The sequence below is a fragment of the Psychrobacillus sp. INOP01 genome, assembly GCF_018140925.1.
Classification (GTDB): Bacteria; Bacillota; Bacilli; order Bacillales_A; family Planococcaceae; genus Psychrobacillus.
This window is the reverse complement of record NZ_CP073315.1, coordinates 3,517,185-3,574,855: the sequence shown is the minus strand read 5'-3', so window position 1 is coordinate 3,574,855 and position 57,671 is coordinate 3,517,185. Positions and strand designations below refer to the sequence as shown.

The window sequence follows — 57,671 nt, the reverse complement described above, 5'->3', positions numbered from 1 at the left end:
CTTGGATGTTCCCTTCAGAGAAATCTCTCATTACTTGTTCTTTCTCATCTGAATGGAGTCTACCATGCATTAAACCAACTGTGGAGTTGCCCTTGAGTTCCTCTGCCATCATGTTATACACATCTACCGCATTTTGCACATCAAGCTTTTCAGACTCCTCGATTAAAGGGCAAATTATATAGGCTTGTCTTCCAGTGGCCAGTTCATTTTTTAATCGAGCTATCAATTTATGTAGCTGTTCAGGTTTCATCCAATGCGTTTCAATTTTCTTACGACCAGCAGGCATTTCATCAATAATGGAAACATCCATTTCACCAAAAGCCGTGATTGCTAAAGTGCGAGGGATTGGAGTGGCAGTCATAAATAGCACGTCCGGATTTTCACCTTTTTCTTTTAGTACTCTACGTTGCTCTACACCAAATCTATGTTGCTCATCTGTTATAACAAGGCCAAGCTTTTTAAATGCAACATCCGGTTGAATTAGTGCATGCGTTCCTATCAACAGATCTATAGTCCCAGCTTCTAGATTTTCTAATACCACTCTTCTTGCTTTAGCTTTTGTAGAACCTGTTAGCAATGCAATTCTGACACCTATAGGGGCTAGCCATTCATCAAGCGAGCTAGCATGCTGCTCAGCCAATATTTCTGTAGGAGCCATTAGTGCTCCTTGATAACCTGCAGTAATCACAGCATATAAACAAATAGCTGCAACTATTGTTTTTCCTGAACCAACATCTCCTTGTAGTAGGCGATTCATACGATGAGGTTCACGTAAGTCTCGGCATATTTCATTGACAACTCTTTTTTGAGCATTTGTCAGTTCATAGGGTAATGTTTCGATTAATTTTTTTACTAAATCATTATGAAAGGCTATCCCATTCCCTACGTTTTGTTCTTTTCGAACCTTTTTAATAGCTTGCATTTTTAGTTGAAATACTAATAACTCCTCATAAACAAAACGTCTTCTAGCATCTTTGGAATGATCTGCGTCTTGCGGAAAATGAATACCTTCTAGAGCATCTGATATATCAGGTAAACGATATGGTAGTCTAATAGACTCTGGTAATGGATCTACAAGGGATTCCTTTATTTGATTTAAGGCCTGTCTCATAAATTTTCGGAATGTTTTTTGATTGATCGAACCTTTTAGTGAATATACTGGTTCAAAATCTTGTAAGTCTGTTTTTGGACCAATTGAAAAGGTGGAGACATTAATGACCTGTCTGCCCCGATCCCATTTACCTGATACTGTAACGATAGAACCAGGAATAATCTTGTCTTTTAAATATCCTTGGTTGAAAAATACTGCTTTTATTAAATGCTGTCCTGCAAGTATTCGAACCTGCATTCTGGATTTGTTCTTCCCTAAAAAAAGAAGTGAAGGCTCACTTTCGACCCTTCCTTCTACTGTGACACGTTCATTATGCGCCGTTTCTGCTAAGTTTTTCAGCCGGAAATCTTCATGTCTATATGGAAATGTCATGACTAAATCCTCTAATGTAATAATACCTAGGTCCTGTAAAGCGTTAGCTGTCCCACTTCCCACTCCCTTTAAGGAAGTAACTAAATCACTTCTACTAGTTTCCACTTCCCACTACTGCTCCACCAAAAATTTTAGCTTCTAACCACTTGCCAGTAGGAGTTGCTGCAAGACCACCTTGACCTGTTTCTCTTAGGGAAGCTGGCATCGTCTGCCCAATTTTATACATAGCATCAATTACTTCATCACAAGGAATTCGACTCGTCACTCCTGCAAGTGCCATATCTGCTGCCACTAAAGAATTGGAAGCGCCCATCGCATTTCTTTTCACACAAGGCACTTCTACTAGCCCAGCTACAGGGTCACAAACTAAGCCAAGCATGTTTTTTAAGGTAATCGCAAAAGCTTCAGCACATTGAGCAGGAGACCCACCAGCCATTTCAACGATTGCTGCAGCAGCCATTCCAGAGGCAGATCCAACTTCCGCCTGACAACCACCCGCTGCTCCTGAAATAGAAGCATTATTTGCCACCACAAATCCAAAAGCCCCAGATGTAAACAAATAACGTATCATTTGTTCTCTCGTAGGATTCAATTTGTTTTTCACTGCAAATAAAGTACCAGGAACTACTCCTGCCGAACCCGCTGTCGGAGTTGCACATATTGTACCCATGGCAGCATTAACTTCGTTCGTCGCAACTGCCTTACTTACTGCATCTAACATAAGCTCTCCAGTTAACGTATTCCCTTTTTTAAGATAGTTTTGTAAAAGAACAGCGTCTCCACCAGTTAAGCCTGAAGTAGAATGAACGCCTCGTAATCCTTTTTCTACAGCCTCTTCCATGACCGTTAAATTGCGATCCATTTGAGCCATTATTTCTTCTCTGGAACGATCTGTAATCATTATTTCTTGTTCTATCATTATTTCAGAGATAAGTTTATTTTCCTGGGTTGCTCGCTCCACTAATTCACGAACATTACGAAATAGAACTTCCATTTGTATTCCCCCTTAATCGGCGATTCTTGTTACTTGCGTAATATTAGGTAAATCGCCAATTTCTTTTAATATTTGTGCATTCACATTTTGATCGACTTCAATAACCATTAATGCCATATTTCCTTTTTCCCGACGCGAAACTTCCATATGTCCAATATTAATATCATATTTTGCTAAACAGTTTGACACACTTGCAATGCAACCCGAACGATCCTCATGAACTACTAAAATAGCAGCCATATCTCCAGAAAGACGTAGTGGAAAACCATTTAACTCCGTAATTTCTGTCTTTCCTCCACCAATTGAAATTCCGACCATAGACATTTCTCGATTTTCATCACCAATGACGATGCGAGCGGTATTAGGATGCTCGGTATGTGCAGTTTCAGGAATAAATTCATATGTTAACCCTGCTTGTTCTGCATCCGCAAACGCTGTCTTTATACGTTCATCAAATGTATCGTAATCTAGCAATCCGCCAATAATTGCTATGTCTGTTCCATGTCCTTTATATGTTTCTGCAAAAGATCCATATAAATGTATTTTAGCCCATGTAGGCTGAATTCCGAATAAGTCTCTAGCCACTCTTCCAATACGAGCCGCCCCAGCAGTATGAGAGGAGGATGGACCAATCATGACTGGTCCGATAATATCAAAAACAGATTTAAATTTCATTGATTAAACCTCCACAAGATGTTTTAGTAATACCATTTTACACTCAAAGCACAAAATAAACAAAGTATTGTATATTGTTTAGTCTAGGTCAAAGGAGATGCGAGGATAAATTATCTAGTATATATTTTAAAATGTGAATCAAGACAATTGATACCGTGTGGAGGAGAGGCTAGTATCCTACATGATCTGTGTTAGTTGATAGATAATTTCCGTTTCTCAAGTAAATCTCCCTTGAGAACACTTGCTTTGCACTAACAATTACTTGCGTTACAGCTGAATTTACTTGCCGAACTCTAGGGTTTAATTGCGTTCATACCTTACTTACTTGGGCGCGAAAGTAAATAGATTAGCTTTAAATTGGCTAGTCCATTTATTTTAATTTATTTATAAAGCGACAAAAAAACCATGTAAAGGAATTTCTCCACATGGTTTTTGAATTATTCTACAGATAAAATATATGGGTACAACGGCTGTTTGCCATTATACACTTCTACTTCTACTTCACCATACTTTGCTTCGATAAAGGCAGCGAATTCATTTGCTTCCTCTTCACTTACGCCTTCTCCGTAAATGACAGTAACTATTTCAGCCTCTTCGTCCATTAATGTTTGGATCAAGCTAGTAGTTACTTCTTTTAAGGAAGGATTCGAAAGAACAATTTTTCCTTCTGCAAGAGCCATGAAATCATCTTTTTTAATTTCGACTCCATCTATTGACGTATCACGAACAGCAAATGTTACTTGTCCAGTTTTGACCTGTGCATACGATTCAGTCATATTGTTTTTATTTTCTTCAACGGTTGCTTGTGGGTTAAAGGCTAATATTGCAGCCATTCCTTGCGGGATAGTTTTAGTAGGAACTACAGCAGCTTCAATTCCCAGTATTTCCGCAGCTTGTTCAGCAGCCATCACAATGTTTTTATTGTTCGGTAAGATTAACACACGCTCTGCTCCAACCGCTTCTATGGCTTTCACAATATCCTCTGTTGATGGATTCATTGTTTGTCCGCCTTCGATAACTGCTGATGCACCTAAGCTTTTTAATAGTTCCGAAACTCCAGAGCCCATCGCTACAGTAACAATTGCATATGGATGAATTTCTGCTTTTTTCGTTGTTTCTCCTGTAGAATATCCTTCTCCAACTATTTCAGTATGTTGCTGACGCATATTTTCAATTTTAATCTTGATGAGGTCACCATATTGTTGGCCGTATGTTAAAACCTCACCAGGTGTTTCTGAGTGAATATGAATTTTCGCAATTTCATCATCAGAAATAACAAGTAAAGAATCACCATATTCGCTTAAGTCATTACGGAAAGTCGTTTCATCAAATGCTTTTTTGCCATCCTCGAAACGAACCATAAATTCTGTACAAAAGCCGAATTCAATATCTGCAGTATCCATAAATCCTTGAACACTCATATGGTGCTCAGCACTTACAAGATCATCCATTGAAGACCCTATCGTCTTACTTGGCAACTCTTCGCCTTTCAAACTCGCTAAAAATCCTTCATATACAAATACTAGCCCTTGTCCACCACTATCAACTACTCCGACTTCCTTTAATACAGGTAATAAGTCTGGTGTTCGGTCCAAAGATTTTTTTGCTTCTGCTACTATTGCTTCCATTAGCTCTCGAATATCTTCTACATCTTCGCTAACCTCTACAGCTTTTCTAGCAGAATCCTTTGCGACTGTTAAGATAGTACCTTCTACTGGCTTCATCACTGCTTTGTATGCAGTTTCAACACCATAATTAAGTGCGTCTGCAAATTGTTTTGCATTTAACGTATCAAATTGCTCAATCGACTTACCGAAGCCACGGAACAATTGTGATAAAATAACCCCTGAATTTCCACGGGCCCCCATTAGTAAACCTTTAGAGAGTGCTTGAGCTGTTTTTCCAATATGTTCATTTGTATGCGCAGCTGTTTCTTTTGCACCTGAGGTCATGGATAGATTCATATTAGTCCCTGTGTCACCATCTGGAACAGGAAAAACATTTAATGCATCTACATAATCCGCATTCTGGAAAAGGTGATGTGCTCCCATCTGGACCATGTCTGCAAATTGGATACCATTGATTGATTTCATTATTTTCTCTCCTTATTTCACACGTTTGCCACGCGAACTCCTTGAACATACACATTAACGGATTTCACGGACATACCAAGAGATTTGTTTAGTGTGTATTTTACTTTTGACTGTACTTGATAGGCTATTTCTGAAATTTTCGTGCCGTAGCTAACAATTATATACATATCAATATGTAGATTTTCTTTTTCTTGTCTCACTAAAACACCTTTAGTGAAATTTTCTTTTCTTAATATGTCTGTTAATCCATCTCGAATTTGATGCTTTGATGCCATACCAACTATCCCATAGCATTCAATTGCGGCTCCACCGGCAATTTGAGCAACTGTATCTTGTGATATATCAATTAGTCCGAATTCATTTTTCAATTCAATTGACATGATAAGACCTCCCAAGTCTTTTTGACTATCCTTTATTGTACTACACCCATTAAAATTATAAAAGAGACGTTTACTTTCGTCCACTTTTTCAATGTTTTGGAGTTATGTGCTAGTTTAAAACTAGATTATACTTTTTTAGAAATCGCAAGTGTCCTTTAAGATTAATACCTGTTTCTATCGTTTTCGGTAAGCTTTGGACGGACTAGTTGCTATATTATTACCGATTGTTTTTCAGAGGGACTGGTCGTGACTTATGTCACGACCAGTCCCTCTTTTCTCGGTAATTTTATGGCGTTGTATGCCCATCACTCACCTATTACTGAAAGAATAATATTTAGAACATTTTGATAAATCAGGAAGCTCTCGTAGACACAATTTCGATTGCTCTAGCACTATTCTATACGATAGATTCCATCTATTTTTATGACGTAACCCCATTGTATTCCTAATCATTCAAAGTACCAGGAGCGCTGACTTTGTGCACTCAAGAAGCATATGCTTTCTTAGCTTTTATAATTGATTTGATCCTATTTTATATTTACTTGCTCTCACTTATTGTTTACTTGCTTCCACCTGGAGCGTACTTGCTGCCGTAAAGGATTTACTTGCGATCTATTACCTATTACTTGCGGAACGGATAATTTTCCCAAAACACTTTACTAATTCACAGCCTAAATGTGTAGAATCGAACTACATAAAGTTGTTTTCTACTTTCTATTTCGGCTGCAATGGATAATGTCCTTTAGATTATCCTGCATATTCATCGTGTTTATCATAAACGCTTGATTTATATTTATGATTAAGGACTACTGCTTAATTGATTGTATCGGAAGGCGGCGACTCCTGCGAAATTAGCTTGAGCTGAAGACCCCGCAGGAGCGCAGCTCACGAGGAGGCTGAAGTCAAGCCCGTGGAAAGCGTCCGCCTGAAGCGGAAATCATAGCGGTATTATAGTATAGATCTTATTTAAGGTATCTGTACTTTTTATACTGAATAACGTCTTGCGCTCTCTTCTATACTGTAAAGGTTTTTTTCTTGATAAGTGTTGCACTTCATTAAGGTCTGTGGTAAATTATTAAAGTATGTGAAATATCGAACTGAAAAATCTTTCAGCTTCTTTTTTAAAGGAGGAAATATAATGCCAAAAGTATGTGCAATCACTGGGCGTAAAGCTCGTTCGGGTAATGCTCGTTCTCACGCAATGAACTCTACTAAACGTACGTGGGGAGCTAACCTTCAAAAAGTACGCATTCTTGTAGACGGTAAACCAAAACGTGTATGGGTTTCTGCGAGAGCTTTAAAATCAGGAAAAATTGAGCGCGTTTAATCGCACTCATAATTAATGCCAGGCCGACTATCGTCGACCTGGCATTTTTTCATTTCTTCTTCTCTTCTTTTTTAAATAGCCGTATACAAACCTTCACAAAACTACTCACGGATTTAGGCAATCTAAATGTGTAGACCTTCACACAATTCCTCCCTTTTAGTCGCTGCTTCTTATCATTAAACATATGCCCGCGGTAAAAGAGATAGTACCTGTTTGGTCCTTAAGTTCATTGCTTGTAAATTTAGCATTCCCTACATTAATATACTCATTTTCTACATTGTATAAAAATCCTTGTAAAGTCATATTCTCCACATGTTCTCCAAAAGAGAAAAATGAAACATACTTGTAATGGTTATCAAAATTTATCGTATGTGTTCCTGAGGGTAAAAATCGAATGATATTTTGATTGTTTTGAATGACGAAAGTAATTGTTGGATTTTCTAATTGCAAACGACAAATATCATGTAGAGCCGCCTCATAATGATCTAAACGTCCACCAGTTATTCCTGTTACTATTACTTCATCAGGTTTATATTTTAAAGCAGTGAGTATGGCAATATGAGTGTCTGTTTCATCTTTTTCCATCTGTAGTTCTGTTACTTTTTGTATTTTGTTCTTCATGAAATTTTGTTCATCTTGTGTCAATGAATCAAAATCTCCTATAGCTTCATTTGGCAGTATTCCCTCTTCTAACAACTGCAGTGCCCCTCGATCAGCACCTATAAAAATAACTTCATCTGTATGAAAAGGAAGTTGTTTAAAATCAACAACTTCCTTAGATGGCCCACCTGAACAAACTACTACTCGCTTCATTTTGGAACTACACTTAAACCAGCTTCTTTAATCGCTTGTAAAGCTTTTGCTTTGTCAGGAGCGTTATAAATTGCAGATCCAGCAACTAATATAGTAGCTCCTGCTTCTACACAAGGTTTAATCGTTTCTTCATTGATACCGCCATCAATTTCAATTTCAATTGATAAATTTCGTTCTTTAATAATATCCGATAATTGCTTTACTTTAGGGACAACAGAATGGATAAACTTCTGACCTCCAAATCCAGGATTAACAGTCATGAAAAGTACCATATCAATATCTTCTAATACATGTTGTATTGTTTCAATCGGCGTATGAGGATTTAGTACAACACCCGGTTTTACACCAAATGAACGAATTAATTGAATCGTTCTATGCAAATGCGGACATGCCTCTACGTGAACCGTAATGTAATCTGCTCCTGCTTTGGCAAAAGATTCAATATATTGATCCGCATTTTCAATCATTAAATGAACATCTAAAGGTAGTTTTGTAAGCGGGCGTAGTGCTTCAACAACAATTGGCCCCATTGTAATATTCGGAACAAAATGCCCGTCCATTACATCGATATGAATTAGTTCTGCTCCCGCTTTTTCTACTTCTAATACTTCTTCACCTAGCTTAGAAAAGTTTGCTGCTAGTATTGAAGGTGCTATTTTCACCATAATTTAGTACCTCGGCTTTCTATCTATAATTTCTTCTAAGAATTGTAAGTAATGTTTGTATCGATACGCTTTTATCTCACCGGTATCTACTGCTTCTTTTACTGCACATTTTGGTTCTTTCACATGCATACATTCTCGAAACTTACAGTCATTTTGTTTTACCACAAACTCTGGGAAACAACGGTAAAGTTCCTCTTTTTCCATCAAGTCAAACTCAAACGAACTGAAGCCTGGTGTATCAGCAAGTAATCCCCCGCAAACCTCAATAAGCTCCACATGCCTTGTAGTGTGTTTACCTCTACCTAATGCATTAGAAATTATACCTGTTTTTAAGTCTAGGGAAGGTAAAATCGTATTTAATAAAGTCGATTTACCTACCCCAGATTGACCAGCTAAAACAGTTGTTTTACCTTCTAATAAAGGAGTTATTTTCTCATCAAACTCAGGGTCGTCTTTATAAGTCATAAATAGCTGATAACCTATTTTTTCGTAATCCTTCATGTATTCCCTAATCTGAGTTTCTAGTTCCTCATCCATTAAGTCACTTTTCGTCAAACAAATAATCGGTTCAATATGAAATGATTCTAATACTACCAGAAAGCGATCCAATAAAATTGTATTAAAATCTGGTTCCTTAATGGAAAAAACCAGTATTGCTTGATCAATATTTGCAATAGGTGGACGAACTAAATTATTTTTTCGTTCATGGATGACTGTTATTGTTCCATCATTATTTCCTTCTACTGTATAATCGACAAAGTCCCCTACTAAAGGCGATTCACCTCTGTTTCTAAATACACCTCTTCCACGACATTGAACAACTTTTCCATTATCATAAACATAATAAAATCCACTTAACGCTTTTCTAATTTGACCTGTTGGCATCCGAAACCTCCCTATACTCAATCTTCATACGCAATTGTTTCTTGTAAAAATACTGTAGAGTTTATCTCAATACGATATGCTGCTTTTTTACCTTCACTAATTTCTAATTTCAATTGTTTTACAACCGTTTCAGTTAAGACAAATTCCTCGATAGGCTCCGCCATTGAACGTGTATTATCTTCAATGTAAATTCGAACTACCTGCTCCTGAACCACGGGTTTTTCCTTGTTTTCTTCCTCATCACTATCATCTTCTTCATTCTCTTCTTCTACTATAGGTTGTTCATATGGAATCGTAACAGATTTCACAACAAATTTAGTAGGCTTGGCCTTTGGACCATCAGAAAGAGTTACTTCTATTGTACTTCCTGGACTTACTTTTGCATTTGGTTTTGGGTTCTGGTCAATCACGTTACCTTTTGGAATGGAATCAGAATTTCGTCTTTCTGCCACCCTAATTTTAAACCCAGATGATTTTTCATAATCACTTAAAGCTTTCTCATTCCAATCAGTCAAATTGCTAACTGTACGTAAGTCAGGTCCATTACTTACAGTGAATAGAATATCAGTTTCATCTGGAATAACCTCTTCGCCTTCAACCGGTGTTTGCTTTAAGATAGTTCCTTTTGGCTGGTCATCAAATACTTCCTTTACATCTATTCTAAGATCTTGATTTTGTAACAATATTAGTACTTGATCTATATCTTTACCGACATAATTTTCAAGGACAAAGGTTTCTTTACCCGAGGATACAAATAAATGAATTTCACTATTTTTTTCACGAAGCTTTCCTGCTTCGGGTGACGTTCGAATTATCTTATTTTCTTCCACTTCATCTGATACCTCTAATGTTTCATCACCGATCGTAAATCCTTCTGACTCTAGTTGTTCAATAGCCTCTTCTAATTCTAAGTTTGACACATCCGGAACTTGTATCTTGTCCGCTTTAAACAGACCTGGAAATACGATGAAAATTAGCAATAATAATAGGATAACTCCACCTATTACCCCTCCAATTACTTTCCGTTTCTTGTTCTTAGTTTTTGGCTTTACCGGTTTAGGTACCTTATTTGATGCCGACATTTTTTTTGTGTCAGAAACCTCATTAAATGATACAGGTTCTTTAATAACAGGTAACACCTTGGTTGCATCATCATCAATTGCTACTACGAACTTCTCTTCTCCTGCTCTTTCAGGAGTTAACGCCGTAGCCAAGTCTGCTTCCATTTCTTCTGCGGAAAGATATCGATCTTTCGGGTCCTTAGCAGTAGCCTTCAAAACGACATTTTCAATGCTTTGCGGTATAGAAGGAATAATTTTTCGGATAGATGGCGTTTCTGTTTGTAAATGCTTTAATGCGATGGATACCGCGGACTCTCCTGAAAATGGGAGTTGTCCAGTTAATAGTTCAAATAACACGATACCTAATGCGTATATGTCTGACTGTTTCGTTGCTGTACCACCGCGTGCTTGTTCAGGTGATAGGTAATGTACTGTACCTAATACAGAATTTGTCTGAGTGTAAGATGTTGCACTAAGTGCCATCGCAATACCAAAATCAGTTACCTTTACATTTTCCTCTTCATCCAACAAAATGTTCTGTGGCTTAATGTCACGGTGGATAATATGATTATTATGCGCAGCAGAAATAGCCGACGTAAGTTGCTTCATAATCTTTACAGATTTGGTTGGAGAAACCGGTGCATTCAGCAGTATGTATTCTTTTAACGTGTCGCCCTTCACATATTCCATGACAATATAGTGAATATCTTCATCTTCCCCTACATCATAAATATTGACAATGTGGGGGTGAGTAAGGCTAGTTGCAGAAAGGGCCTCACGTTGAAAACGACGGTGTAATTCTTCTTCATTAGAAAAATCGTAACGTAACACCTTAATCGCTACATCACGATCTAAAATCATATCATGTGCCAAATAAACATTTGACATACCGCCTCCACCAATCATTTCAAGCAACTTGTATCTGCCACTTATTCGTTTACCTATCAGCATCCTTACACCTCCTCGTCATTGTTAGATAATAGGATTAAAGAAATATTATCTTCTCCGCCTGAATTATTTGCTTCATCTACTAAATCTTGCCCTTTTTCTTCAAGCGTCCTATTGGAATATAAAGTGGATTGCATAAATGATTCACTTATCTTATTGCTTAAACCGTCTGTACAAAAAAGTAAATAAGAGTTTGGTTGGAAAGCGATATCGTAAAAGTCTGGTTGAATTGTTCGTTCAGTACCAATTGCTTTCATTAATACATTTTTATTGGGATGGGTCTTCGCTTGTTCCTCACTTATTTCCCCAGAATCGATGAGGACGTTAACATACGAATGGTCTCGTGTAATTTGAAGGACTTGCTCTGCTGATATCAAATAGACGCGGCTATCCCCAACATGAGCAATAATCCCTTGGTGTTTCTCAAATAACCCTGCGATTAATGTTGTTCCCATACCAGCACATTCTGCGCTCATTTTAGAATGTCTACTAACAGTTTGATTGATCGATTGAAATGTATAGGTTAACCAATCTCTTGCCTTTACTATAAACGGATTGAATGCAGCAAAATACTTTTTAAACTCAGAAACAGCTAGCTCACTCGCAACGTCTCCCGCATTATGACCACCCATACCATCGGCAACAACAGCCAATAACCGACTGTCCTCACGCATAAAAACTTCTACTCTATCTTCATTTACAGTTCTTTTCATTCCTACATCCGTCTTCACAACAAACTTCATCTTATCATTCACCTCTTTTGAATTTGGCAAAGAGTGGTCTCTATTTCTTTTTTTGAAATAGAGCTACATAAAATCCATCACTACGTAAATCTTGCGGGAAAATCTGAAGCGTTCCTTCTTTTTCCTGTTTCTTTATACGTTTAATAACGTTTGGGAAATGTTGAAGTTCCATATCAGGATGTGCATCTAGAAATAGCTGTGTCGTTCCTTCGTTTTCTTCCAAATCGACTGTACAAGTACTATATACCATTAATCCATCCGGTTTTAAAAGTTTATACGCTTCTTCTAATAAATTCATCTGAATTGGTTTTAAGGAAGCAAAATCTTTTTCTTTTTTTGTATATTTAATATCAGGCTTACGTTTCATAACGCCAAGTCCACTGCATGGTGCATCCACAAGTATGCGATCAAATGATTGTGGTGCATAATTTTCGCTAGCTTTTCTTCCATCCATCTCCACTGTTTCGATAAAACTAAAGCCTAAACGCTCTGCATTTTCTTTCACTAGCTTTAATTTATGCTGATGAATATCCATTGCCACAAGTTTCCCTGTATTTTTCATTTTTTCGGCAATATGAGTAGTTTTACCACCAGGTGCTGAACACATATCTAAAACGGTCATCCCAGGTTCTGGCTGAAGAACATAAGCAGGAATCATAGAACTTTCATCTTGAATTGTTACAAAGCCCTCTTGATAAGCAGTTGTTCTAGCTGCTTGTCCGTTAAATAAGTAAATACACTCGGGAATGATTTCACTTTTAGCCACTACATGCCCTTCTTGTGTCATCAGATGAAGTACTTGATCAACCGTACGCTTAAATAAGTTTACTCGCAACGTCGTAACAGGCGGCTCATTATTTTCCTTCAACATCTTCTCCGTCGTTTCAAAACCATATTGTGATATGAAACGATTTACCATCCATAGTGGATGGCTTGTCTCGATGGACAATCGCTCTTCTCTATTTTTAATATCTTCCGTTGAACGAACGCCTTCTCTTAAAATAGACCGCAATATACCATTAACTGCTGAGGCAATTCCTTTATGTCCTCTTCTTTTCGCGATTTCGACCGCTTCATTAACAGCCGCATGATCAGGAATACGCGATAAATAATGGATTTGATATAGGGATAAGCGGAGTAATTGCTTAACCCAGTCATCTAATTTCCCTTTAATAAACGGTTGTAAATAATAATCTAGTGTCATTTTATATTGAAGGGTGCCATAAGTTAGTTCCGTAAGTAACGCGCGATCTTTCGGGTCAATCGTATACTTTTCTATCGTTTGGTGTAATAGTAAGTTACTATATGCTTGCTGCTTTTCAACAGCCATTAATATAGTAAGTGCAGCATCTCGAACATTACCTGTCCAAATTTTTTCGCTTTTTTTCGTCATTCAAATATATCTCCTATTCGCAATTTCGAGCCTACGCCGCGCAAATAATCTTCTGCGGACAATTTCTTTTTACCAGCTGGTTGTAACTCATTAATCCGAATCGCTTCTGACTTTCCAGTTTGAACAACGAAGTATTCTGACTCAATTTTCACAACAGTTCCAGGTTTTTCATTCGTTTGAATCGAAGTAGTATCCGCCTTCCAAATCTTCACAACTTGTCCATCTAATGTTGTATAGGCTACTGGCCAAGGGTGAAGCCCACGAATTTGATTGTGCAATTGCAACGCTGAATTATTCCAATCTATTCTTTCTTGTTCACGTGAAATATTTTTAGCAAAAGTTACTTTTGTGTCATCCTGTTTAGTACGATTATTCGTTTTTGCGATAATGGAAGGTAATGTCTCTTTAAGTAGCTCAGAACCAACTGCACTTAGTTTTTCAAATAACAGACCAGTATCATCAGAGTGTTCAATAGATATTTCACTTTGCGATATTATATCTCCAGCATCTAATTTTTCTTCCATATACATTATTGTTACACCTGTTTTACTTTGCCCATCTATTATTGCCTGATGAATTGGTGCACCACCACGATAAGCAGGTAGCAACGATGCATGAACATTAATGCAACCAAGTTCAGGAACCTCTAACAATTCTTTCGGGAGAATCTGACCGAAAGCGGCAGTAACGATTAAATCTGGCTTTAGGGCGATAATTTGATCTAGTTCATCTGATCCTTTTAATTTATTCGGCTGAATTACAGGCAAACCAAGTTGAATGGCTTCTTCTTTTACAGGAGGTGCGGTCAATACTTTTTTTCTACCTACTGGTCGATCTGGTTGAGTCACGACAGCCTTTACTTTATAGCCTTCATCCACTAACATTCTCAAAATAGGTGCGGAGAATGTTGGGGTACCCATGAAGATAATAGATGTCATACTTCTTCCACCTCATTTTCAAGTTCTTCCAATTCTACATAACGAATAACCTTTGTTGTAAATAAAACACCATGTAAATGATCTATTTCATGTAAAACGGCTCTTGCTTCATAATCCTCTGCTTGTAATTCATATAAAGCTCCTGTTCGATCCTGAGCTTCTACTTTTACATAAAATGGACGTTCTACTTCTCCATAAACGTCAGGAAAGCTTAAGCATCCTTCCACTTCTATTTCTGACCCTCCGATTTCCACTACTTCTGGATTGATCATTTCGATAATATCTTGACCTTCACCTAGATCAACGATTGCTGCTTGAATTGCCTCTCCGACCTGAGGTGCAGCTATTCCGATTCCATCAGAAGCGACCATCGTGTCGTACATATCATCTAAAAGCTTAGCCAATTTGGCATCAAATTCAGTAATTTCTTCACATTTCTTTAATAGTACATCATTTGGATGTGTAATAATTGAACGTATTGCCATTTTTCTTTTCCTCATTTCAAACACCTTATAAAATTGTGGAAGGATCCAAATCAATTGTTAAAATGATTCCTTTTTTTATCCACTCGGTTCGGTATATTTTTATTAATTGTTGAAGCTTTTCCACTAATATTGGTTCTTTTTTGTATTTTATCAAACATTGGTAGCGATATCTATTTTGTATTTTACTAATTGCACTAGAAGTTGGTCCAATTACCATCGTCGTGGAAGATAAATTCTCACGTAACCAATCAGTTGCTAATTTTGCATATTCCGAGGCTAACAGGACATTTTCATGTGTTACCTGAACAAGTGTTAAATAATAGAAAGGTGGATATTCGAACTGTTTTCGCACCAGCATTTCTTTATGATAGAACGGCTCATACAACTGCGATTTCGAATATTCTATTGCATAATGCTCCGGTGTATACGTTTGGATATACACCTGACCTTCTTTATCATGTCTTCCAGCTCGTCCGCTAACTTGCGTCATTAACTGAAATGTTTTTTCGGCCGCTCTAAAATCGGCTAAGTGCAAAGTTGTATCAGCATTTAATACACCAACAAGCGTAATATTGGGAAAATCAAGCCCCTTTGCAATCATTTGGGTTCCAAGTAAGATGTCCGCTTCGCCATCTCCAAATTGTTTTAAAATCCGTTCATGTGACCCTTTCGTTCTAGTGGTATCTACATCCATTCGAAGAACTCTTGCATAAGGGAATAGCTTTGTAATCTCTTCTTCCACCTTTTGAGTACCTGTTCCGAAGAATCGAATATGCTCACTAGAACATTCGGGACATTGCTTCGGTACTGGTTCTTCATGTCCACAATAATGACATTTAAGCTGCTCGCCCTCTCGGTGATAGGTAAGCGAAATATCACAATTGTCGCATTCTACTACTGTTCCACAATCTCTACATAATACAAATGAGGAAAATCCTCTTTTATTTAAAAATAAAACGATTTGTTCTTTTTTATCTAACTTTTCTCGGATAGCATCCGCAAGATCTAAACTAAACATAGAACGATTTCCGTTTTTTAACTCTGCACGCATGTCCACAACATTTACGAATGGTAAAGACTGTTCTTTCGCACGCATCTGCAAAGTTAATAAACTGTACACTCCCTTTGAAGCTCGTGCATAGGATTCAAGTGAAGGTGTTGCACTTCCTAAAATTACTGGACATTGATGAAAACTACTTCTCCAAATTGCTACATCTCTCGCATGATACCTTGGTGTATCTTCCTGTTTATAGGTAGATTCATGCTCCTCATCTAAAATGATTAAGCCTAGATTTTTAAAAGGTGCGAATATTGCAGATCTAGCACCGACAACAACCTTCACTTCGCCACGCCAAATTTTACGCCATTCATCAAATTTTTCACCGACTGATAGCCCACTATGCATTACAGCTACTTGGTCGTTAAAACGCAATTTAAATCTTCTAGTCATTTGAGGTGTCAATGATATTTCAGGTACAAGCATAATTGCCTGTTTGCCTTCATTGATTGACTTTTCAATAGCATTCAAATAAATCTCTGTTTTCCCACTACCGGTAATGCCGTGTAGAAGAAAAGTAGTATCCTGATTCTTATCCTGCGCTTCATTGATCTGGTCTAGAGCTTCTTGTTGTTCATCCGTCAATTTAAATCTATGGTCCCGGTCGCTATACTCAAGACTGCTTATTTCACGGTATATTTCTTTGTTTTCTTTTTCTAAAATTCCTTTATCGATTAAAGCTTTAACCGTATGATTATTTGTCTGTGCTCTATCTTTAAGTTCTGCCATTGTATATAAAGGTTGCTTTTGCATTAAAAGCCATTCGATTAGCTCTTTTTGTTTAATCGCATTTTTGGGGAGTTCACTTAGTAGGGTATGAACTAATTCTTTGTTTTCCACCATACGATATTTAGCGATTGTTTTTACCTTTCCATGTTGCTTAATAACAGTCTCCAACTGGAAGTTACCTTGATCTAAATACTTTTTCATCTGCCGTAATAGTCCAGCTTTTTCAAATACTTCATAAGAAATCGTTTCTTTTGAACCAAATAATGCTAGTGTCCCTATATCTACTCCGTCTGGTTCTACTAACAATATTTCTTTTTTATATGTAGCACGGAGAGCAGCTGGTAGCATTACTTGAAGTGCATCTATCTCATAGCATAGCGTTTTATTGGTCATCCATTTGGAAAGTTGTAATAATTCTTCGGTTATTACAGGTTCCACATCGATTATAGAAATAATCTCTTTGAGCTTGGACACATCTAAATCAGAATGCTCTTTAATATTCGTTATAAATCCTTGTACTTTTCTATTTCCAAAAGGAACATGTACACGACTTCCACGTTCTACAACTGTTTCTAATTCTTCAGGTACAATATAGTCAAAAGGCCGATCAATAGGATAAGCTGATACATCTACAATAACTTCTACTATCATTTAGAATCATCTTTCTCCAATTGAATAATGGTTTGCAGTACTTGTAGCGCAAGCTCTTTCTTGCTTTGATGAGGAAAATACTGTTCCATATTTTTACCAACTAACGTTACAGCATTCGTATCTGTTCCAAATCCTGAACCCGCTTCGGTCAAGTCATTGGCAATAATATAATCCGCATTTTTCTTAACTAGCTTGCTTTTAGCATAATGGATCACATCGTTTGTTTCTGCTGCAAAGCCTATTAATAATTGGTCCTTTTTTCGTTTACCCAGTTCCAAAAGAATATCGGTAGTTCTTTCTAATAAAATAGTAGAATCACCAGCTTGCTTTTTCATCTTTTGAGAATAAACTTCTTTAGGTTTATAATCTGCCACGGCAGCAGTTTTTATAACTATCGAAGCTGTCTCAAAATGAAGCAACACGGCATCTAGCATTTCTTTTGCACTTTCTACGGAAACAAGCGTTACGTTTGCTGGAGCACTCAAACTGACAGGACCAGAGATCAAAATAGTTTCTGCTCCCAGACTTGCCGCAGCCTCGGCCATAGCATATCCCATTTTTCCACTTGAAAAATTAGTCAAAAATCGGACAGGGTCAATTCTCTCTCTAGTTGGACCTGCCGTTACGACAACTTTGCTTCCTTTTAAAGGTAGTTCTTTCGGCGCAAAATACGCACCTACCAACTGTACTATTTTCTCTGGTTCTTCTAACCGACCCTTACCTACATATCCACAGGCTAAAAAACCTTCAGAAGGCTCGATAAACTGATAACCATCTCTTGAAAGTTGAGTAATATTACGTATAACAGCAGCATTTTCATACATATGTACATTCATTGCAGGTGCTATCCATACATCCGCAGTTGTTGCCAATAATGTAGTAGTCACCATATCATCCGCAATACCATTTGCTAGTTTACCGATTAAATTGGCAGTTGCAGGAGCTACAATCACTAAATCTGCCCAGTCTGCTAAATCGATATGCGCAATAACGCTAGAGTCCTTTTCATCAAATGTATCAAAATACACATCATTTCTAGACATAGCCTGAAAGCTTAATGGTTGAACAAATTCCATCGCCGATTTTGTCATCATTACTTTTACATTTGCCCCTGCTTGTGTCAATTTACTAACCAATGCAACCGCTTTATATACGGCAATACCACCGGTAACACAAACAAGAATTTTTTTAGAAGTTAACAACATGAATTCTCCCCTCTAAACAACAACCTCCCAAAGAACCGTACATTCTTTGGGAGGTTGCAGTTAATCCGCAGCTTGTTGAGACATCTACTTGCGTATTGTTAAATATTATACTTCGTCTTCATAAACTACAGAATCACTAGATGATTGTATAGTAAGTTCACCAGCTGCAACTTCTTCTAACGCTCTCCCAACTTGCTTATGAGAAACATATGAAATCAGGCGTTCGCCGCCTTCTTCTTGTAGCTGACGTGCTCTTTTAGAAGCAACACTCACTAAAGAATATTTTGAATCGATTTGGGTTTTTAAAGAATCTACAGATGGATATAACATTTATAATTCTCCTTCCAGCATAGCTGAATATCTTTTTTCTACACGTTCACGTCGACAATGTTCTGCTACTACAATTGCGTTAATTTTCGCGCATGCTTTAGCTACTTCATCGTTTTCTACAACATAATCATATAAATGCATCATTTCAAGCTCTTGTCGTGCAGCTTTAATCCTTGAACTAATGACATCTTCCGTTTCCGTTCCTCTACCTATAAGTCTTTGCTCGAGCTCAGACAGGCTTGGAGGCGCAAGGAAAATAAATAGTGCTTCTGGAGCTTTTTCACGAACAAGCGCTGCTCCTTGGACTTCGATTTCTAAAAACACATCTCGTCCAGAATCTAACGTAGCATTTACATAGTCGATAGGCGTCCCATAGTAATTTCCTACATAGGATGCATACTCCAACAACTTACCTTCTTCAATCAGCTGTTCAAACTCGTCTTTTTGTTTAAAGAAATAGTCTACTCCATCCACTTCACCTTCACGAGGACTTCTCGTAGTCATGGATATAGAATACTCATAGTTTGTACCTGGCTCTGAAAATAATTCTTTTCTAACTGTCCCTTTACCTACTCCTGACGGACCTGATAAAACGATCAATATACCTTTTTCTCTTCGCATAACGTCTCCTTCAAATACAGTCATACTACGTCGACTTCTTCCAATTACATACTTAACTGATTATAACACAAGTATGGTGGAAAATGATAAGATATATAGAAAAGCACAAGACGCCTTTTTAGATTGACGGTAGGCGCCGGTCGCTAAACAAAAAATAATGTTTTGAAAGAGGATTACTTATGGCTTTTGATGGTTTATTTACAATATCAATGACAACTGAATTACAGCAACTCGTGACAGGTCGTATTTCTAAGATACACCAACCAAATGCACAGGAAATATTAATGCACATAAGAGCTCAAGGTAAAAATTATAAACTTTTGTTCTCTGTTCATTCATCCTATTCGCGTGTACAAATTACCAATGAAACACTCGACAACCCAGCCCAACCTCCACTTTTTTGCATGGTGTTACGAAAGCATTTAGAAGGTGGAATTATTACCTGCATTCACCAACATGAAAGCGACAGAATTATTATTTTCCAAATACAAAGCAAAAATGAAATTGGTGATGATATCACACGTGAAATTCATATGGAAATTATGGGACGTCATAGCAATTTACTTTTAGTTGACCCTTCTCGTAATCTAATCTTGGAGAGTATTAAGCATCTGTCCCCTTCCATGAATAGTTATCGTACTATTTTACCTGGTCAACCATATATCGCACCGCCTTCTCAAAATAAGCTGAATCCATTGGAAATTTCGGAAGCACTTGAAGGAGTACTTCAATCCGCCAGTGATCCTAAAGAAATTATGGACCAAATTTCTGGTTTTTCTCCACTGCATGCCAAGGAATTAATGTATAGATTCCAAAATTCGAAGAATAGAATGAAAATCTATAAAGAATTTATAGAAGAGATTAAGCTAGGTGGCTCTACTAAGCAAATTGTAGAATTAAACGGGAAAAACTTCTATTCACCCAATGCACTTACACATTTAGATGGCAATAAATTTAATGAAGAAAGTTTAGGTAATCTACTTGATCGCGTTTATTTTGCCAAAGCAGAGCGAGACCGCGTGAAACAACAAGCTGGAGATTTGGAACGCTGGCTTCAAAATGAATTAAACAAATTGAAATTAAAAATGAAAAAACTCCAAAAAGATTTTGAACAAGCTGAGAACTTAGATACGTATCAACTATTCGGTGAGCTATTAATGGCAAATGCCTACGCAATTGAAAAAGGATTGAAGGAAGTAGAACTTGTAAATTATTATGATGAAAATGAAAAAACAATTGTAATACCGTTAGATAGCAGAAAAACAGCCACACAAAATGCACAAAGGTATTATAGCCGCTATACAAAAGCAAAAACTGCATTACTAAAAATTGAACAGCAATTTGAAATAACCAAAGAAGATATAGCTTACTTCGAATTATTACTTCAACAAGTAATGCAAGCATCTCCAACCGACATAGAAGAAATTCGAGAAGAACTTATGGAGCAGGGCTTAATAAAAGCAAGGGCATCGAAAAAGAAGAAAAAGCCTATAAAACCAACTCCAGAAAAATATTTTGCATCAGATGGCACCGAGATTTCGGTCGGTAAAAACAATAAACAGAATGATTTTGTTACCTTTAAATTAGCTCGTAAAACCGATACATGGCTTCATACAAAGGATATCCCTGGATCACATGTTGTTATACATTCAGAAAATCCGTCGGAAACTGCACTTTTAGAGGCGGCGAATCTAGCTGCATATTTTAGTAAGGCACGTGAATCTGCGTCGGTGCCAGTGGATTATACAGTGATTAAACAGGTAAAGAAGCCAAGTGGGGCAAAACCTGGTTTTGTTATTTATTTTGAGCAGACAACTCTTTTTGTAACTCCGGATGAAGAGAAAATTAGACATATGAAAAAATAGAAATTTAAACCGTACATTTAATACACATGTATACTAAGAACGACAGGTCTGATGGAAGTAGTTTCGTTACTTCAATCGGACCTGTTTTTTATTTACGACTACTAATTTCATAGCTTTTCGTAAACCCATAAAACCTTTTCCAAATATTTTTGTATTTTCTACTATATCAATGATGACCGCCTCTAACAAAGCAATACTGAATACAATAAGAAGTATAATAATTACAATCATATCGGAAATTCTATCGAAGGAATTTGGGTTATCAGAAATAAAGTTGAGTTTAATATAAAAAAAGAGCATTCCTATCCCAAAAGAAAACACCGGAATATATTTCATCAAGTTTTTAGATACCTTTTTCCCTAAAAAATAGGTAATACAAGCAACTAGACACATTAAAGTCAAACAAACAATTATTGCAATCTTAAAGCTCATTTAAGCACCTCTTTCATATTTAAGTAAAATATATTTAGTTTTTAGAACCCAAAATAGTCATTACATTACCATATTCATAAAATTATAGGGATAACACCTCTTCATAAAGGAAATAACCCTTTATTTCAATATAAAACACGAATAGTGGATTTCGTTGATTAGAGCGCAAGGCAGCGACTCCAGTGGGAACATCAAATGTTTTCTGCACCGATAGCAAAGCGTCGGGTGCACGAACTGAAAGCCTCGCAGGAACGTTAGAAAGTGACAAAGGCTTAAGTGTGCCACAACGCAATCGCAACGCCTTCGTGACCAACATCCTATTGGCCCGAGGAGAATGAAGCCGATCCCATGAAGAGCGTCCACCTGTTTCTGCATCGCTACGCTAGCTTCTAAACATGAAAGGGCGTTGGAGCGGAAATCAACCTTGTTCGGGTATTACTACTAATTAATTCATTATGTAATTGACCCACTCTTCTAAAATATTTCAAGTTTAACCAATTTATAAAAAGTTTAGACTGAATTTGTAAGATTTAAACATTTTATAATGGAGTTCCACTTTGCATCATCCCGTTAACTTTCATGTTTTTTCTTGATATTTCAAAATTTTAAAAATAATTGAAATACAAAAGACACACTCTATTTATTTATATTAAAAAAGTAATGCCAGACTACATAAAAAACCACTTGATGCATCAACATCAAGTGGTCAATATAATAGCAGGTTTCCCCATGGGATTGGCTATTTAATAGGGTTTACGTTTTATAAAGGTCAATGATACTACAACTAACCTTTCATGTTAACTAACACTAAAACTACTACCTAATACATCGCGGACTTCGTGAACGACAACGAATGCCTGTTCATCCACGCTGCTGACGGTTTGTTTCAGGCGTACTAGTTCCTGTTGGTTTATAACAATATAGAGAACTTCTTTTTGGTCCTGGCTATAGCCGCCGCGACCTTCTAGAATTGTTACCCCACGCGACATTTTAGATACTATAAATTGGCGAATTTCTTCGGAGTGCTCGGAAATAATTGTCACTGCTGTTCTACTATTTAGTCCTTCAATTACATAATCAATTACTTTAGAGCCTAAAAATACAGCAATAAGCGTGTACATTGCTTTTTCCTGACCAATGATGAATACTGATCCAGCAATTACAACAATATCAATAATAAGGACACCTTTTCCCAGACTCCATCCTAAATATTGATTTGCTAAACGAGCTAAAATGGCAGATCCGCCGGAAGTTCCACCAGCTCTGAACATTAGACCAAGACCAAGGCCAACAAACACCCCTGAAAAAAGAGCAGCTAGTAATGTATCACCATTCAATTGATGGCCAACGTCTTCTGTTATAAATAGAAATAAGGAGGAAAAAATAATTCCAAGTACCGTATAAATCATTGTCTTTCTATCAAAAAACTTATAACCTATCGCTAAAAGAATAGCATTGATTATAAGGTTCACAACACCTGGTGACCATTGGAATAAATAATATGTAATAACAGTGACCCCAATTACCCCTCCTTCAGATAACCGGTATGGGATTGCAAAATAGTTAATACCGACTGCGAATAATAAGGATCCAATAATAATTAATAATATTTCTTTGATACGTTGTTGTGCCATGTTATGAATTTCCTCCTACCAATAACCAAGCAAAACTCTACTTTATCCCGTTTTAACAGGCTGTAATCCCTCACTAATGGAAGTTTTACTCTATGTAGTTTACTGGCGGTCTTCCGACTCCCATTTCTTTGCGTGCTTCTCGATTATTTCAATTAATTTATTCATTGCTGGCGTAAGCCATTTATCTTTGTGATACGCTAGTTGAGTAGTCACGAACTCCTCGCTATGCTCCCAAGGTAATGCAACTAAGCTACCTCGCTCCAGTTCCTCTCTCACAGTCATCAAAGGTAGATAGGAAAGACCTAGCCCACACTTCACTGATTGTTTGATAGCTTCTATATTCCAAAAAGCAATGCGTGAACAACCAACACCTTCGTCTTTAATCCATCTTTCGAGCAAGTCACGATAGCTTCCAGTCTCCGTCAAAAGCAATACTTCATCTTCCAAATCGTTTGGAGTAATTACCGCTTTACCACATAATCGGTGACCTGCAGGGGCAATCATTACCAATGTCTCTTTCACTAAATTACTCGTAATAATGTCTGGACCTAGTCTTTCAGGATTTGTAAATAAAGCCAGGTCAAATTTTCCAGATTTCAACTCATTATTAAGCTCCTGACTTTCGGAAGGTTGCAAAATAAGTTGGACATTCGGATACATTCTTTTAAACTCATACAAAATGGTCGGCAATCTATATACCATTAAAGATTCATTTGCTCCTATTAAAACTGTACCGGAAGGCTCGGTATTTAACCGGGAAGAATCGACCGCTTCCTGATAAAGGTGCAATATTTCCTTTGCATACGATGCTAAATGTGTACCAGCATCTGTTAAAACAACCGTTTTTCCTAGCCGATCGAAAAGGCGATTTCCAACAGCCTCCTCTAATGCTCTAACATGATTTGTTACTGTCGACTGTGTATAACCCAACTGTTCACCAGCTCGCGTAAATCCACCACAATCAGCCACAACCAAAAAGGTTTTTAAATTGCGAAGTTCCACAGTAAATCCCCCCATACGAATAATATTCCTCATATTGTATAGGAATCCGATCTAAAAGACGATATTATTCGCCGCCAAATGATATTATAGTATCTATTTCAATATTAATGAAATGAATTATTTTAATTAAAATCATTTAGAATATTAGGGTTAAATGGTTTATACAAAAATATACCTCCAATTTTTAAAAACAAGGCTAAAAAAATATTTGTTTCATTGGTAGTACATACCAAAAGAGTAAAATTTCATTTTGCGGAAAGACTACCCAATGAAGGAGTGAAGAAAATATGGCAAACAAAAATAAAATATTAGTACCTTCTGCACGTGAGGAATTAGACAAATTAAAGGTTAGGGTGATGAAAGAGCAAGGTTATGAGGTAAAAAGTAATAATCCAGATGATGTAAAATACGAAATTGCAGATGAATTAAGTATTCCCTTAAATAACGAATATAACGGTAAACTTACTTCAGAACAGGCAGGAAGAATTGGAGGGCCAATTGGAGGAAGTATGGTAAAAGAAATGGTTAGAATGGCTCAAGAACAAATGATTAAGAAATAAATTTTTTCTCTCCACAATTGAGCGATAATATCGTATAAAAATCGATTGAATGGGGATTATAAGGCTGAAATGGATGAGTATCAAGTCAATATCTGTTTCTTAATTTTACTACATTCCTTTGTAGTATTTCCCAAGCAATAATGAAATGAATAATAGGAGGTCTTGACAGATGGCATTTAACCAACAAAATCTAAGTCCAGGAACTGCATTCTACCGGCTCATGGTAGGTTCAGTAATGACCACTTATGGTACCCTGCGCCTTTTACGTGAACCCAAAAGCAGAAGTGGAAAGATGCTTGTCCTTTTTGGTTCTATGAAAGCAGCTGAAGGAGCAACAAAATTTTGCCCAACTAAAGCAATAGGTACTATTATGGAAAACCTAGCGAGTGAAAATGCAAATCCAGGTGCTCAAGCTAATGCTGGTAATACGATGGCGAGCGGAACTCAATCTGGACAATATGCTTCAGGTGGCAATGCTGGACAAAAAAGTGGAAACATCATGCAGATGGTTGGAAATATTGCACAAATACTAACTAGCACGAAATCGCCTCAAAGTACTTCTGGTTCACAAAGTATGGGAGGTAACCAAAATAGCAGCAGTACTGGCCAAAATGCTATGGGTGCCAATGCTCAAACAATCGGCAGCATTGCTCAAACTGTCGCACCACAAGTTAGTCAAATGGTCAAAGACGTAGCAGGTATGGCGAGTTCACAAAGTGCCTCTGGAGCGAGCGGAGCAGGCAATAAGAAACCAGAAACAAATGGAAATACGCAGAAGAAAGATGCTTCTGCAAATGGTAGCAATACGAAAACAACCTCTAGTTCTAATAATAAGCAAGCTGCTTCTCCAAAATCAGATACAAAACCGCAGCTAGATGGAGCTGCTAAGAATTCAAACATAGATTCATCCGTCATAGATGCAGTTTCCAAGACTGGACAAAAAAATACATCTACTCCAAATATTCTCCAATAACACTGTAAAAAAAGTGGTGGTAGAAAAGGGAACAATTATTCTATTCACGAATTTTTTATAATTAAGATGCACTACCAAAAGATAACGTGTTGCGTACTAGTCGTTTATTCGATTAATACGCTGCACGTTTTTCATTTCTTTGAACATCGCTGATTTACTCCCTACTACTTTTAAAATAATGACGCTTTGGTCTTTCTAGAGGTGTAATATTCATAATGAAATAACCGACAATTAGAATAAGTATAACTAGAGAATAAATTAATGTATCTATAGGGTGATCATGCTCGACAATAATTAGCCGAATCATAGCAGTAATTCCTACATATAAAAAATACCTGAGTGGAAAATGATAGTCTTCCTTGAAATATTTAACGATCATCGTAATGAATTCAAAATATAAAAAGAAAATGAGGATATTTGCAAGGAATTGCTTGTAATCACTGGACCCAACAGTTATCAAAATTTTAAAGAATACAGTTAACTCTTTAATAAGTAAAAAGGATAAAATTAGCGCTAACAATACTAGACAGAAATTCAGAAACATTTGCAACATCTTTGGGATAATTGATAAAACTATAGAAAATTCTTTTTTAAATAACTTTTCCATTAACATCCCCCATTCCGAATTATTAATATTATTTCATTCGCTTAGACCACATATCCTTTCTATTAAAGTGGAATCCCCAAATAGAGCTTTCGATTATTTTGAGGTACCTTTTAGAAAATAATAAACTGGAAAACGCTTCCAAGTCTATAAATTTATTTGAAAATAAAAAATGTTTTAACTTTTTTACAAGAATGAAAAATACCCACCGTTCATATAGACACGGTGGGTACTTTTTAAGTATATATCTATAACTAATCTTCCATTTCTTGCTCTAGTCTTTTCACAAATTCTTCCGCAGCACTATATCCTTGCTGCTTTAAATACCAATTATTTGCAGCTGCTTCAATTAGACCGGCGACGTCACGACCTGGTTGTAACTGGATTTGAATATGAGGAATTTGAACCCCCATATAATCCATAAATTTAGTTTCCAACTCTAATTCATTATTCAATGTATTGCTTTCCCATTTAGTTAACTCAATATCTAATGCAATTCGAGTTTCCTCTTGAAATGCAGTACGACCATACAAGCGGACTACGTTCAACAACCCAATACTTCGTAATGCCAAGAATTCTTTGTTTTTCTCATTATGAGATCCCAGAAGGGTCTGTGGACTTAGCTTTTTTAAAACAACGATATCATCTGCAACTAATCTATGACCACGCCCTATTAATGTATGAGCTGTTTCACTTTTGCCGACACCAGATTTACCTCGCAACAATATTCCCATGCCAGATACATTTACACAAACACCATGTATCGAAATCTCTGGAGCCATAGCTTTTACTACAAATGCATCAAGTTTTGCACTTACTTCGCTTGTGGAATCAGGGGTGCGCAGTAACGGTATATCATTTTCTACACAATATTGTATTAGCCCAGGTGGCTCCTCCTGGTTGGAAGTAATTACTATACAGGGGGGATCGTATTTAATAATATTGCCTATTCGTAACTTACATTCCTCTTCTTGAAGTGTATGTAAATAATTTATTTCATTTTTCCCTAAAATTTGGACATGTTCTGTTGCTATAAAATCGAATTTATCCATAAACTCCAAGCCTGGACGTCGAACCTTTGTTTTCTTTAATACTCGATGGCATTGATTGTGACCAGATAAAACTTCCAAAGAAAATCTATTCACAAGATCTGTCACCATTAAACTCTTCATACCTTACACTCGCCCTCTCACTAACAAGTTACATATTAATAGTCCCTCGTGTATGTTCCCACCAATTTATATTAAACGAAAATCTAAACATCATTAACTCATAATATAACAAATACCATAGAAAATAGCACTTCTGTATATCAAATTTTTCATTATAAGGAAGAGTTACAGTTCTCGTTTTATTGGTTGGTCTACATTTTCCTCCCAACACCCAAATAATAGTGGCTATCCTTAAGCCAATCACCACAATAAAACAATGATAATAACACTATTGTATATACTAGTAATCTAAATGCCTGTATTCATTTAAATAGACAAATACTTTCGATAAAGAATACGAGTAAAATGTAATGTGAATTGCATTTTTAAAAACACATATTTCAAGCATTATTAAAAGCCGAATCAGCTAAAAACGACCCCCTTTGAGGAGATCGTTACACTAAAGTCTATTTAAGCAGTCCACTTTTTAAGTCATTATGCCATTTTGAAAGCATAGGTAAATCCTCTTCTAAAATGGTTCCAGCTTCTTTTGCGGCAGTTGTTAAAGCATCATAGTTTGTTAAGCTAACAAAAGAAATACCTGCTTCTTCAAATGCTTGCTCTGCTTTTGGTAGCTCATAAGTAAATATACTAACTACACCCAGTACTTCTAATCCCTCTTTTTGCAGTGCATCAACTGCCACTAGACTGCTTCCACCTGTGGAAATTAAGTCTTCAATTACTACAACTTTTTGCCCTGCCACTACTTTACCTTCAATCTGATTGCCACGTCCATGTTCTTTTGCTTTTGACCGGACATACATCATCGGAAGTTCCAGTATATCACTCACCCATGCAGCATGAGGAATACCTGCTGTTGCAGTACCTGCTACTGCTTCTGTTCCTGGAAAGTTTTCTTCGATTGCTTTTGCTAAGCCTTGAGCAATTTCTTTTCTAATTGCCGGTGATGACATTGTAATTCGGTTATCACAGTAAATTGGGGATTTGATACCAGAAGCCCATGTGAATTGGTCATTAGGTTTTAATGCAACTGCACCCACCTCAAGAAGCGCCTTGGCAATTTTGTTTTCTAAGCTCATGCATTTTCCTCCCACATTTTCAAAATAGTTCTATATGCTTGTACTGGGTTTTCCGCTTTTGTTATTGCTCGTCCCACAACAATATGGGATGAACCAAGTATTCGCGCATTTGCTGGAGTTGCAACACGAACCTGATCATGTGCGTCTCCTTCTTCTAAACGAATACCAGGAGTTACACGTAAAAATTCCTGTCCACATGCATCAGCAATTTTTTTTGCTTCCAATACGGAACAAACGACTCCATCTAAAGCAGCTGTTTTAGCTAGTTCTGCATAATTTACAACGGATTCATCAATTGTCGTTTGAATCAGCTGTTCCTGTTGCATTTGCTGTTCAGATGTAGAAGTTAGTTGAGTTACTGCAATAATGGAAGGTCTTTTATTACCAACTGGTGTACCTGCCTCTAACCCTTCACGTGCAGCAATCATCATAGCCGCTCCACCAGCAGCATGCACATTCACTAAATCTGCTCCTAATCGAGCGAGACCTTTCATCGCTTGGCCTACTGTGTGTGGAATATCATGTAATTTCAAATCAAGAAATACATCATGACCCATTTCTTTCAATTTATACACGATGGAAGGTCCTTCTTGTAAATATAATTCCATGCCTACTTTTACAAATAATGACTGCTCAAATGGAGTTAGAAATTTGTATGCATCTCCAGCTGAGGCAAAGTCTAATGCAATAATTGGACTGTTTTTCATAATCTATGACTCCTTCCAACTAAATCAGTTACTGTCTCAAATCCAAGTTCATCTAACTTTTCTGGAAGCTGTTCGATTAGCTTTGGACAAATGAATGGATCTACAAAATTTGCCGTTCCTACTGCAACTGCACTTGCTCCAGCTGATAAGAAATCAATCACATCATCAATTGTTGCAATTCCACCCATTCCGATAATTGGTATTGACACTCGTTTCGCTACATCATAAACCATACGAAGTGCCACAGGCTTAATAGCAGGACCTGATAAACCACCAGTTACATTTGCAATCACCGGTCGACCAGTTTTAGTATCTAAGCGCATACCAAGTAATGTATTAATCATTGTAATACCGTCAGCTCCACCCGCTTCTACCGCTTTTGCTATTTCTCCAATATCGGTTACGTTTGGAGATAGCTTTACATATACAGGTACAGAAGATACTGCTTTTACAGCTTTAGTTAATTCTTCTGCAACTAAAGGGTCTGTTCCAAATGTAATCCCACCTTGTTTTACATTCGGACAAGAAATATTTAGTTCAAGCGCATGGACATTGGGAGCTTTTGAAATCACTTCTGCTACAGTGACATAATCCTCTGTTGTATAGCCTGCTACATTTGCAATAATCGGTACTTCATATTGCTCAAGCCATACAAGTTCGTTTTCCATCACTTTTTTTAATCCTGGATTTTGTAGACCAATTGCATTTAACATTCCTGCAGGTGTTTCTGCCACGCGTGGTGTTGGATTACCAAGTCTAGTTTCAGGGGTTGTAGCCTTAATCATAATGGCACCTAACTTAGACAAATCATATAATTTTGCATATTCCTTTCCGAATCCAAAGCATCCAGAGGCTGGCATAATTGGATTTTTCAAAGAAAGACCTGGTAATTCTATAGCTAATCTATTCATACTCGAACCACTCCTGACGGGAACACTGGACCATCTGAACAAACCTTCACATAATCAGCATCTATTTTCTCTGTAGTGTCGCAAACACATGCAAAGCATGCACCAATTCCACAACCCATACGTTGTTCAAAAGATAAATATCCTTCTCTTTCAGGATACAATTTTTCTAGAGCGGAAAGCATCGGTGTTGGACCGCAGCTGTAGTAAACCTCAAAATCATCCTTCAATGTCTCTAATACATTTGTTACAAAGCCGGTATGACCATAACTACCATCTGCTGTTACGATATGGGTTTCTCCAAGTTCTTGAAATTGTTTTTCATAAAAAACAACATCCTCGGATTGAAATCCTAACACATGAATAGGCTGTACACCTTTTTCCACAAGTATTTTGGATAATTCATATAGAGGCGGTACACCAATTCCTCCACCAACTAGTAAAGCCTTTTGACCAGCTTCTACCTTATCAATAGGAAAACCATTTCCAAGAGGTCCAAGTACATCGACCTGGTCCCCTTGCTTTTTCTCAGATAGAAGCACAGTTCCTCTGCCTTCTGCTCGGTAAATCATTTTAAATTCTGATGTTTCTTTATTTATTGATGAAATACTTATTGGTCTTCTTAGCAAAGGCTCCATTTGATCAGACACTCGTAGATGGACAAATTGACCTGGCTGTTTCATATCCAGTACTAGTTGTCCAGTCAATGTGAGTTCAAAAATGTTCGTCGCAATTGATCTTTGTTGTACGACTTGCATTTGTTCTTGTCTAATCATGCTTTAACCTCCTGATGTTTCATAGTCTCAGTAGAGAATGTCATTGATTCAATAACACGTAGCATTGCTTCTGCAGTATCTAATGATGTTAAACAAGGGATGCCATTTTCTACAGACTCTCTACGAATACGGAATCCATCACGTTCAGGTTGCATTCCTTTAGTTAGCGTGTTGATAATAAATTGTGCTTCCCCTTTTTGAATTACGTCTAGTAATGTAGTTCCTTTTGCGCCGATTTTATCCACGATGTCTACTGGAATTCCTGCATTTTTAATTGCTTCAGCAGTACCTTGTGTAGCCATAATGCGGAATCCTATTGCGTAAAATCTTTTCGCAATTTCTGTGCCTTCTGCTTTGTCTTTATCCGAAATAGTCATTAGTACTGTTCCGTGATCTTTGATTTCCATTCCTGCTGCCGCTAGTCCTTTATATAACGCTTTTTCGATCGTTATATCTTTCCCCATTACTTCCCCAGTAGATTTCATCTCAGGTCCAAGCGTAATATCCACTCGACGAAGTTTCGCAAAACTGAACACCGGTACTTTTACATATACTCCTGGGCTATTTGGGACAAGTCCTGGTGTGTACCCTTGTTCAATGATTGATTGACCTAAAATCGCTTTTGTTGCAATATTCGCCATAGGGATGGATGTGATTTTACTTAAGAACGGTACTGTACGACTTGAACGTGGATTTACTTCAATTACGTAAACCTCATCCTTGGAAATGACATATTGAATATTCATCAATCCAACAATTTTCAGTCCTTTTGCAAGTCTTGTTGTGTAATCTACCAGTGTATCAATCTGTTGTTGTGATAGTTTTTGTGGTGGATATACAGCAATTGAATCACCTGAGTGAACACCTGCACGTTCAATATGTTCCATGATTCCTGGTATTAATACATTTTCCCCATCACAAATTGCATCTACTTCAATTTCTGTTCCTGTTAAGTAACGGTCGATTAGAACTGGTTTTTCAGGGCTCGCTTCTACCGCATGCTCCATATAGTGTTTGATCTCATCTTCGGTATATACAATCTGCATTGCACGACCACCAAGTACATAAGAAGGTCTAACTAATACTGGATACCCTATTTCGTTGGCAATTTTAGTTGCTTCTTCCACAGATACTGCAGTTTTTCCGAGTGGCTGAGGAATATCTATTTCATGAAGAGCTGCTTCAAACTTGTTACGGTTTTCGGCACGGTCAATGTCTTCTAGCGTTGTGCCTAGAATTTTAACGCCTCTTTCTTCAAGTCCAGCAGCTAAGTTAATCGCTGTTTGTCCTCCGAATTGTACCACTACACCTTTCGGCTGCTCTAAGTCAACGATGTGCATGACATCTTCTAGAGTAAGTGGTTCAAAATATAATTTATCCGAAATGGAGAAGTCGGTTGAAACTGTTTCAGGGTTATTATTTATAATAATTGCCTCATAGCCTGCTTCTTTAATAGCCCATACAGAATGTACAGTTGCATAGTCAAACTCAACCCCTTGACCGATACGAATCGGACCTGACCCTAGTACAATTACGCTTTCCTTTTCCGTACGAATGGATTCATTTTCCTCTTCATATGTTCCATAGAAGTAAGGTGTTTCTGACTCAAACTCTCCTGCACAAGTATCGACCATTTTGTAAACTGGTACAATTCCATTTTCTTTTTTAAAGTTATAAACTTCTAATTCAGTCACATTCCAGTATTTCGCAATAGTTTTATCTGCAAAGCCCATACGTTTTGCTTTATATAATACTTCTTGATTAAAAGCATTTTTTTGGATAACTTCTTCATATTTCACGATATTTTGAAGTTTGTTTAAGAAGAATAGATCAATTTGGCTCCACTCATGAATTGTCTCAACAGTTACTCCACGTCGAAGTGCTTCTCCTATGAAGAAGAGTCTCTCATCTCCTGCACGACGAATACGTTTTTCCATCCATGCATCTGTAATGGACTCACTGTTTTTCATTTCGATATGGAAATGACCTGTTTCAAGGGAACGAACTGACTTAAGTATCGCTTCCTCAAATGTACGTCCAAGTGACATTACCTCTCCCGTAGCTTTCATTTGTGTTCCAAGATTACGTTTAGCTGATTCAAATTTATCGAATGGCCATCTTGGAATTTTTGCAACGATGTAGTCTAATGCTGGTTCAAAACAAGCGTAGGTTTTTTGTGTAACTGGATTCATCATCTCATCCAATGTAAGACCTACTGCGATTTTAGCTGCAAGTTTCGCAATTGGATAACCAGTAGCTTTTGATGCAAGTGCAGATGAACGACTTACACGAGGGTTTACTTCGATAATATAGTAGTTGAAGCTATGTGGATCAAGTGCTAATTGTACGTTACATCCACCTTCAATTTTAAGTGCACGAATAATTTTTAGAGATACATTACGAAGCATTTGGTTTTCACGGTCAGATAATGTTTGTGTAGGCGCAACTACGATTGAATCTCCTGTATGAATCCCAACAGCATCGAAGTTTTCCATATTACATACAACAATTGCGTTGTCTGCGGAATCACGCATTACTTCATATTCAATCTCTTTATATCCAGCAATCGACTTTTCAAGTAAGCATTGAGTAACAGGGCTATATTTTAAACCACTTGTTACAATTTCAGCTAAGTCAGTATCATTGTGACAAATACCACCGCCTGTTCCTCCCATTGTAAATGCCGGACGGACGATAACTGGATACCCAATACGTTCTACGAATGCTTTCGCTTCTTCAAGATTATGGATAATATCACTATCTGGAACCGGTTCATTTAATTCATTCATCAGAGTACGGAATAGATCACGATCTTCTGCTTTGTGAATTGCTTCTAATTTTGTACCTAATATTTCGATTCCTAGTTCATCTAAAATACCTGATTCATCAAGCTCAATTGCCATATTCAATCCAGTCTGTCCACCAAGTGTAGGTAAAATTGCATCTGGACGCTCTTTACGAATAATTTTACTAACAAACGGTAGTGTAAGGGGTTCAATATAAACTTTATCTGCAATTTCTGTATCCGTCATAATAGTCGCAGGATTGGAATTCACTAAAATAACACTATAGCCTTCTTCTCTTAGTGAAATACATGCTTGTGTACCAGCGTAGTCGAATTCAGCAGCTTGGCCGATAACGATTGGACCTGAACCTATTACTAATATTGTTTTTATATCTTTACGTTTAGGCATGTGAATTCTCCTTTTTGCTCTCTAGATTCATTAATTCAATAAACTCGTCAAATAGATGTTTTGAATCTTCTGGTCCTGATGATCCTTCTGGGTGGAACTGAACACAAAATACCGGGAATTTAGTATGTCTTACCCCTTCAACTGTGCCGTCATTTAACGCTATATGTGTTATTTCTAAATCTGTTTGTGCAATGGAATCTGCATCAATTGCATAACCATGGTTTTGAGAAGTTAACTCTGTTCTTCCTGTTCTTAAATCTTTTACTGGATGATTTCCTCCGCGATGGCCAAATTTCAATTTGAAGGATGTAGCGCCACTTGCAAGTGAAATAAGTTGATGTCCTAGACATACTCCAAAAATAGGTACTTTACCTATAATTCCTTTTACCATTTCGATTGCTTCTGGAATATCAGTTGGATCTCCAGGTCCGTTGGATAACATGACTCCATCGGGAAACATCCCTAATATTTCAGCAGCGGATGTATTATATGGGACAACAATAATATCGCAATCCCGTTTGTTTAGTTCTCTTAAAATACCGTGTTTCATACCGAAGTCGACAAGTACCACTCTTTTTCCACGTCCTGGACTTGGATATGGTCGAGTAATCGAAACTTGTTCTACTACGTTTCTTGGGATTTCAGTAGTCTGAAGTTCTTTCACTACTTGTTCTACGTTTACTTCTTCATCAGCATTTGTAAGTCTTCCTTTTAATGAACCATGCATACGAATAATACGAGTTAACTTTCTAGTGTCAATTCCTTCAATTCCAGGAACATTTTTAGCATTTAAAAATTCACTTAAAGTACCAGTATTTCTGAAATTCGATGGTTGTTCAGCAAGTTCTCTTATTACTACTCCGGAAAGCCCAATTGTAATAGCTTCAAAATCATCTGGATTTATACCATAGTTACCAACCATCGGATACGTAAACGTTAATATTTGTCCACAATTAGAAGGATCTGAAATCGATTCCTGATAGCCTGTCATAGCTGTTGTAAAGATTACTTCACCAATTGTTCCCGCTTCACTTCCGAATGCGTTTCCCTTAAATACCGTACCGTCTTCTAATATTAAGTATCTTGTTTTCATGCTTGTTCCTCCTGCCATACGATCTCTCCGTTATACATTGTAAGTTGTGGCCAACCATTGCAAGCCCATCCGTTAAACGGAGTATTCTTTCCTTTTGATACAAAAGCTTCTTTATCGATTCTTTGTTCTTTTTCTAGATCAATCAATACCAAATCAGCTGGTGCCCCTACTTCAAGCTTACCAAACTCAAAACCAAATACATCTGCTGGTTTAACCGTTAAATAATTCAATAGCTGCTTGAGTGTCCAATCGCCAGTTTTTACAAAGTGAGTATATAATAGTGGAAATGCTGTTTCTAATCCAACAATTCCGAATGGAGCTTTTTCAAATCCTAATGACTTCTCTTCTTCTGTATGTGGAGCGTGATCCGTCGCTATAAAATCTAAAGTTCCATCTTCTAATCCTTCTCTAAGTGCCATCATATCTTCTTTAGCTCTAAGTGGAGGGTTCATCTTCCAGGCTGCTTCATTTGAAGGAATATCATCCTCACAAAGCAATAAATGATGCGGACTTACTTCTGCTGTCACATGAATACCAGCTTTTTTAGCGTCTCTTATGACACGAACTGACTCTTTTGTACTGACATGACATACGTGATAATGAGCCCCTGCTGCTTCTGCGAGTAGTATATCTCTTGCAATATGTACTGATTCAGAAACAGAGGGAATACCTTTCAACCCAAGCTCTTTGCTACGTTTTCCTTTATGCATAACGCCCCCGTAGATAAGTGTGTTATCTTCACAGTGAGCAACAATTGGAATATTAAATTTTGCTGCTTCCTCCATTGCTTCTAGCATTGTCCCAGCCTCTTGGACACCAACACCGTCATCTGTTAAAGCAAAAGCTCCAAGATTTTTCAATGCTTCGATATCTGTTCTTTCTTTACCCGCTTGTCGGATTGTAATAGAACCATAAGGTAGGACACGAACAAGTGCATTTTTCTCTACTAAATCTAGAACATGTGAGAAATTTTCTACAGTGTCAGGTACTGGTCTTGTATTCGGCATAGCACAAATGGTTGTATAACCACCTTTTGCTGCAGCTTTTGTTCCTGTTTGAATCGTTTCTTTATGCTCTCCACCTGGTTCACGTAAGTGTACATGCACATCGATGAAACCTGCAGAAAGCAAAAGTCCTTTCCCATCTATTTGTTGTGCATCATTTGATGTAACATTCGCTCCGATTGCTGCAATTCTGCCTTCTTGAACTAAAACAGCAGCCGACTCTAATTCCCCTTCATTGTTAACTATTTGAACGTTTTGAATAATTTTTGTCATGTTATTCTCTCCCTCTCAAAATCATTTCAATGACAGCCATGCGAACATAAACACCATTTTCCATTTGCTTAAAAATCCTTGACCGTTCACATTCTACTAATTCACTAGCTATTTCCACACCTCTATTGAAAGGGGCAGGATGCATGATAATTGCATGTTCTTTCATTTTCCGCTCTCGCTCAATTGTTAGACCAAATAATTGATGATATTGCTCTTTAGAAAATGTCGTCTTCCCATCATGTCTTTCGTGCTGAACACGAAGCATCATGAGAACATCACTATCTTCTATTACCTCATCGAATTCAGCAAACGCTTTGAACTCACCTTGCCATTCGGGTGGACAAACAAACCGAACTTGTGCACCTAATCTTGTAAGTGCATCTGCATTAGATCTTGCTACACGGCTATGGGTGATATCTCCTACAATCGTAATTACCTTATCTTGTAAAGTACCAAATTCTTGCCAAATTGTATAAATATCTAGAAGGCTTTGCGTTGGATGATTTCCTGTACCGTCGCCACCGTTGATAATCGCAGGTTTAACTTTTCCAACTAACTCTTCAAAATAATTATTTTGCTCATGCCTAATTACTAATAAATCCAGGCCAATGGATTCTAGAACTTTTACTGTGTCATAAAGTGTTTCACCTTTTAATGTACTAGAGAAGCCAGCTTCGAAAGGAAGGACTTCTAAATTTAGTTTTCTTTCAGCCATTTCAAAGCTCATCTTAGTTCGTGTGCTAGGCTCAAAAAAGAGGTTCGAAACTGTGTATTTATTTGTTAGTGTAGAGGTGGTACCATCACGAAACGCTTGCGCTTGCTTTAATATCGCATGTATTTGATCTACCGATAAGTCTTTCATTGATACTAAATTTTTCATGAATATCCACCTTTCTTTATCATCAAATACGCCTTAGTGTATTTGCATCCAGACTTTTATCGAGCCAGCTCGATAAATTCCTCTAAAAAGTCTGTGACATCCGCAGGAGGCTTATTTAGTAAACTACTTTCTACAAAATTTAAAACCTCCTCGAAAAAGTCTCGAGAAGGTTCGTTTTTGCATAGACAAGTAGCAGGATCATGTTGCATGTCCCAACTTGCTATTCGAACCTTTTGCTGACTCACTGTTCAACTTCTTAAAAGGTCTATTATTCAGTTTGATGTAAATCTGTGCTTTCTGCTTTTTTTCTTCCAGGTAGGATGAGATTTAGTATAACCCCGATAATTGCCGCTAAAGCCATACCCTCTATGCTAAGGGCCTCTGTAACGATGAACTTTGCCCCTCCGATTCCTATTACTAGGATTACAGAAGCAATGACTAAATTACGACTATTGCCGAAATCTACTTTTGCATCTACTAACATGCGTAACCCACTTGCTGCGATTATCCCAAATAATAGGATGGATACACCACCTAGAACTGCTGTTGGTATCGTAGAAATGACTGCCATTGCTTTTCCAAAGAATGAAAGCAGGATAGCCACTACAGCTGCACCTAAAATGACATAAACACTGTATATACGAGTTATTGCTAAAACTCCAATATTTTCACCGTAAGTCGTTTTAGGTGGACCACCGATAAATGCACTTACTAAGGTCCCTAAACCATCACCCAGTAAAGATCTATGTAGTCCAGGTTCTTTTATATAATCTCTTTCTACAACTTTTCCAAGTACGAGCTGATGCCCAATATGTTCGGAGATAGTTACGATGACAATTGGAACCATCACTAGCAAAATATTAGAAGTTATAACAAAATCATAATGTACTCCAGGTATTAAAAAGTCAGGTAAAGCGAATATTTTTGCTTCTTTTATCGGGGTAAAGTCAACAATTCCAATGGCGATAGAATATATGTAACCTACCACTAATCCAACTAAGATTGGCATTGTACTAATAATATTTTTGAAGTATACCGTACAGATTATCGCTGTAAACAAAGTAACTAAAGCTGCGGAGAAATGCAGGAAGCTATATTCTTTTAAGCCTGTATCTGCATTTGTAATATTCATCGCCATATCGACTGCAACACCAGATAATCCTAGACCAATAACCATGATAACTGGTCCAACAACGATTGCTGGTAAAAGCTTCATAATCCATTTATACCCGCTTTTCCAAATTATAAGGGACACAATGCCATAAACCAATCCAACGAAAACGGCACCGATCATTGCATTGCCTGGATTTATAGCTTGTCCAGATTCATCTAATCCATTTACTGCGATAATTATTGGTGCGATGAATGCGAACGACGACCCTAAATATGCTGGCACTTGAAATTTAGTTACGAGTAAGAAGATTATTGTTGCAATTCCGCTTGTTAACAATGCAATTGCAGGACTCAAACCTACAAGCTGCGGTACTAATATAGTCGATCCGAACATTGCAAACATATGTTGAAAACTTAAGGTGATGAGTTGTCCACCTGATGGCTTATCATTTACATCTAAAACGGCGTTTGACATGAACTTTTCCTACCTTTTAAATAGATTTTTATTCGTAAATGGTTACTGCATCTACTTCATCTGTTTCCGTAACTTTTACTACGATTCTTTCACTGCTAGAGGTTGGTATATTTTTTCCTACATAATCTGCTCGAATTGGTAGCTCGCGGTGCCCTCTATCGATTAAAACTGCTAGCTGAATTTGAGATGGTCTTCCTAAATCCATAACTGCATCCATTGCCGCTCGGACAGTTCGTCCGGTATATAACACATCATCCACGAGGATAACTTTTTTATCCTTTACATCATGTGTTATATCAACTTGTTGTACTAATGGCTCTTCTGTACCATTCTTTAAAGATAGGTCATCTCTATACAACGTAATATCAAGCTCTCCTGTTTTTATCGGCTTCCCCTCAATACGTTCAATTCTATCTGCCAGACGTTTTGCTAAAAATGCTCCACGAGTTTTAATGCCTACTAGAATACACTCTTCAATCCCTTTGTTACGTTCAATAATTTCATGTGCAATTCTTGTCAGTGCTCGATTAATCGCTTGCTCATCAAGAATATTTGCTTTTTCTCCCATCAACTTTTCATCTCCTTTGAACAAAATAAAAAACCTTCTAAGGCTCGAGAGCCCAGAAGGTTATAAATGCGTAATAAAGTAGAGTGATTCCTATAAATCCGCAGATTGATAGTGAGTCACGTTCACATATACCTTCTCAGCCTCTCTGGACTGTTATTAAAGGTGAAGCTATATAATTTTAAAATGACTATCGCAGCAGTATAGATGCTTGCGTTTTTCTTAGTATAATATACTATTCCTCATTAATCAATGATTGAGTTTTTAAATCTTGTATTAAATTAGTGAAATCCTCTGGAAGTGGGTAAGAGAACTCTAAGTATTCTCCCGTTTTGGGGTGAATAAAACCTAATAATCCCGCATGTAAAACTTGTCCGTCAAAACTAATCGTTTTTTTCGGACCATATTTTGGATCTCCAGCTAGTGGGTAACCAATATATTTCATATGCACACGAATTTGATGCGTACGCCCGGTTTCTAATTGGCACTCAACTAATGAAAATTTATCAAATCTTTCTATGACACGGAAATGTGTTACAGCATGTTTACCATTATCCACTACTGCCATACTTTGTCTTTCTTTTTTATCACGAGCAATAGGAGCATCAATTGTCCCTTTATCGTGAGCAATACGACCGTGCACAAGTGCAGTGTATTTACGAGTGACTGTTTTCTTTACAAGTTGATCAACTAACGAGACATGCGCTACGTCATTTTTAGCTACCATCAAAAGACCTGTCGTATCTTTATCTATACGATGCACAATCCCTGGACGCATAACCCCATTAATACCAGATAAATCTTTAATCTGATACATCAGACCATTAACTAGCGTTCCAGTAGTATGCCCTGGTGCAGGATGCACAACCATTCCGCGGGGTTTATAGACAACCACTACATCCTCATCCTCATAGATGATTTCTAAGTTCAAATTCTCAGCAACAATATCGAGTGGTACAGCGTCTGGAGGTGTAACGACAATAACATCTCCTGCTTTCACTTTATAGCTTGTTTTGGCCGGTTCATTGTTCACTGTAACAAAGCCATCTTTTATAAAATTTTGGATTTGTGTACGGGACCAATCTGACTCAAAAGATGCTATTGCTTTATCTATACGCTCTTTTGCTTGTTCATTTTCAATGATAAATGTTAAATCTTCCATTACTTCACCTTTTTCTTTTCAGCTCGTTCTTCCTGAAATACGAATAATATTATAATTACAACACCAATAGTTAGTGCAGCATCCGCCACGTTAAAAATAGGGAAATCATAATTGATAATAGGTATTAAAACATCGACGAAATCTACTACTTCGCCTCTCCAAAGTCGGTCAATAAAGTTTCCTATTGCTCCTCCAAGTAGCATCATCAAACCAGCTTGAAACACTGGCTTTCCTTTTGCTTCTTTATGAAAATAATAGATAATTCCAATGATGACGATGATAGTAACTATGGTAAAGAATCCTATTTTTCCTTGTAGAATGCCCCAGGCTGCTCCTCTATTTCTATGAGAAAGTAGCGCTAGGTAAGGGTCCCACATAATAATTCGTTCACCAAGCATCATATTTTTAACGACTAGCCATTTTGTCCATTGATCTAACGCAATGACAAAAGCTGCCAGTCCATAAAATTTCCACACATTATTTCCCCCACATAACAAATTCTTTTCAGCAAAATTGGACACTCTCCACTTAGTTTAACACAGACCTCACCATCCGTAAAAGAGACAGGTATGAGATTTCAGAAATACTAATGATTGCCGTTTCGAGCGGACGCTTTCCGTGGGGTGAGCGATGAACCATCACCGCCCCTGCGGGTACCTTGTGATGTTTCATCTGTCTCACTCATCCAACTGGAATCGCCGCTCTACACACCAATCAAAATTATGAGCTGTACTCTAAATAAAGTTTTGGCAAAGTTTACTGCTCGAGCAAATGAATTTGGTAGAGTTTTGTAAGGTAATTATGCTATTAAGTATTCTTACACTATCTTTGTGGATGGAGGAACTAAGTGATTTTATTATTGAACCGCTTCGTAAAGTAAACTTAATCGATTGCAGGGATATTTCCATTGTTAGAAAGTAAAAGCCTATTGAAAGCAATTAAAAGAGTTAAGAATTGAAAAATAGGAATTCGTGTGCATTTAATTTGAATTTCAAGAAACAAAATTCAGCATTTTTTGAAATGCAATTTTGAATCACAGAAATTATTAAATGAGATTTTGATCTTAACCTTCATTTACTTTGCAAACTTATTTTGCTTTAGCCATAAGCTTTTGTTTAATCTTCTTACTTGAGTACTACTTATCCGATTGAGTGGAGTGCAAGGCGACGACTCCAGTGGGATAAGCGTTAGTCGAAGACCCCGCAGTGAAGCGAGGAGGCTGAGGCAACGCCCACGGAAAGCGTTCGCCTGAAACGGAAATCATCATCTTCAATTTTTCACCAATATCTATAATCCTTATCCCAGACCAAAAAAATGTGATCCAACTAGAAGTAGGATCACATTTTCTATACTTATTTACAATGTCACTACAACTTCTGCGCAACGTGCACATAGGGTAGGATGTGCTTCGCTTGTTCCAACTGTTTCGGAAATTGTCCAGCAACGCTCACATTTTTCACCGTCTGCTTTTTCTACTACAACAGAAGCATGCTCTAATGCCAAGCTGTTTGCAGGTGCTTCGGATGGAACACCGCCTAATTCAAACTTAGAAACGATGAACAATTGAGCTAAGTCAATAGCATTCGTTTCAAATAATGCTTTATAGTCATCGTTTACATATAAAGCCACTTTTGCTTCTAATGATTTACCGATCGTTTTTGCATTACGTGCTTCTTCTAATGCTTTTAATACATCATCACGTAATTCCATGATTTTTTCCCACTTAGCCGCTAGTTCTTTGAATTCTGGATAATCTACTGCTTCTGGCATATCCGTTAATTGAATACTTTCAGCTGTTTCATGCTCTAAATAAGCCCAAAGCTCATCTGTTGTATGAGGCAGGATAGGTGTTACTAATTTTAATAACGCTAATAATGTATCGTACATAACTGTTTGCATAGCACGACGATCTGGATGGTCTTCACCATAAATATACACAACATCTTTTGCAATATCTAAATAGAATGAACTTAGTTCACTTGATACAAAGTTATTTACTGTATGGTATACACTTGCAAAATCATAGCGATCATATGCAGCGTTTACACTAGTAATAACTTCTTGAAGCTTCATGTACATATATTGATCTACTTCACGAAGATCTTTAAATTCCACACGGTTATTAACAGGATGGAAATCACTGATATTACCATGTAAGAATCGGAATGTGTTACGGATTTTACGATAAACTTCGGAAACTTGTTTGAAGATCGCATCAGAAACACGTACATCAGCTGTATAATCAACTGAAGCTACCCATAGACGTACAATATCTGCACCTAACTGATTTATCACTTTAGAAGGAACAATTACATTCCCTAATGATTTACTCATTTTACGACCATTTCCATCTAATGTGAAACCATGGCTTAACAAACCTTTATAAGGTGCGTGACCAAACATAGCCGTACTAGTTATTAAAGAAGAGTTAAACCAACCACGATACTGATCGGACCCCTCTAGGTATAAGTCAGCTGGAAATACTAAATCATCACGTTCTTCTAGAACACCTTGATGAGATGAACCCGAATCAAACCAAACGTCCATGATATCTGTTTCTTTTGTAAAGATACCGTTCGGGCTTCCAATATGTGTAAATCCTTCTGGTAGTAATTCCTTCGCTTCTTTTTCAAACCAAATATTTGAACCGTGCTCACGGAATAATTTAGAAACATGTGAAATTGTCTCTTCTGTCAAAATCGGTTCTCCATCTTCCCCATAAAACACTGGAATCGGAACTCCCCATACACGTTGGCGAGAAATACACCAGTCTCCACGATCACGAATCATGTTAAATAGACGAGTCTCTCCCCATGCTGGAGTGAATTTTGTATCTCGAATTGCTTGTAGTAATTCATCTCTAAACGCCTCGATAGAAGCAAACCATTGTGCTGTAGCACGATAAATAACAGGTTTTTTCGTACGCCAGTCATGCGGATATGAATGTGTAAAGAATGTAAGTTTTTCAAGTGCACCTGCAGCCTCTAACGCTTCTGTAATTGCTTTGTTAGCTGTGTCATAAAATAACCCTTCAAAACCAGGTGCTTCAGCAGTCATTACACCACGGTCATCAACAGGACAAAGAACATCTAATCCGTAAGCTTTACCTACGTAAAAGTCATCCTCCCCATGGCCAGGAGCAGTATGGACACATCCAGTACCAGACTCAGTTGTTACATGCTCTCCTAAAATGATAAGAGAATCACGATCGTATAATGGATGCTTTGCAACTAGGCGGTCCATTTCCTTCCCTTCTAGCGTGCGTTCTACTGTATATTCTTCCCAGCCTAATTCTTCCGCTACAGATTTTACTAAATCTAATGCAACAACAAAATTAGAACCTTTTGTATTAACAACAGCATACTCCACTTTAGGATGTAGAGAAATAGCTAGGTTTGCAGGAATTGTCCAAGGTGTTGTAGTCCAAATGATAAATTTCGTTCCTTCTTCAAGCACGCCTTTACCCTCAGTCACCTCAAAACTAACATAAATAGATGGTGATTTTTTATCTTGGTATTCAATTTCAGCCTCAGCCAATGCCGATTCACTTGATGGTGACCAGTAAACTGGCTTTAATCCTTTATAAATATATCCTTTTTTAGCCATAGCACCGAATACTTCGATTTGGCGTGATTCAAATGCGGGAGTCAATGTAACATACGGATTGTCCCAGTCACCACGAACACCTAGACGTTTGAATTGTGAGCGTTGATTATCAATTTGTTGATATGCATATTCTTCACAAAGCTTTCTAAACTCAGCAAGAGACATTTCCTTACGTTTTACGCCTTTATTCGTTAGCGCTTGCTCGATTGGAAGACCATGTGTATCCCAGCCTGGAACGTAAGGCGCATGAAAACCTGCCATAGACTTGTGACGGACAATCATATCTTTTAATACTTTGTTTAATGCGTGACCCATATGAAGATCGCCGTTCGCATATGGTGGTCCATCATGCAATACAAAAAATGGTCTACCTTTTGTATGATCCTGTACTTTTTTATAAATATCCTGCTCTGCCCATTTTTCTTGAATTTCTAATTCTTTCACAGGTAAATTTCCGCGCATTGGGAAATCAGTCTTTGGCATTAATAACGTGTTTTTGTATTCCATCTAATTACCTCCTGATTAATAAAAGCATGAGTACTTCATAAAGTGAAACTTCCATATAGAGGATTTACAGATGTTTATCCCCCACCTATTTTAGAGCCTGTTAAACCAGGATAAGCAGTGCCGAAAACAAAAAAACTCCACATCCCAAAAAGGGACGAGGAGTTATGCTCGCGGTACCACCCTACTTGCGATTTTATTTAAAAATCGCCGCTTAGAATGCCATAACGGGGCATTAACCGAAGACACTTACTAAAAGTTCAGTGCCCTTGCTCCAAAGTGATATCCTAAATTAGTTTCTCTTCCTGAGCTCTCACCACCCTCAAGTCGCTTTATCGAAAACAAATTTAGGCGTCTTTTTCTACGCATATTATATGATATGAAATTATTATAGGTAAAGTATAGCTATGAGTCAAGAAAAGTTAATCTTCTGGAACTGAAATACGATCAATCGCTTCTGTATCCACATCATATTCCATTAAATGATTCCAGTCATCTGTATTGATCAAGTCTAATTGGGCTTCGACTAACATTTTAAAACGATTTCTGAAAACTTTTGATTGTTTTTTCAAGTCCTCGATTTCCAATGCAATCCTTCTAGCTTTTGTTAGAGCTTCATTGACAATTCGGTCAGCATTTTTCTCTGCCTCTTTCACAATCAGCTTAGCTTCTTTTTGTGAATTTCGACGGACCTCTTCTGCTGCCTCTTGAGCAACGACAATTGACTTATGTAGTGTTTCTTCAATCGAAGTAAAATGACCAACCTTTTCGCTTGAAGTTTTAAGCTTGGTTTCTAATTCCTTTTTTTCTTTCATCAAAATTTCAAGGTCTTTCATTATTTGATCAAGGAATTCATTTACTTCGTCTTCATTGTATCCTCTAAATCCTTTACCAAATTCCTTGTTATGTATATCAAGTGGTGTTAGTGGCATTTTAACATCTCCTTTACTACTATTCTTTCTACCATTATACATTTCTAAGAAGGTGAATACATCTATATTTGAAATATTCTTATAAAAATTAACTTTTTAGTTCTAACCTACCTATTTGTAGTCGAATTTTATCTTTCTTTGTTCTTCCTTCAATCATTATTAATTTTACTCTTCCATGTCCTCTTATAGAAAGTAAATCTAATTCTTGTAACTCAAGAGATACCTGATCCTTTTCTGACCAGTTCACTTTGACCTTTCCACTTTGAATTAGGGACGCTGATTTTTGACGAGAAATATTAAAAACCGAGGCAATCACCGTGTCTAATCGCAGGGAACTAACCGTTAAAGTCTCAGTTATCCATTCCTCCTGTTGTGCAAAATAATCGATTGGATTAACTATTTCTGCCAGATGAACTTTCACTTTCCCAATGGATGTAAAGTTAGCTCGAACATAATCCAATACCTCAAAGGCAACAACGAATTGAATGGCACCATCCTGTACTCGTATATCTCCAAATTTACTACGATCAATTCCAAGTGACATCATCGAACCAAGAACATCCTTGTGCTTTAACGTTACGAATTTAGTAGGATAATGGACTTCTACTACCTTCATTGAGTAATCGTTATCTGAAGGAGTATAGTAAGAAGGAAACAGCAGAACTCTTCTTCTCTCCGCATCTTCTAGGGCACCTTTAGCACTAGATTCAATATCTCCATATTGCCGACGGATCGAATCGACGATAAATTGCTGCCTTGGATCTAGAAAATCCGTCAACTTAGGAGCATATCGGTCCTCTACCTCCCTCATCATACTCACAACCTGTTCAATAAAAGGCTGTTCTTCTTTTCTAAAATGTTGCAATACATTTTCCATTGTAATATTTCCCTTTCAACTATAGTAAAAAACCCCACAGAAGTGAGGTTAGACAACTATATTAGCTATATAATATATACCCGTCATTGCTAGGTTTAATACAAAAATCGCCACGATTGGTGAGATGTCAATCATACCTAGTGGAGGAATAATCTTTCTAAACGGTTCTAAATAAGGTTCACATATTCTTCCTAAAAACTTCCCGAAGCTTGATTGTTGAATGCTCGGTACCCATGACATTAAAATATACCCTATTAATGCATACGTATAAATCCGAACACCCAAACTTAATAAATATAAAACTAATCCCATAAGTTAATTACTCCTCTGTTAATCTAGGTCGTTATAATAATAATCCGATATAGCACCATCAACTTCTACAGAATCTGGTGCACAAAGGAATATATCCGTACCTATTCTTTGTATGTCTCCACCTAAAGCGTACACTGTTCCACTTAAAAAGTCGATAATTCGAATTCCTTGCTCCTTATCTATACGTTGCAGATTTACAATTACAGCTTTTTTACTTTTTAAGTGCTCCGATATATCTTGTGCTTCTGCATACACTCGTGGCTCTATCAATATCACCTTGGATGACTTTTGTACGTTTTGAATACTAACAAGATTAGAAGTGTTCATATCCTTAGGAATTGTATTGAATTTACGTTCTTTAGGTGCAGACTTTACTGTTTGCTGTTTTATATTATTATCTACTGATTTTTGCTGCTGAGGTCTTGATTGCTGCGCTTCTGATGCTTCCTCTTCTTCATCTAGGTAGAAGAAATTTTTCATCCAGTTTTTCATGCTCATACAATTCCCTCCCTCTCTTTTCCTACCAATGCTGTTCCGATTCTTATAAAAGTAGCACCTTCTTCTATCGCTATTTCATAATCCCCAGACATTCCCATGGAAAGTTCTGTACAAGGTGCGTTGGCTATTTGTTTAGATGCAATTTTACTTTGGAGTTGTTTCAATCTCCGAAAAACATCATGGATGATTGTTTCATCTTCCGTATTTGGAGCCATTGTCATCAACCCAATTATACGAATACGTTCATAATTTTTAAGTTGTTCTATGAATGCTTCCACTTCATCAAATGCAAGCCCATGTTTTGACTCTTCTTGAGATACATTTACTTGTACAAAACAATCCTTCGTGGATGTAGCTCTTTTCTCAATTTCATCGGCTAAACTAATCCGATCCAATGAATGTAGGAAATTTATATGGTTAATAACCGATTTAACTTTTCTTGTTTGTAAAGTACCTATGTAATGCCATTGCACATCATTAGAAATGGCATCTAACTTTTTCTGTAAACCCTCTGGTCTATTTTCTCCTAAATGCAGAATACCATTCTCAATTACCTCGTTTGCTCGAGTTGCAGAAACTTCTTTTGTTACAGCTATTAATGTAACATCTTTTAATTTTCTATTAGCTCGTTCACATGCACTTTGCATACGTTGTTGAATTTGTTCTAAGTTTTGTTGTACGTTTGTCATTCGAAACCCAACTTTTCATCAATTGTTTTTTGTTTATTGTATCAATGAAATGCCGTTTTATCAATGATGAACATTATTACTCTAAGTTTTTGATACAATTATAACATCTTTTCCAATTATCGCTATATTTTGTACCGCTATTTTCTTCGTATCTCTTTTTTTATTAAAAAAAGTTGGATAAGCGCCATTTTCCTCTACTAGAAATGAAATAATATGACCAGTGTCTTTATCAATTTCCGCATCCACAATATAGCCTAGTAATTGCCCACTTTTCGCTTCTATTACTTCTTTTTGCTGTGCATCTGAAAATTTCATCATAAACCCCCTTTTATTCATTATATGAATGAAAATGAAAAAAACGCAGATTATTGAAGAACAAATTATATTTGATTAAAACGATACTGATTTCCGTTACAGGTGGACGCTTTCCGCGGCCGAGGCCGAGCCTCCTCGTTCGCTACGCTCCCTGTGGGGTCTCAACTGACTCGCTGTTCCAATTGGAGTCACCACCTTTCACTACAATCAAATAAGTGAGTAGATATTAACTAGATAATAGAGCAGAATGAGACTTCAAAGGATGAGGGAGAAGCGACACATACTGAAGGCTTATGCGTAGCGCGCGGCAAGAGCACATCTGCGTAGAATAATCATTAATAGTTTATAGTGGTAATTTTATTCCAAAGATATTTTAGCAACAAAAAAACGCTTTTTTCTAGAAAGAAAAAAGCGCTTGTTTAAATAAAATAACCTTATGGATTCAATTGGCTTTGAATAGTTGATAAAGCACTCTTCTCTAATCGGGAAATTTGTGCCTGCGATAAACCTAAGTCCATCGCTATTTCTGTTTGTGTAGCTCCATAGTAAATTCTCTTCGTTAATATTTTCTTTTGTCTTGTATCTAGCTTCTGAAAACTTTCTTTCACAGTAAAATAAGTGACCCATTGATCTTCGGATACATCATTATCGCATAATTGGTCCATCATATAAATAGCGTCGCCACCATCACTGAATATTGGCTCTTGCAAAGATACTGGATCCTGGATAGCATCTAAAGCAATTAATATATCCTCCACCGAAATATCAAGCTCTTTGGACAAATCTTCCAAGGTTGGCTCTTGTAAATGCTCGTTTATAAACTGTTCCTTTGCTTTCATAGCTTTATATGCAATATCTCTTAACGATCTTGATACTCGTACTGAATGGTGATCACGTAAGTGTCTTTTTATTTCTCCAATAATCATAGGAACTGCATACGTAGAAAAACGGACGTTATGCTTTAGATCAAAATTCTCAATAGACTTAATGAGTCCAATGCAACCAACTTGAAACAAGTCATCTGCTTGCTCTCCCCTATAAGCAAATCTTTGAACCAGGCTTAAAACTAACCTTAAATTACACATTACTAGCTCATCTTTAACAGAGTCTTCACCAGCTTGTAATCGAATAAACAATTCTTTCATTTCTTCATGCTTAAGTAAAGGAAGCTTAGATGTATCAATGCCGCATAATTCTACTTTTGTTCTCGTCATAGATCTTCCTCCGGACTTTTTAATTGTTCTAAGTCAGTTTGTCCGGGAAAGAAAAGATTATTCTAAAACGTACTATCCAATTTCACCCATTAGGCAATTGGTTCATTTAACAGCTCCTTTAAATCTAAAATGATTTTCTTTTCTAAACGAGATATATATGATTGCGAAATACCTAAATGATCGGCTACTTCTTTTTGGGTCATTTCTTCTTTACCGTTTAACCCAAACCGACATTGCATAATATACTTTTCTCTATTGCCCAGTAAGTTTATTGCTTCGAATACATGTTGGCGCTCTAGTTTTTTCTCCACATCTTCAATGATTAAGTCCTCACTAGTACCTAAAATATCTGATAGTAATAGTTCATTTCCATCAGAATCAGAATTTAAAGGTTCATCAAAAGAGACTTCTGACTTCATACGATTGGTCTTTCGTAAATGCATTAAAATTTCGTTCTCTATACATCTGGAAGCATAAGTTGCAAGCTTGATACCTTTTTCTAGATTAAACGTCTCTACAGCCTTTATCAGACCAATAGAACCTATACTTATAAGATCCTCTATATTCGTATTTGTCTGATCAAATCTTCTCGCAATATATACAACTAATCTTAAGTTTCGTTCGATTAATACATCTCTGGCATGTTCATCCCCATCCATAAACGCCAGTAGCATCTCACGCTCTTCTTCTCTCGATAATGGCTTAGGTAATGATTCATTGCCACCAATATAATGTACACTTTTTCTTCTAAAGGAAAGTACCCAATAGTAAATCTTACGCAACCATTTCATCAGCATTACCCTACACTCCTTTTCTTCAAATGAAAATATGATGAACTATGCAATATTCCATCTGCCTCATGTGGAAACTTTTCTTTTGCTTTCGTCATTACAATATATCCTTTAGGTAATGTCTGATCGCCAATTAGCCACTGATCATACTTAATACCAACAACCCATGTTTTATGCTTGTGAATCGTTGCAATTGGGATTAACCGTAATTTACTTGCATATTCTTTTGGAATCTTGTCCAATCCATCCCTCCCATTAAACTCCCAATCACTAATTGCTTTAAATAACGCCTGTGGCAAGACCTCTTGCAGCATTTCTGCTGCCACAAAGTGGACAGGATCATTGGATAACGGCTCTGTACATACATTTCCTGAGTCTATAAAAAGTGTTAGCTCCTTAGAAACACCAAATAACGTAATGTTAGATGAATATAAGAGCTCCCTTTCTCCGTGAGCTATATTCAAATGAAGGACATGTTTGGTCAAAAAATATAAACCACCAGTAGCAATCAAAGCAAAGTTGATAATCATAAACAAATTACTACTATTATCATACAAAGGAGCAATAGCTGTAAGTAAACCACCAGCAAAAACACTCGCAAGTAACGTTAGTATTATTGCCTTAACTATTTGTGAACGTTTTTTCCAAAAAGCGATAGCAATCATTACAAAAAAAGATAAAAATATTGTACTCATAGAATGAGAGAAAACAACTGTGATTACTCCAGCAGTTAAAGCAGATAGGAATAAATACCTTTTCTGATTTTCAATCCACCCTATTTTATTGGCAAATGCCAAAACGGTATAATTGAAAAAAGTATTGGTTACAATCATTACTTCCGCGTACATAATTTCCCTCCTTTTGACTAAAGCTTAGCATCTAAAGTGTAAGAAATTTGTCAAAAGAACGTTCGAAAACGTTCTTTTTTTACGACAAATAATAAATGAAATGAAGGATGGATTTTGAGATTTTCGAAATGGGGTTGCATTTCTTCCATGGATTACTTACTTTTGAGGTTTATTTACTCGCTCTTTATCAGTTTACTTGCCTTGATGGATGTTTTATCCGCGGTATCTATTGATTTACTTACTTTCAATTAACAAATACTTTTCAAAAGGAGATTTTCCCCAACCTTTAAATGAATAAAAAAACGCCCGGTACTTTTAGTTCATAACCTTTTCTAATGTTTTCGAAGTGCCTTAGACAGAGCAGTTGCTATATTATTACCGTGTAAATTTTTATAGATGCTAGTTGATAATCTTATGGCATTTGTCCCGCATTAACGGGCAGTAGATAACTGCCCCTAAAAGCCCGAATGGTTCAACTAACAATTAGTTGGGGTTACTACTTCTCTTCATTTCCACTTGTATAAAAGAAAATCTGCTTTCTTGCTCTATCATTGGATAATCACATTTCTAATTCAACAGCGATTACAATATGAATTTAGTCATACACATACCAGGATCACTTAGGGCAAGGTCTACAAAACTTTATACTTTCTTTTAAATACAAAAAAACAACCACCGAAGTGGTTGCTATTGTTTTTCTATTAGTTTCTACGTTGACGATTTCTTAAGAATGTTGGGATATCTAACGCATCCTCTTGTTGATTGTGAGTTACATGTCTATCTTGTTGAGGTGCTTGTTGTTGCACTTCTTCTTTACGTTGTTCTCTGATAGGTGCTGCAGTTGGTTGTGGTGCTCTGTTTCCACCGAATCCTGTGCTTCGTGGCTGTTTTTGTGTTAAAAGCTCTTCATTGAATCCAGTTGCAATTACTGTTACAACTATTTCATCTTTCAAGTTATCATTAATAACCGAACCAAAGATCATATTAACTTCTTCATCTGAGGCAGAGGCAACAATATCGGCTGCTTCTTGAACTTCAAACAGACTTAAGTTAGAACCACCAGTAATATTCATTAACACACCAGTCGCGCCATCGATTGATGTTTCAAGCAGTGGACTTGAAATAGCTTTTTTCGCAGCTTCCGCAGCACGATTTTCTCCTGCAGAAATACCAATACCCATAAGAGCTGCACCTTTATTGGACATAATTGTTTTTACATCTGCAAAGTCAAGATTGATAAGACCAGGTACTGCGATCAAATCAGAAATACCTTGAACCCCTTGACGTAAAACATTATCGGCTTCTCTAAATGCTTCTAGCATTGGTGTGTTCTTATCTACAATTTCTAACAAACGGTCATTTGGAATGACGATTAACGTATCTACTGACTCTTTCATCATACTAATTCCACCAACGGCTTGTGTAGAACGTTTACGACCTTCAAAAGTAAATGGACGTGTTACTACACCTACTGTTAATGCCCCTAAATCACGTGCTATTTGAGCAATGACTGGTGCTGCACCTGTTCCTGTACCGCCACCCATACCCGCGGTGACAAATACCATATCTGCTCCTCTAAGAGCTTCCTCGATCAATTCTTTACTTTCTTCTGCAGCTTTTTTTCCTACCTCAGGGTTTGCTCCTGCACCAAGACCGCGAGTTAGTTTTCCACCAATTTGTAGTTTTACTTCGGCTTTTGACATATTGAGAGCTTGTGCATCTGTATTAACAGCGATAAAATCTACACCTTGAACACCGTGTTCAATCATACGATTTACAGCGTTATTACCGCCACCACCTACTCCAATAACTTTAATGATCGCTAATTGATCTTCATTTGTTTCAAATTCTAACATGCTATTGCCTCCTATGCTCTCTCTGCTATGATAAAGGGTTTGTTATTCAAAAAACTTGTCAAAAAATCTCTTTGCTTTTGTCATTGCACTATCTTTGTGTTCATTTGTCGTTTGAGCAGATTGTTTTTGTTTTTTAGATACGGCAACTGCTTCATTTGGAACCGAATGCGCTAACGCATGGCTATTACCAATTTTACCATAGAAAAGATCTTCTTTATAGGCATATCTTATAAGACCAACAGCTGTCGTATATTGTGGCTCACGAACCCCAATATAATCTGGAGTATATAATCTTACTCTTGTTTGAAGAATATGTCTGGCCAGTTGCCCCAAGCCTTCTAGTTTAGAAACCCCACCAGTAATAACTACTCCTCCTGGTAAGTCCTGTAAACCAAGTCGATAGAATTCTTCCAGAACCAATTCAAATAGTTCTTCTAGTCGAACTCCAATGATTTCAGCAATATACCGTTGTGAGTATTGTTCTTTCATATCTGCCCCTATTACTGGTACTTCAAATAGTTCATCATCTGAAGCATCATCATAGAAGGCATGTCCATATTTTAGTTTAATCATTTCAGCTTGTTCTGTTGGTGTTTTCAATACAATCGATAAATCTTTTGTAATATGGTCCCCACCAACAGGAATAACAGAAGTATTGATTAAATGTCCTTCATTGAATATGGCAATCGTAGTAGAACCCCCGCCTATGTCAATATAAGCTGTGCCATGATTTTTTTCATCTTCAGTTAATGCAAAATGACCGCCAGCTAAAGGCTGTAAATAAATCTCTCTTATTTGGAGACCAGCTCTTTCCACACATCTTAACACGTTATGTAAAATTGTTTTGGATGTAGTCATCATAATACCGTCTAATTCTAAACGAGTGCCAATCATCCCTCGTGGATCTTTAATTTCCTCTAAGTGATCAACGATGAACTGTTTTGGTGCTATATTAATAAGCTCTCTCTCAGGAGGGATAGACATCACTTGAGCAGACTCAATCACACGTTCTAAGTCTCCATCTGTTATTTCTCTATCCTCACGATTAACAGCTACTACTCCTTTAACATTTTGTATATTTGCCATATTTGCTGGAATGCCTAATACGATTTCATTAATAGACATGCCGATCATTCTTTCGGCTTCACTAACGGCTTTTTTTATAGATTGTACAGTTGCGTCTATATCTACAATGGTGCCTTTTCTTATTCCATTTGATTTTACATTTCCTACACCTATTACATGCAGCGAGTCATCATTCATTTCGCCGATTAAGACTTTAATTGATGACGACCCAATATCTAGTGATACGTACAATTCTGATTGATTCAACCCGTGGCACCTCCTAAAAACTCTTTATTTATTATTCTAGTGTAAAAATAGTATAAAGTCTAAAATTTTCTAAAGAAATAGTCAATTTGTATATAAAACTTATTGATTTTTTCTCTCAGACCATTTCGTAAGCATAATTCGACGAATAACTGCTATATTTTGAAATAATCGTACCCCAAACGCAAAAATTGCAGCTAAGTATAAATCGATTCCTAAGTGCACCCCTAAAAACGCTAAAGCTGCAGCAAGGCCAATGTTGAAGAAAAACCCTGAAACAAACACTTTGTCATCATAGACATGTTGAAGATGAGCACGTATTCCTCCAAATAGAGTATCGAGAGCTGCTAATACTGCTATCGATAAATAGCTTTCGTATATTTCAGGAATCTGTATTTCAGTTAATAAACCAAGGGAAATCCCAAGTATCAGCCCTAATAATGGCAACCACATTTTATGACTCCCCTTCTCGTACTTCTTTTAAAAATTGGTTGTTTACAGTTTGGTCATAAGCTGAGATCGTGATAATGTGCTCGGGCTCACCAATCTTAAGTTTTAAATTGTCGATATAGAAGTCATCGCCAATAGTAGAAGCCTCTAACTGATTGTACATTTTTTGTGCATCTTCAAAAGTGGAGGTTCCGATTCTAATCGTAAATGGAGCATTTCTTACGGGTATATTATTCACTGTAGTTTTACCATTAACATCTCTTATTGGTGAAGAATATATAATACGTTTACCGTCCACTTCTATATCTTTTGCTTTAAAACGATTAATTTCATTGATTAGACGAATAAGTAAATCTGGTGAAATACCTTCTACAGGTTGTCCAAATGCAATGCTTTCTAATGATGGTTCCACTTTAATAGTGAGTCCTGGACCTGAATATTGAACTAGACCGATATCTTCTTTTAGTTGCTCCACTGTATCTTCTAAAGCAAACGCAGCACTTTCACTCGCCATGTTCTCATATTTAAGGATTGTCTGATCTAACACATAAACTTCCGATAGTAATTCGGAGTGGGTTTCAGTTTCTTTGGACAGTTCTTGACGGATAGCCCATATGTCACGCGTGTCTCTAGTTTCTGGATTTTGAACAGTGTTATATTGTACCGCTAACATAAAACCAATAATTAACAAAACTATGGTGAACCGAATATAGACGGTTTTTTTCATTATTCGGCCTCCTTTTATTCGTCAACTATAATCATCATCCCGCAGAGCAGGCATAGTTATTAAATCTTTTTCTCCGACAGTTACCACTATATTATCACTAGTAAGTTGGTCTACAACGCCTCCACCTAGATTTACGGAGGCAAGTAATACTTTTGGATCTCCTACTGCTTCAATTGTAAATGGAGCAGGAAAAGTTTTCCCATCCACCACAATTACAGGACCTGTACATCGTATATAGGAGTTTGCGTGAAGTCGCTGTCCATTAATGGATATAGCTTCAGCACCTGAGATTTTCAATTCATTGATCACTTTAAAAACATGACTCTCATGTACAATATAATCATTTGGGTTTTCTTGTGAAGGATTATAAGCACCGTCTTCCAATGAAACAATAATTCCTTTACCTTGTGATGGAATATCACCAATTAATAATCGAAGTAATTCTGCTTCTTCAACTAGCTCTTCCACACTTTCTTCGCTCTCTACAAAGGATTGTTCATAATCCCTAACTTTTTGCTGCTTTACGATAATTTCTTCTGTTAGCTCTTTATTTCGTTCTTTTTGTTCTACTAATTTTTCTCTATATTTTTCTTGCTCATGGAACCCCGAGACACCTGAAGCGTTTTCTTTTTTGTCATCTGAGGAAATGCTATACGAATATGCAAGTATAAATCCTAACACTAAACTCACCATCGATATAGTAATAAGCCCTCGCGATGGCACTTTAAGGAGTTTGGTCTTCCTCATTTTCCACAACCTCCTCCTCTACTGGTACATTGTACACATCTACATATGGTTGAAAAAATGTTCCTACTTCTAAATCTACAATCCCTTTCACTTCCGGGTTCAGTTGAGAAACAATAGAGGGATAATAATTCATTTTTTCTCCAAATGATGGGATGATTGCCTGAACTTCATTGCCATCATTCATATATACTTGAATGGAATAGGCATCATTTTCCGTTGGTGTATACTTTATCTGCGAAATACCCGTTAACACTTCACTGTCTAATAGTTTTAATTCTTTGATCATTCTTTGACGAATTTTCTCATTTTCAAATCCAGTAAATATGGGACCATCCTTAGGTATAACTTGTCCATCTGTTTTAATAATCTGTCCATTTTCTAAAATAATATGAAGAAAATCTCCATCCTCTAAGTATCCTATTTGTTTAAATTCATTTACCTGTATATGAACGGTTGTTAACCATTCACGTTGGACCCGCACTGATTCTACCCAAGCATTACTTGCCAATAAGTTTTCAATTTTACTTTCATTAAAACTCCACATCGATTGGCCGATAACTAATGTACTTTCTTCTATGTACAATTGTTCAGGAACAAGCTTTGCACCATCAAGGGATATCGTTTGAATTTGACTATAGGAAGATTGAAAATATAAAACAATCAATAGCGTAGTAACAAAGAGAAAAAGTAGAATGGAAAATTTTTTATTTGTTCTACGTCTTCTGCGCTCTTTTAGAGTAGGTATACGATCTTCAATATCGATGATTTTTTCCATTCTACCGCCTCCCTTCTTTATCAGTTTCTTTGGCTAAATTTAAAATAATTCCAATAATCCCCCATGTCATCACTAACGAAGATCCCCCATAACTGATGAATGGCAAAGTTACTCCTGTCACTGGCAAAAGGCCAGTAACTACTCCCATATTTAAAAATGTTTGTACCGCTAATAGGGAGGTAAATCCAATTATCATTAACTGACGTTCACGTGTTTTTGCACGTGCAGCCATCGTGAAACTGGTCGTAAAGAAG

Annotated in this window: 57 protein-coding genes and 1 other annotated feature (2 of these 58 cut by a window edge); of the genes, 4 read left to right on the top strand and 53 right to left on the bottom strand. The window is 37.0% G+C overall.

The features are described 5' to 3' along the window. The 5 genes from recG to KD050_RS17425 all read right to left on the bottom strand — a co-directional run. Nucleotides 1–1,588 carry the 5' portion of an ATP-dependent DNA helicase RecG gene (recG, locus tag KD050_RS17445; RefSeq protein WP_211893593.1) on the bottom strand. It extends 461 nt beyond the left edge of the window, so only the first 1,588 of its 2,049 coding nucleotides appear in the window; its start codon is at nt 1,586–1,588; the stop codon falls past the left edge of the window. Then, nucleotides 1,578–2,477, bottom strand: a complete 900-nt coding sequence (gene sdaAA, locus KD050_RS17440; protein WP_211893592.1) for an L-serine ammonia-lyase, iron-sulfur-dependent, subunit alpha — start codon at nt 2,475–2,477, stop codon at nt 1,578–1,580. Before sdaAA ends, recG begins: the two co-directional genes overlap by 11 nt. Nucleotides 2,478–2,489: 12 nt before the next feature. After that, nucleotides 2,490–3,152 carry an L-serine ammonia-lyase, iron-sulfur-dependent subunit beta gene (sdaAB, locus tag KD050_RS17435; RefSeq protein ID WP_211893591.1) on the bottom strand — a complete coding sequence of 221 codons (663 nt, stop codon included), beginning with the start codon at nt 3,150–3,152 and terminating at the stop codon, nt 2,490–2,492. Between the two features lie 437 nt (nt 3,153–3,589). After that, entirely contained in the window at nt 3,590–5,245 is a 1,656-nt protein-coding gene (locus tag KD050_RS17430; protein WP_211893590.1) for a DAK2 domain-containing protein, read from the bottom strand. A gap of 17 nt (nt 5,246–5,262) precedes the next feature. After that, entirely contained in the window at nt 5,263–5,625 is a 363-nt protein-coding gene (locus tag KD050_RS17425) for an Asp23/Gls24 family envelope stress response protein (protein ID WP_211893589.1), read from the bottom strand. Nucleotides 5,626–6,763: 1,138 nt separating this feature from the next. On the opposite strand from KD050_RS17425, the gene rpmB reads away from it, so the two are divergent. Continuing rightward, a complete protein-coding gene (rpmB, locus tag KD050_RS17420) occupies nt 6,764–6,952 on the top strand; it encodes a 50S ribosomal protein L28 (protein ID WP_090562690.1) in 189 nt (62 codons plus the stop codon). 49 nt (nt 6,953–7,001) lie between these two features. Here rpmB and spoVM read toward each other — a convergent pair whose 3' ends face one another. The 13 genes from spoVM to gmk form a co-directional block, all read right to left on the bottom strand. Then, complete coding sequence (spoVM, locus tag KD050_RS17415; RefSeq protein ID WP_235753847.1) at nt 7,002–7,136, bottom strand: stage V sporulation protein SpoVM; 135 nt, start codon at nt 7,134–7,136, stop codon at nt 7,002–7,004. Further along, nucleotides 7,109–7,765, bottom strand: coding sequence for a thiamine diphosphokinase (locus KD050_RS17410; RefSeq protein ID WP_211893588.1), 657 nt, complete (start codon nt 7,763–7,765; stop codon nt 7,109–7,111). The genes spoVM and KD050_RS17410 overlap by 28 nt, the downstream gene beginning before the upstream one ends. Further along, complete coding sequence (gene rpe, locus KD050_RS17405; RefSeq protein WP_211893587.1) at nt 7,762–8,430, bottom strand: ribulose-phosphate 3-epimerase; 669 nt, start codon at nt 8,428–8,430, stop codon at nt 7,762–7,764. Before rpe ends, KD050_RS17410 begins: the two co-directional genes overlap by 4 nt. 3 nt (nt 8,431–8,433) lie before the next feature. Further along, nucleotides 8,434–9,315, bottom strand: a complete 882-nt coding sequence (rsgA, locus tag KD050_RS17400) for a ribosome small subunit-dependent GTPase A (RefSeq protein ID WP_211893586.1) — start codon at nt 9,313–9,315, stop codon at nt 8,434–8,436. 17 nt (nt 9,316–9,332) lie between these two features. Continuing rightward, the gene (pknB, locus tag KD050_RS17395; protein ID WP_211893585.1) at nt 9,333–11,327 is read right to left on the bottom strand and encodes a Stk1 family PASTA domain-containing Ser/Thr kinase; all 1,995 of its coding nucleotides are present in this window, start codon (nt 11,325–11,327) and stop codon (nt 9,333–9,335) included. A gap of 2 nt (nt 11,328–11,329) precedes the next feature. Continuing rightward, nucleotides 11,330–12,097, bottom strand: a complete 768-nt coding sequence (locus KD050_RS17390; protein ID WP_370627142.1) for a Stp1/IreP family PP2C-type Ser/Thr phosphatase — start codon at nt 12,095–12,097, stop codon at nt 11,330–11,332. 10 nt (nt 12,098–12,107) lie between these two features. Continuing rightward, nucleotides 12,108–13,460 (bottom strand): 16S rRNA (cytosine(967)-C(5))-methyltransferase RsmB, encoded by a 1,353-nt coding sequence (rsmB, locus tag KD050_RS17385; protein ID WP_211893584.1) that lies wholly within the window; start codon nt 13,458–13,460, stop codon nt 12,108–12,110. After that, on the bottom strand, nt 13,457–14,398 hold the full coding sequence (gene fmt / locus KD050_RS17380) for a methionyl-tRNA formyltransferase (RefSeq protein WP_211893583.1): 942 nt from the start codon (nt 14,396–14,398) through the stop codon (nt 13,457–13,459). The genes rsmB and fmt overlap by 4 nt, the downstream gene beginning before the upstream one ends. Then, entirely contained in the window at nt 14,395–14,883 is a 489-nt protein-coding gene (gene def, locus KD050_RS17375; protein WP_211893582.1) for a peptide deformylase, read from the bottom strand. The genes fmt and def overlap by 4 nt, the downstream gene beginning before the upstream one ends. 25 nt (nt 14,884–14,908) lie before the next feature. Beyond that, complete coding sequence (gene priA / locus KD050_RS17370; protein WP_211893581.1) at nt 14,909–17,320, bottom strand: primosomal protein N'; 2,412 nt, start codon at nt 17,318–17,320, stop codon at nt 14,909–14,911. Further along, nucleotides 17,317–18,522: a bifunctional phosphopantothenoylcysteine decarboxylase/phosphopantothenate--cysteine ligase CoaBC gene (gene coaBC / locus KD050_RS17365; protein ID WP_211893580.1), complete on the bottom strand. Its 1,206-nt coding sequence runs from the start codon at nt 18,520–18,522 to the stop codon at nt 17,317–17,319. Before coaBC ends, priA begins: the two co-directional genes overlap by 4 nt. Nucleotides 18,523–18,630: 108 nt before the next feature. After that, complete coding sequence (rpoZ, locus tag KD050_RS17360) at nt 18,631–18,855, bottom strand: DNA-directed RNA polymerase subunit omega (RefSeq protein ID WP_090562720.1); 225 nt, start codon at nt 18,853–18,855, stop codon at nt 18,631–18,633. Next, on the bottom strand, nt 18,856–19,476 hold the full coding sequence (gmk, locus tag KD050_RS17355; protein ID WP_211896341.1) for a guanylate kinase: 621 nt from the start codon (nt 19,474–19,476) through the stop codon (nt 18,856–18,858). 179 nt (nt 19,477–19,655) lie between these two features. Between gmk and KD050_RS17350 the strand changes: the two genes are divergently transcribed. Beyond that, entirely contained in the window at nt 19,656–21,341 is a 1,686-nt protein-coding gene (locus tag KD050_RS17350) for an Rqc2 family fibronectin-binding protein (RefSeq protein WP_211893579.1), read from the top strand. Nucleotides 21,342–21,407: 66 nt separating this feature from the next. Here the strand turns inward: KD050_RS17350 and KD050_RS17345 are convergent, their stop codons facing one another. The 3 genes from KD050_RS17345 to KD050_RS17335 all read right to left on the bottom strand — a co-directional run bounded on the left by KD050_RS17345 (nt 21,408) and on the right by KD050_RS17335 (nt 24,409). Further along, the gene (locus KD050_RS17345) at nt 21,408–21,773 is read right to left on the bottom strand and encodes a hypothetical protein (RefSeq protein ID WP_211893578.1); all 366 of its coding nucleotides are present in this window, start codon (nt 21,771–21,773) and stop codon (nt 21,408–21,410) included. Between the two features lie 797 nt (nt 21,774–22,570). After that, a complete protein-coding gene (locus KD050_RS17340; protein ID WP_211893577.1) occupies nt 22,571–23,407 on the bottom strand; it encodes a YitT family protein in 837 nt (278 codons plus the stop codon). A gap of 99 nt (nt 23,408–23,506) precedes the next feature. Beyond that, nucleotides 23,507–24,409, bottom strand: a complete 903-nt coding sequence (locus KD050_RS17335; protein WP_211893576.1) for a LysR family transcriptional regulator — start codon at nt 24,407–24,409, stop codon at nt 23,507–23,509. Nucleotides 24,410–24,696: 287 nt separating this feature from the next. On the opposite strand from KD050_RS17335, the gene KD050_RS17330 reads away from it, so the two are divergent. Further along, nucleotides 24,697–24,969: an alpha/beta-type small acid-soluble spore protein gene (locus KD050_RS17330; RefSeq protein ID WP_211893575.1), complete on the top strand. Its 273-nt coding sequence runs from the start codon at nt 24,697–24,699 to the stop codon at nt 24,967–24,969. A gap of 169 nt (nt 24,970–25,138) precedes the next feature. Beyond that, complete coding sequence (locus tag KD050_RS17325; protein ID WP_211893574.1) at nt 25,139–25,942, top strand: YgaP family membrane protein; 804 nt, start codon at nt 25,139–25,141, stop codon at nt 25,940–25,942. A 154-nt stretch (nt 25,943–26,096) separates the two neighbouring features. Here the strand turns inward: KD050_RS17325 and psiE are convergent, their stop codons facing one another. The 32 genes from psiE to KD050_RS17165 all read right to left on the bottom strand — a co-directional run. Next, complete coding sequence (psiE, locus tag KD050_RS17320) at nt 26,097–26,549, bottom strand: phosphate-starvation-inducible protein PsiE (protein ID WP_211893573.1); 453 nt, start codon at nt 26,547–26,549, stop codon at nt 26,097–26,099. 251 nt (nt 26,550–26,800) lie between these two features. Beyond that, nucleotides 26,801–27,718 (bottom strand): HPr(Ser) kinase/phosphatase, encoded by a 918-nt coding sequence (gene hprK / locus KD050_RS17315; protein WP_211893572.1) that lies wholly within the window; start codon nt 27,716–27,718, stop codon nt 26,801–26,803. 446 nt (nt 27,719–28,164) lie between these two features. Then, on the bottom strand, nt 28,165–28,797 hold the full coding sequence (pyrE, locus tag KD050_RS17310; protein WP_211893571.1) for an orotate phosphoribosyltransferase: 633 nt from the start codon (nt 28,795–28,797) through the stop codon (nt 28,165–28,167). Then, nucleotides 28,794–29,504: an orotidine-5'-phosphate decarboxylase gene (gene pyrF, locus KD050_RS17305; protein WP_211893570.1), complete on the bottom strand. Its 711-nt coding sequence runs from the start codon at nt 29,502–29,504 to the stop codon at nt 28,794–28,796. Before pyrF ends, pyrE begins: the two co-directional genes overlap by 4 nt. Then, complete coding sequence (locus KD050_RS17300) at nt 29,501–30,415, bottom strand: dihydroorotate dehydrogenase (protein WP_211893569.1); 915 nt, start codon at nt 30,413–30,415, stop codon at nt 29,501–29,503. Before KD050_RS17300 ends, pyrF begins: the two co-directional genes overlap by 4 nt. Beyond that, nucleotides 30,412–31,188 carry a dihydroorotate dehydrogenase electron transfer subunit gene (locus KD050_RS17295; RefSeq protein WP_211893568.1) on the bottom strand — a complete coding sequence of 259 codons (777 nt, stop codon included), beginning with the start codon at nt 31,186–31,188 and terminating at the stop codon, nt 30,412–30,414. The genes KD050_RS17300 and KD050_RS17295 overlap by 4 nt, the downstream gene beginning before the upstream one ends. Then, entirely contained in the window at nt 31,185–34,382 is a 3,198-nt protein-coding gene (gene carB / locus KD050_RS17290) for a carbamoyl-phosphate synthase large subunit (protein WP_211893567.1), read from the bottom strand. The genes KD050_RS17295 and carB overlap by 4 nt, the downstream gene beginning before the upstream one ends. Next, nucleotides 34,375–35,475, bottom strand: a complete 1,101-nt coding sequence (locus tag KD050_RS17285; RefSeq protein WP_211893566.1) for a carbamoyl phosphate synthase small subunit — start codon at nt 35,473–35,475, stop codon at nt 34,375–34,377. Before KD050_RS17285 ends, carB begins: the two co-directional genes overlap by 8 nt. After that, nucleotides 35,472–36,752, bottom strand: coding sequence for a dihydroorotase (locus tag KD050_RS17280; protein WP_211893565.1), 1,281 nt, complete (start codon nt 36,750–36,752; stop codon nt 35,472–35,474). The genes KD050_RS17285 and KD050_RS17280 overlap by 4 nt, the downstream gene beginning before the upstream one ends. 1 nt (nt 36,753) lies before the next feature. Next, nucleotides 36,754–37,632: an aspartate carbamoyltransferase catalytic subunit gene (locus KD050_RS17275; RefSeq protein ID WP_211893564.1), complete on the bottom strand. Its 879-nt coding sequence runs from the start codon at nt 37,630–37,632 to the stop codon at nt 36,754–36,756. Between the two features lie 56 nt (nt 37,633–37,688). After that, nucleotides 37,689–37,877 carry a hypothetical protein gene (locus KD050_RS17270; RefSeq protein WP_211893563.1) on the bottom strand — a complete coding sequence of 63 codons (189 nt, stop codon included), beginning with the start codon at nt 37,875–37,877 and terminating at the stop codon, nt 37,689–37,691. Nucleotides 37,878–37,900: 23 nt separating this feature from the next. Continuing rightward, entirely contained in the window at nt 37,901–39,220 is a 1,320-nt protein-coding gene (locus KD050_RS17265) for a solute carrier family 23 protein (RefSeq protein ID WP_211893562.1), read from the bottom strand. Nucleotides 39,221–39,248: 28 nt separating this feature from the next. Next, complete coding sequence (gene pyrR, locus KD050_RS17260) at nt 39,249–39,788, bottom strand: bifunctional pyr operon transcriptional regulator/uracil phosphoribosyltransferase PyrR (RefSeq protein WP_211896340.1); 540 nt, start codon at nt 39,786–39,788, stop codon at nt 39,249–39,251. Nucleotides 39,789–40,020: 232 nt separating this feature from the next. After that, complete coding sequence (locus tag KD050_RS17255) at nt 40,021–40,947, bottom strand: RluA family pseudouridine synthase (protein ID WP_211893561.1); 927 nt, start codon at nt 40,945–40,947, stop codon at nt 40,021–40,023. Beyond that, entirely contained in the window at nt 40,947–41,423 is a 477-nt protein-coding gene (lspA, locus tag KD050_RS17250) for a signal peptidase II (RefSeq protein WP_211893560.1), read from the bottom strand. Before lspA ends, KD050_RS17255 begins: the two co-directional genes overlap by 1 nt. An 880-nt stretch (nt 41,424–42,303) precedes the next feature. Beyond that, nucleotides 42,304–45,060, bottom strand: a complete 2,757-nt coding sequence (ileS, locus tag KD050_RS17245; RefSeq protein WP_211893559.1) for an isoleucine--tRNA ligase — start codon at nt 45,058–45,060, stop codon at nt 42,304–42,306. A gap of 147 nt (nt 45,061–45,207) precedes the next feature. Then, nucleotides 45,208–45,430: a binding site (T-box leader), on the bottom strand. A gap of 49 nt (nt 45,431–45,479) precedes the next feature. Then, the gene (locus KD050_RS17240) at nt 45,480–45,989 is read right to left on the bottom strand and encodes a DivIVA domain-containing protein (protein WP_211893558.1); all 510 of its coding nucleotides are present in this window, start codon (nt 45,987–45,989) and stop codon (nt 45,480–45,482) included. Nucleotides 45,990–46,077: 88 nt separating this feature from the next. After that, nucleotides 46,078–46,866, bottom strand: a complete 789-nt coding sequence (locus KD050_RS17235; protein WP_211893557.1) for a YlmH family RNA-binding protein — start codon at nt 46,864–46,866, stop codon at nt 46,078–46,080. 48 nt (nt 46,867–46,914) lie between these two features. Continuing rightward, nucleotides 46,915–47,178 carry a YggT family protein gene (locus tag KD050_RS17230; RefSeq protein WP_211893556.1) on the bottom strand — a complete coding sequence of 88 codons (264 nt, stop codon included), beginning with the start codon at nt 47,176–47,178 and terminating at the stop codon, nt 46,915–46,917. Between the two features lie 18 nt (nt 47,179–47,196). Beyond that, nucleotides 47,197–47,676: a cell division protein SepF gene (locus tag KD050_RS17225; protein WP_211893555.1), complete on the bottom strand. Its 480-nt coding sequence runs from the start codon at nt 47,674–47,676 to the stop codon at nt 47,197–47,199. Then, nucleotides 47,673–48,365, bottom strand: coding sequence for a YggS family pyridoxal phosphate-dependent enzyme (locus KD050_RS17220; RefSeq protein ID WP_211893554.1), 693 nt, complete (start codon nt 48,363–48,365; stop codon nt 47,673–47,675). The genes KD050_RS17225 and KD050_RS17220 overlap by 4 nt, the downstream gene beginning before the upstream one ends. Before the next feature lie 81 nt (nt 48,366–48,446). Continuing rightward, the gene (locus tag KD050_RS17215) at nt 48,447–48,680 is read right to left on the bottom strand and encodes a YlmC/YmxH family sporulation protein (protein ID WP_211893553.1); all 234 of its coding nucleotides are present in this window, start codon (nt 48,678–48,680) and stop codon (nt 48,447–48,449) included. 434 nt (nt 48,681–49,114) lie between these two features. Continuing rightward, nucleotides 49,115–49,894 (bottom strand): RNA polymerase sporulation sigma factor SigG, encoded by a 780-nt coding sequence (gene sigG, locus KD050_RS17210; RefSeq protein ID WP_211893552.1) that lies wholly within the window; start codon nt 49,892–49,894, stop codon nt 49,115–49,117. A gap of 89 nt (nt 49,895–49,983) precedes the next feature. Beyond that, nucleotides 49,984–50,691, bottom strand: coding sequence for an RNA polymerase sporulation sigma factor SigE (gene sigE / locus KD050_RS17205; protein WP_211893551.1), 708 nt, complete (start codon nt 50,689–50,691; stop codon nt 49,984–49,986). Beyond that, nucleotides 50,691–51,533 (bottom strand): sigma-E processing peptidase SpoIIGA, encoded by an 843-nt coding sequence (locus tag KD050_RS17200; protein ID WP_211893550.1) that lies wholly within the window; start codon nt 51,531–51,533, stop codon nt 50,691–50,693. The genes sigE and KD050_RS17200 overlap by 1 nt, the downstream gene beginning before the upstream one ends. 701 nt (nt 51,534–52,234) lie before the next feature. Further along, complete coding sequence (gene ftsZ, locus KD050_RS17195) at nt 52,235–53,389, bottom strand: cell division protein FtsZ (RefSeq protein ID WP_211893549.1); 1,155 nt, start codon at nt 53,387–53,389, stop codon at nt 52,235–52,237. A gap of 42 nt (nt 53,390–53,431) precedes the next feature. Then, nucleotides 53,432–54,721 (bottom strand): cell division protein FtsA, encoded by a 1,290-nt coding sequence (ftsA, locus tag KD050_RS17190; RefSeq protein WP_211893548.1) that lies wholly within the window; start codon nt 54,719–54,721, stop codon nt 53,432–53,434. Nucleotides 54,722–54,820: 99 nt separating this feature from the next. Further along, nucleotides 54,821–55,171: a small basic family protein gene (locus KD050_RS17185; RefSeq protein WP_211893547.1), complete on the bottom strand. Its 351-nt coding sequence runs from the start codon at nt 55,169–55,171 to the stop codon at nt 54,821–54,823. A gap of 1 nt (nt 55,172) precedes the next feature. Further along, nucleotides 55,173–55,895, bottom strand: coding sequence for a DUF881 domain-containing protein (locus KD050_RS17180; protein WP_211893546.1), 723 nt, complete (start codon nt 55,893–55,895; stop codon nt 55,173–55,175). Nucleotides 55,896–55,916: 21 nt separating this feature from the next. Beyond that, nucleotides 55,917–56,642: a DUF881 domain-containing protein gene (locus KD050_RS17175; RefSeq protein WP_211893545.1), complete on the bottom strand. Its 726-nt coding sequence runs from the start codon at nt 56,640–56,642 to the stop codon at nt 55,917–55,919. Beyond that, nucleotides 56,620–57,417: a cell division protein FtsQ/DivIB gene (locus KD050_RS17170; RefSeq protein ID WP_211893544.1), complete on the bottom strand. Its 798-nt coding sequence runs from the start codon at nt 57,415–57,417 to the stop codon at nt 56,620–56,622. Before KD050_RS17170 ends, KD050_RS17175 begins: the two co-directional genes overlap by 23 nt. Before the next feature lies 1 nt (nt 57,418). Then, nucleotides 57,419–57,671, bottom strand: partial view of an FtsW/RodA/SpoVE family cell cycle protein gene (locus tag KD050_RS17165; RefSeq protein ID WP_370627238.1) — the 3' end only. The gene runs 803 nt beyond the window's last position; the window shows 253 of its 1,056 coding nt (coding positions 804–1,056); the start codon falls outside the window, past its right edge — the gene reads right to left on this strand; the stop codon is at nt 57,419–57,421.

What these genes read in the sequence shown, in the direction of transcription:
- sdaAA (WP_211893592.1), bottom strand. Translation starts at nt 2,477, where the DNA reads ATGGAAGTTCTATTTCGTAATGTTCGTGAATTAGTGGAGCGAGCAACC.
- sdaAB (WP_211893591.1), bottom strand. Translation starts at nt 3,152, where the DNA reads ATGAAATTTAAATCTGTTTTTGATATTATCGGACCAGTCATGATTGGT.
- KD050_RS17430 (WP_211893590.1), bottom strand. Translation starts at nt 5,245, where the DNA reads ATGAAATCAATCAATGGTATCCAATTTGCAGACATGGTCCAGATGGGA.
- KD050_RS17425 (WP_211893589.1), bottom strand. Translation starts at nt 5,625, where the DNA reads ATGTCAATTGAATTGAAAAATGAATTCGGACTAATTGATATATCACAA.
- rpmB (WP_090562690.1), top strand. Translation starts at nt 6,764, where the DNA reads ATGCCAAAAGTATGTGCAATCACTGGGCGTAAAGCTCGTTCGGGTAAT.
- spoVM (WP_235753847.1), bottom strand. Translation starts at nt 7,136, where the DNA reads ATGTTTAATGATAAGAAGCAGCGACTAAAAGGGAGGAATTGTGTGAAG.
- KD050_RS17410 (WP_211893588.1), bottom strand. Translation starts at nt 7,765, where the DNA reads ATGAAGCGAGTAGTAGTTTGTTCAGGTGGGCCATCTAAGGAAGTTGTT.
- rpe (WP_211893587.1), bottom strand. Translation starts at nt 8,430, where the DNA reads ATGGTGAAAATAGCACCTTCAATACTAGCAGCAAACTTTTCTAAGCTA.
- rsgA (WP_211893586.1), bottom strand. Translation starts at nt 9,315, where the DNA reads ATGCCAACAGGTCAAATTAGAAAAGCGTTAAGTGGATTTTATTATGTT.
- pknB (WP_211893585.1), bottom strand. Translation starts at nt 11,327, where the DNA reads ATGCTGATAGGTAAACGAATAAGTGGCAGATACAAGTTGCTTGAAATG.
- rsmB (WP_211893584.1), bottom strand. Translation starts at nt 13,460, where the DNA reads ATGACGAAAAAAAGCGAAAAAATTTGGACAGGTAATGTTCGAGATGCT.
- fmt (WP_211893583.1), bottom strand. Translation starts at nt 14,398, where the DNA reads ATGACATCTATTATCTTCATGGGTACCCCAACATTCTCCGCACCTATT.
- def (WP_211893582.1), bottom strand. Translation starts at nt 14,883, where the DNA reads ATGGCAATACGTTCAATTATTACACATCCAAATGATGTACTATTAAAG.
- priA (WP_211893581.1), bottom strand. Translation starts at nt 17,320, where the DNA reads ATGATAGTAGAAGTTATTGTAGATGTATCAGCTTATCCTATTGATCGG.
- rpoZ (WP_090562720.1), bottom strand. Translation starts at nt 18,855, where the DNA reads ATGTTATATCCATCTGTAGATTCTTTAAAAACCCAAATCGATTCAAAA.
- gmk (WP_211896341.1), bottom strand. Translation starts at nt 19,476, where the DNA reads ATGCGAAGAGAAAAAGGTATATTGATCGTTTTATCAGGTCCGTCAGGA.
- KD050_RS17350 (WP_211893579.1), top strand. Translation starts at nt 19,656, where the DNA reads ATGGCTTTTGATGGTTTATTTACAATATCAATGACAACTGAATTACAG.
- KD050_RS17345 (WP_211893578.1), bottom strand. Translation starts at nt 21,773, where the DNA reads ATGAGCTTTAAGATTGCAATAATTGTTTGTTTGACTTTAATGTGTCTA.
- KD050_RS17340 (WP_211893577.1), bottom strand. Translation starts at nt 23,407, where the DNA reads ATGGCACAACAACGTATCAAAGAAATATTATTAATTATTATTGGATCC.
- KD050_RS17330 (WP_211893575.1), top strand. Translation starts at nt 24,697, where the DNA reads ATGGCAAACAAAAATAAAATATTAGTACCTTCTGCACGTGAGGAATTA.
- KD050_RS17325 (WP_211893574.1), top strand. Translation starts at nt 25,139, where the DNA reads ATGGCATTTAACCAACAAAATCTAAGTCCAGGAACTGCATTCTACCGG.
- psiE (WP_211893573.1), bottom strand. Translation starts at nt 26,549, where the DNA reads ATGGAAAAGTTATTTAAAAAAGAATTTTCTATAGTTTTATCAATTATC.
- hprK (WP_211893572.1), bottom strand. Translation starts at nt 27,718, where the DNA reads ATGAAGAGTTTAATGGTGACAGATCTTGTGAATAGATTTTCTTTGGAA.
- pyrE (WP_211893571.1), bottom strand. Translation starts at nt 28,797, where the DNA reads ATGAGCTTAGAAAACAAAATTGCCAAGGCGCTTCTTGAGGTGGGTGCA.
- pyrF (WP_211893570.1), bottom strand. Translation starts at nt 29,504, where the DNA reads ATGAAAAACAGTCCAATTATTGCATTAGACTTTGCCTCAGCTGGAGAT.
- KD050_RS17300 (WP_211893569.1), bottom strand. Translation starts at nt 30,415, where the DNA reads ATGAATAGATTAGCTATAGAATTACCAGGTCTTTCTTTGAAAAATCCA.
- KD050_RS17295 (WP_211893568.1), bottom strand. Translation starts at nt 31,188, where the DNA reads ATGATTAGACAAGAACAAATGCAAGTCGTACAACAAAGATCAATTGCG.
- carB (WP_211893567.1), bottom strand. Translation starts at nt 34,382, where the DNA reads ATGCCTAAACGTAAAGATATAAAAACAATATTAGTAATAGGTTCAGGT.
- KD050_RS17285 (WP_211893566.1), bottom strand. Translation starts at nt 35,475, where the DNA reads ATGAAAACAAGATACTTAATATTAGAAGACGGTACGGTATTTAAGGGA.
- KD050_RS17280 (WP_211893565.1), bottom strand. Translation starts at nt 36,752, where the DNA reads ATGACAAAAATTATTCAAAACGTTCAAATAGTTAACAATGAAGGGGAA.
- KD050_RS17275 (WP_211893564.1), bottom strand. Translation starts at nt 37,632, where the DNA reads ATGAAAAATTTAGTATCAATGAAAGACTTATCGGTAGATCAAATACAT.
- KD050_RS17265 (WP_211893562.1), bottom strand. Translation starts at nt 39,220, where the DNA reads ATGTCAAACGCCGTTTTAGATGTAAATGATAAGCCATCAGGTGGACAA.
- pyrR (WP_211896340.1), bottom strand. Translation starts at nt 39,788, where the DNA reads ATGGGAGAAAAAGCAAATATTCTTGATGAGCAAGCGATTAATCGAGCA.
- KD050_RS17255 (WP_211893561.1), bottom strand. Translation starts at nt 40,947, where the DNA reads ATGGAAGATTTAACATTTATCATTGAAAATGAACAAGCAAAAGAGCGT.
- ileS (WP_211893559.1), bottom strand. Translation starts at nt 45,060, where the DNA reads ATGGAATACAAAAACACGTTATTAATGCCAAAGACTGATTTCCCAATG.
- KD050_RS17240 (WP_211893558.1), bottom strand. Translation starts at nt 45,989, where the DNA reads ATGCCACTAACACCACTTGATATACATAACAAGGAATTTGGTAAAGGA.
- KD050_RS17235 (WP_211893557.1), bottom strand. Translation starts at nt 46,866, where the DNA reads ATGGAAAATGTATTGCAACATTTTAGAAAAGAAGAACAGCCTTTTATT.
- KD050_RS17230 (WP_211893556.1), bottom strand. Translation starts at nt 47,178, where the DNA reads ATGGGATTAGTTTTATATTTATTAAGTTTGGGTGTTCGGATTTATACG.
- KD050_RS17225 (WP_211893555.1), bottom strand. Translation starts at nt 47,676, where the DNA reads ATGAGCATGAAAAACTGGATGAAAAATTTCTTCTACCTAGATGAAGAA.
- KD050_RS17220 (WP_211893554.1), bottom strand. Translation starts at nt 48,365, where the DNA reads ATGACAAACGTACAACAAAACTTAGAACAAATTCAACAACGTATGCAA.
- KD050_RS17215 (WP_211893553.1), bottom strand. Translation starts at nt 48,680, where the DNA reads ATGAAATTTTCAGATGCACAGCAAAAAGAAGTAATAGAAGCGAAAAGT.
- sigG (WP_211893552.1), bottom strand. Translation starts at nt 49,894, where the DNA reads ATGACGAGAACAAAAGTAGAATTATGCGGCATTGATACATCTAAGCTT.
- sigE (WP_211893551.1), bottom strand. Translation starts at nt 50,691, where the DNA reads ATGCTGATGAAATGGTTGCGTAAGATTTACTATTGGGTACTTTCCTTT.
- KD050_RS17200 (WP_211893550.1), bottom strand. Translation starts at nt 51,533, where the DNA reads ATGTACGCGGAAGTAATGATTGTAACCAATACTTTTTTCAATTATACC.
- ftsZ (WP_211893549.1), bottom strand. Translation starts at nt 53,389, where the DNA reads ATGTTAGAATTTGAAACAAATGAAGATCAATTAGCGATCATTAAAGTT.
- KD050_RS17185 (WP_211893547.1), bottom strand. Translation starts at nt 55,171, where the DNA reads ATGTGGTTGCCATTATTAGGGCTGATACTTGGGATTTCCCTTGGTTTA.
- KD050_RS17180 (WP_211893546.1), bottom strand. Translation starts at nt 55,895, where the DNA reads ATGAAAAAAACCGTCTATATTCGGTTCACCATAGTTTTGTTAATTATT.
- KD050_RS17175 (WP_211893545.1), bottom strand. Translation starts at nt 56,642, where the DNA reads ATGAGGAAGACCAAACTCCTTAAAGTGCCATCGCGAGGGCTTATTACT.
- KD050_RS17170 (WP_211893544.1), bottom strand. Translation starts at nt 57,417, where the DNA reads ATGGAAAAAATCATCGATATTGAAGATCGTATACCTACTCTAAAAGAG.